Origin of the sequence: Vibrio sp. Vb2960, assembly GCF_033337665.1 — a bacterium.
GTDB classification, from domain to species: domain Bacteria; phylum Pseudomonadota; class Gammaproteobacteria; order Enterobacterales; family Vibrionaceae; genus Vibrio; species Vibrio alginolyticus.
The window spans coordinates 1-56,824 of the sequence record NZ_JAWORD010000015.1; the positions used below are offsets into that span (position 1 = coordinate 1).

The 56,824-nt window shown below is 46.5% G+C and carries 58 protein-coding genes, 1 rRNA gene, 1 pseudogene and 1 riboswitch (1 of these 61 cut by a window edge); of the genes and pseudogenes, 36 read left to right on the forward strand and 24 right to left on the reverse strand.

Annotation, left to right across the window (positions count from 1 at the left end):
* Together R7O03_RS14045 and R7O03_RS14050 are read right to left on the reverse strand one after the other, a co-directional pair.
* Positions 1-75: ribosomal RNA gene (locus R7O03_RS14045) — 16S ribosomal RNA — on the reverse strand; the annotation flags it as partial.
* A 524-nt stretch (positions 76-599) separates the two neighbouring features.
* Complete coding sequence (locus R7O03_RS14050) at positions 600-1,124, reverse strand: DUF3087 domain-containing protein (RefSeq protein ID WP_318131785.1); 525 nt, start codon at positions 1,122-1,124, stop codon at positions 600-602.
* Between the two features lie 158 nt (positions 1,125-1,282).
* Between R7O03_RS14050 and trmY the strand changes: the two genes are divergently transcribed.
* Positions 1,283-1,882, forward strand: a complete 600-nt coding sequence (trmY, locus tag R7O03_RS14055; RefSeq protein ID WP_017634347.1) for a tRNA (pseudouridine(54)-N(1))-methyltransferase TrmY — start codon at positions 1,283-1,285, stop codon at positions 1,880-1,882.
* A gap of 77 nt (positions 1,883-1,959) precedes the next feature.
* Here trmY and R7O03_RS14060 read toward each other — a convergent pair whose 3' ends face one another.
* Both R7O03_RS14060 and R7O03_RS14065 read right to left on the reverse strand, forming a co-directional pair.
* Positions 1,960-3,303 (reverse strand): TldD/PmbA family protein, encoded by a 1,344-nt coding sequence (locus R7O03_RS14060; RefSeq protein WP_318131786.1) that lies wholly within the window; start codon positions 3,301-3,303, stop codon positions 1,960-1,962.
* Positions 3,303-4,688, reverse strand: a complete 1,386-nt coding sequence (locus tag R7O03_RS14065) for a TldD/PmbA family protein (RefSeq protein WP_017820998.1) — start codon at positions 4,686-4,688, stop codon at positions 3,303-3,305. Before R7O03_RS14065 ends, R7O03_RS14060 begins: the two co-directional genes overlap by 1 nt.
* A gap of 311 nt (positions 4,689-4,999) precedes the next feature.
* Positions 5,000-5,107, forward strand: a riboswitch (TPP riboswitch).
* 97 nt (positions 5,108-5,204) lie between these two features.
* Here R7O03_RS14065 and thiD point away from each other — a divergent pair.
* The 8 genes and pseudogenes from thiD to R7O03_RS14105 all read left to right on the forward strand — a co-directional run bounded on the left by thiD (position 5,205) and on the right by R7O03_RS14105 (position 11,712).
* The gene (thiD, locus tag R7O03_RS14070) at positions 5,205-6,062 is read left to right on the forward strand and encodes a bifunctional hydroxymethylpyrimidine kinase/phosphomethylpyrimidine kinase (protein WP_005383329.1); all 858 of its coding nucleotides are present in this window, start codon (positions 5,205-5,207) and stop codon (positions 6,060-6,062) included.
* A complete protein-coding gene (locus R7O03_RS14075) occupies positions 6,052-6,807 on the forward strand; it encodes an ABC transporter ATP-binding protein (RefSeq protein ID WP_258615573.1) in 756 nt (251 codons plus the stop codon). The genes thiD and R7O03_RS14075 overlap by 11 nt, the downstream gene beginning before the upstream one ends.
* A complete protein-coding gene (locus R7O03_RS14080) occupies positions 6,800-7,600 on the forward strand; it encodes an ABC transporter permease (protein ID WP_213893160.1) in 801 nt (266 codons plus the stop codon). The genes R7O03_RS14075 and R7O03_RS14080 overlap by 8 nt, the downstream gene beginning before the upstream one ends.
* A gap of 47 nt (positions 7,601-7,647) precedes the next feature.
* Positions 7,648-8,598 (forward strand): ABC transporter substrate-binding protein, encoded by a 951-nt coding sequence (locus R7O03_RS14085; protein WP_318131787.1) that lies wholly within the window; start codon positions 7,648-7,650, stop codon positions 8,596-8,598.
* 54 nt (positions 8,599-8,652) lie between these two features.
* Positions 8,653-9,315, forward strand: a complete 663-nt coding sequence (gene tenA / locus R7O03_RS14090; protein WP_262591180.1) for a thiaminase II — start codon at positions 8,653-8,655, stop codon at positions 9,313-9,315.
* Positions 9,316-9,333: 18 nt separating this feature from the next.
* On the forward strand, positions 9,334-10,125 hold the full coding sequence (gene thiM / locus R7O03_RS14095) for a hydroxyethylthiazole kinase (protein WP_318131788.1): 792 nt from the start codon (positions 9,334-9,336) through the stop codon (positions 10,123-10,125).
* A 62-nt stretch (positions 10,126-10,187) separates the two neighbouring features.
* Positions 10,188-10,802, forward strand: a complete 615-nt coding sequence (gene thiE, locus R7O03_RS14100) for a thiamine phosphate synthase (protein ID WP_318131789.1) — start codon at positions 10,188-10,190, stop codon at positions 10,800-10,802.
* A gap of 182 nt (positions 10,803-10,984) precedes the next feature.
* Positions 10,985-11,712: pseudogene (locus tag R7O03_RS14105) on the forward strand (phosphatase PAP2 family protein).
* 70 nt (positions 11,713-11,782) lie between these two features.
* Here the strand turns inward: R7O03_RS14105 and R7O03_RS14110 are convergent.
* On the reverse strand, positions 11,783-14,230 hold the full coding sequence (locus R7O03_RS14110) for a trimethylamine-N-oxide reductase 2 (protein WP_318131790.1): 2,448 nt from the start codon (positions 14,228-14,230) through the stop codon (positions 11,783-11,785).
* A 22-nt stretch (positions 14,231-14,252) separates the two neighbouring features.
* The gene (locus R7O03_RS14115) at positions 14,253-15,347 is read right to left on the reverse strand and encodes a NapC/NirT family cytochrome c (protein WP_005374302.1); all 1,095 of its coding nucleotides are present in this window, start codon (positions 15,345-15,347) and stop codon (positions 14,253-14,255) included.
* A 270-nt stretch (positions 15,348-15,617) separates the two neighbouring features.
* Here R7O03_RS14115 and R7O03_RS14120 point away from each other — a divergent pair, with 270 nt between their 5' ends.
* The 5 genes from R7O03_RS14120 (at position 15,618) to R7O03_RS14140 (ending at position 18,493) form a co-directional block, all read left to right on the forward strand.
* A complete protein-coding gene (locus R7O03_RS14120; protein ID WP_047102513.1) occupies positions 15,618-16,133 on the forward strand; it encodes a GNAT family N-acetyltransferase in 516 nt (171 codons plus the stop codon).
* 9 nt (positions 16,134-16,142) lie between these two features.
* Positions 16,143-16,874, forward strand: coding sequence for a glucose 1-dehydrogenase (locus R7O03_RS14125; protein ID WP_318131791.1), 732 nt, complete (start codon positions 16,143-16,145; stop codon positions 16,872-16,874).
* A gap of 1 nt (position 16,875) precedes the next feature.
* Positions 16,876-17,346: a GNAT family N-acetyltransferase gene (locus R7O03_RS14130; RefSeq protein ID WP_005374310.1), complete on the forward strand. Its 471-nt coding sequence runs from the start codon at positions 16,876-16,878 to the stop codon at positions 17,344-17,346.
* A gap of 118 nt (positions 17,347-17,464) precedes the next feature.
* Positions 17,465-17,932, forward strand: coding sequence for an HAD family hydrolase (locus R7O03_RS14135; protein WP_047102511.1), 468 nt, complete (start codon positions 17,465-17,467; stop codon positions 17,930-17,932).
* A 33-nt stretch (positions 17,933-17,965) separates the two neighbouring features.
* Positions 17,966-18,493 carry a GNAT family N-acetyltransferase gene (locus R7O03_RS14140; RefSeq protein WP_047102510.1) on the forward strand — a complete coding sequence of 176 codons (528 nt, stop codon included), beginning with the start codon at positions 17,966-17,968 and terminating at the stop codon, positions 18,491-18,493.
* A 37-nt stretch (positions 18,494-18,530) separates the two neighbouring features.
* Here the strand turns inward: R7O03_RS14140 and R7O03_RS14145 are convergent, their stop codons facing one another.
* From R7O03_RS14145 to R7O03_RS14155, 3 genes are all read right to left on the reverse strand, one after another.
* Positions 18,531-19,121 (reverse strand): type II secretion system protein, encoded by a 591-nt coding sequence (locus R7O03_RS14145; RefSeq protein ID WP_254901939.1) that lies wholly within the window; start codon positions 19,119-19,121, stop codon positions 18,531-18,533.
* A gap of 153 nt (positions 19,122-19,274) precedes the next feature.
* On the reverse strand, positions 19,275-19,562 hold the full coding sequence (locus R7O03_RS14150) for a hypothetical protein (protein ID WP_005374318.1): 288 nt from the start codon (positions 19,560-19,562) through the stop codon (positions 19,275-19,277).
* 66 nt (positions 19,563-19,628) lie between these two features.
* Positions 19,629-20,528: a DMT family transporter gene (locus R7O03_RS14155; protein ID WP_047102508.1), complete on the reverse strand. Its 900-nt coding sequence runs from the start codon at positions 20,526-20,528 to the stop codon at positions 19,629-19,631.
* A gap of 92 nt (positions 20,529-20,620) precedes the next feature.
* Here R7O03_RS14155 and R7O03_RS14160 point away from each other — a divergent pair, with 92 nt between their 5' ends.
* Entirely contained in the window at positions 20,621-22,057 is a 1,437-nt protein-coding gene (locus R7O03_RS14160) for a PLP-dependent aminotransferase family protein (protein WP_005383306.1), read from the forward strand.
* A 95-nt stretch (positions 22,058-22,152) separates the two neighbouring features.
* On the opposite strand, the gene R7O03_RS14165 is transcribed toward R7O03_RS14160, so the two are convergent.
* The 3 genes from R7O03_RS14165 to R7O03_RS14175 form a co-directional block, all read right to left on the reverse strand.
* On the reverse strand, positions 22,153-23,289 hold the full coding sequence (locus tag R7O03_RS14165; protein ID WP_042522351.1) for a glycerate kinase: 1,137 nt from the start codon (positions 23,287-23,289) through the stop codon (positions 22,153-22,155).
* A gap of 16 nt (positions 23,290-23,305) precedes the next feature.
* Positions 23,306-24,658, reverse strand: a complete 1,353-nt coding sequence (locus R7O03_RS14170) for a GntP family permease (protein ID WP_017634362.1) — start codon at positions 24,656-24,658, stop codon at positions 23,306-23,308.
* A 158-nt stretch (positions 24,659-24,816) separates the two neighbouring features.
* Positions 24,817-25,959 carry a sugar diacid recognition domain-containing protein gene (locus tag R7O03_RS14175; protein ID WP_318131792.1) on the reverse strand — a complete coding sequence of 381 codons (1,143 nt, stop codon included), beginning with the start codon at positions 25,957-25,959 and terminating at the stop codon, positions 24,817-24,819.
* Between the two features lie 234 nt (positions 25,960-26,193).
* Here R7O03_RS14175 and R7O03_RS14180 point away from each other — a divergent pair, with 234 nt between their 5' ends.
* Positions 26,194-26,367, forward strand: coding sequence for a hypothetical protein (locus R7O03_RS14180; protein WP_005374332.1), 174 nt, complete (start codon positions 26,194-26,196; stop codon positions 26,365-26,367).
* Between the two features lie 70 nt (positions 26,368-26,437).
* Here R7O03_RS14180 and R7O03_RS14185 read toward each other — a convergent pair whose 3' ends face one another.
* Complete coding sequence (locus R7O03_RS14185) at positions 26,438-26,800, reverse strand: hypothetical protein (RefSeq protein WP_017634365.1); 363 nt, start codon at positions 26,798-26,800, stop codon at positions 26,438-26,440.
* A gap of 276 nt (positions 26,801-27,076) precedes the next feature.
* Between R7O03_RS14185 and R7O03_RS14190 the strand changes: the two genes are divergently transcribed.
* The 5 genes from R7O03_RS14190 (at position 27,077) to R7O03_RS14210 (ending at position 31,109) form a co-directional block, all read left to right on the forward strand.
* The gene (locus R7O03_RS14190; protein ID WP_262665408.1) at positions 27,077-28,924 is read left to right on the forward strand and encodes a M3 family metallopeptidase; all 1,848 of its coding nucleotides are present in this window, start codon (positions 27,077-27,079) and stop codon (positions 28,922-28,924) included.
* Positions 28,925-28,993: 69 nt separating this feature from the next.
* Positions 28,994-29,530: a DUF924 family protein gene (locus tag R7O03_RS14195; RefSeq protein WP_151515199.1), complete on the forward strand. Its 537-nt coding sequence runs from the start codon at positions 28,994-28,996 to the stop codon at positions 29,528-29,530.
* 24 nt (positions 29,531-29,554) lie between these two features.
* Positions 29,555-29,884, forward strand: a complete 330-nt coding sequence (locus tag R7O03_RS14200) for a DUF4144 domain-containing protein (RefSeq protein ID WP_017634368.1) — start codon at positions 29,555-29,557, stop codon at positions 29,882-29,884.
* 139 nt (positions 29,885-30,023) lie between these two features.
* On the forward strand, positions 30,024-30,509 hold the full coding sequence (locus R7O03_RS14205; RefSeq protein WP_025768760.1) for a VOC family protein: 486 nt from the start codon (positions 30,024-30,026) through the stop codon (positions 30,507-30,509).
* A gap of 174 nt (positions 30,510-30,683) precedes the next feature.
* The gene (locus tag R7O03_RS14210; RefSeq protein WP_033907199.1) at positions 30,684-31,109 is read left to right on the forward strand and encodes a VOC family protein; all 426 of its coding nucleotides are present in this window, start codon (positions 30,684-30,686) and stop codon (positions 31,107-31,109) included.
* A 77-nt stretch (positions 31,110-31,186) separates the two neighbouring features.
* Here the strand turns inward: R7O03_RS14210 and R7O03_RS14215 are convergent, their stop codons facing one another.
* The gene (locus R7O03_RS14215; RefSeq protein WP_054576493.1) at positions 31,187-32,323 is read right to left on the reverse strand and encodes an MBL fold metallo-hydrolase; all 1,137 of its coding nucleotides are present in this window, start codon (positions 32,321-32,323) and stop codon (positions 31,187-31,189) included.
* A 181-nt stretch (positions 32,324-32,504) separates the two neighbouring features.
* Here R7O03_RS14215 and R7O03_RS14220 point away from each other — a divergent pair, with 181 nt between their 5' ends.
* The gene (locus tag R7O03_RS14220) at positions 32,505-32,750 is read left to right on the forward strand and encodes a Rho-binding antiterminator (protein WP_005374351.1); all 246 of its coding nucleotides are present in this window, start codon (positions 32,505-32,507) and stop codon (positions 32,748-32,750) included.
* A 96-nt stretch (positions 32,751-32,846) separates the two neighbouring features.
* Here the strand turns inward: R7O03_RS14220 and R7O03_RS14225 are convergent, their stop codons facing one another.
* From R7O03_RS14225 to ompW, 3 genes are all read right to left on the reverse strand, one after another.
* Positions 32,847-34,337 carry an MDR family MFS transporter gene (locus R7O03_RS14225; RefSeq protein ID WP_006740970.1) on the reverse strand — a complete coding sequence of 497 codons (1,491 nt, stop codon included), beginning with the start codon at positions 34,335-34,337 and terminating at the stop codon, positions 32,847-32,849.
* Complete coding sequence (locus R7O03_RS14230; protein WP_054575254.1) at positions 34,334-35,359, reverse strand: HlyD family secretion protein; 1,026 nt, start codon at positions 35,357-35,359, stop codon at positions 34,334-34,336. The genes R7O03_RS14225 and R7O03_RS14230 overlap by 4 nt, the downstream gene beginning before the upstream one ends.
* Positions 35,360-35,573: 214 nt before the next feature.
* Positions 35,574-36,218, reverse strand: coding sequence for an outer membrane protein OmpW (gene ompW, locus R7O03_RS14235; protein ID WP_064354457.1), 645 nt, complete (start codon positions 36,216-36,218; stop codon positions 35,574-35,576).
* Between the two features lie 495 nt (positions 36,219-36,713).
* On the opposite strand from ompW, the gene R7O03_RS14240 reads away from it, so the two are divergent.
* From R7O03_RS14240 to R7O03_RS14250, 3 genes are read left to right on the forward strand one after another with little or no spacing between them, the layout of a single operon-like run.
* Entirely contained in the window at positions 36,714-37,364 is a 651-nt protein-coding gene (locus tag R7O03_RS14240) for a Qnr family pentapeptide repeat protein (protein ID WP_005374358.1), read from the forward strand.
* Positions 37,365-37,373: 9 nt separating this feature from the next.
* A complete protein-coding gene (locus tag R7O03_RS14245; RefSeq protein WP_005383281.1) occupies positions 37,374-37,685 on the forward strand; it encodes a cupin domain-containing protein in 312 nt (103 codons plus the stop codon).
* 38 nt (positions 37,686-37,723) lie between these two features.
* The gene (locus tag R7O03_RS14250; RefSeq protein WP_258495483.1) at positions 37,724-38,344 is read left to right on the forward strand and encodes an HAD-IB family hydrolase; all 621 of its coding nucleotides are present in this window, start codon (positions 37,724-37,726) and stop codon (positions 38,342-38,344) included.
* Between the two features lie 117 nt (positions 38,345-38,461).
* Here R7O03_RS14250 and R7O03_RS14255 read toward each other — a convergent pair whose 3' ends face one another.
* Together R7O03_RS14255 and R7O03_RS14260 are read right to left on the reverse strand one after the other, a co-directional pair.
* Positions 38,462-39,640, reverse strand: coding sequence for a lytic polysaccharide monooxygenase (locus tag R7O03_RS14255; protein ID WP_064369528.1), 1,179 nt, complete (start codon positions 39,638-39,640; stop codon positions 38,462-38,464).
* A 214-nt stretch (positions 39,641-39,854) separates the two neighbouring features.
* A complete protein-coding gene (locus R7O03_RS14260) occupies positions 39,855-40,295 on the reverse strand; it encodes an Lrp/AsnC family transcriptional regulator (protein ID WP_031780811.1) in 441 nt (146 codons plus the stop codon).
* A 114-nt stretch (positions 40,296-40,409) separates the two neighbouring features.
* Between R7O03_RS14260 and R7O03_RS14265 the strand changes: the two genes are divergently transcribed.
* On the forward strand, positions 40,410-40,994 hold the full coding sequence (locus R7O03_RS14265) for a LysE family translocator (RefSeq protein WP_062730858.1): 585 nt from the start codon (positions 40,410-40,412) through the stop codon (positions 40,992-40,994).
* A 178-nt stretch (positions 40,995-41,172) separates the two neighbouring features.
* Entirely contained in the window at positions 41,173-41,946 is a 774-nt protein-coding gene (locus R7O03_RS14270; protein ID WP_062730859.1) for a siderophore-interacting protein, read from the forward strand.
* A gap of 99 nt (positions 41,947-42,045) precedes the next feature.
* Here the strand turns inward: R7O03_RS14270 and R7O03_RS14275 are convergent, their stop codons facing one another.
* Together R7O03_RS14275 and R7O03_RS14280 are read right to left on the reverse strand one after the other, a co-directional pair.
* Positions 42,046-42,918, reverse strand: coding sequence for a LysR family transcriptional regulator (locus tag R7O03_RS14275; protein ID WP_017633836.1), 873 nt, complete (start codon positions 42,916-42,918; stop codon positions 42,046-42,048).
* Positions 42,919-42,998: 80 nt separating this feature from the next.
* Positions 42,999-43,805 (reverse strand): arylamine N-acetyltransferase family protein, encoded by an 807-nt coding sequence (locus tag R7O03_RS14280; RefSeq protein WP_262629140.1) that lies wholly within the window; start codon positions 43,803-43,805, stop codon positions 42,999-43,001.
* 293 nt (positions 43,806-44,098) lie between these two features.
* Here R7O03_RS14280 and R7O03_RS14285 point away from each other — a divergent pair, with 293 nt between their 5' ends.
* From R7O03_RS14285 to R7O03_RS14305, 5 genes are all read left to right on the forward strand, one after another.
* The gene (locus R7O03_RS14285) at positions 44,099-45,247 is read left to right on the forward strand and encodes an S-(hydroxymethyl)glutathione dehydrogenase/class III alcohol dehydrogenase (RefSeq protein WP_017821027.1); all 1,149 of its coding nucleotides are present in this window, start codon (positions 44,099-44,101) and stop codon (positions 45,245-45,247) included.
* A gap of 62 nt (positions 45,248-45,309) precedes the next feature.
* On the forward strand, positions 45,310-46,149 hold the full coding sequence (gene fghA, locus R7O03_RS14290) for an S-formylglutathione hydrolase (protein WP_062730862.1): 840 nt from the start codon (positions 45,310-45,312) through the stop codon (positions 46,147-46,149).
* Positions 46,150-46,593: 444 nt separating this feature from the next.
* On the forward strand, positions 46,594-47,049 hold the full coding sequence (locus R7O03_RS14295) for a hypothetical protein (protein WP_005374384.1): 456 nt from the start codon (positions 46,594-46,596) through the stop codon (positions 47,047-47,049).
* 5 nt (positions 47,050-47,054) lie between these two features.
* The gene (locus tag R7O03_RS14300) at positions 47,055-48,152 is read left to right on the forward strand and encodes a GGDEF domain-containing protein (protein WP_262629141.1); all 1,098 of its coding nucleotides are present in this window, start codon (positions 47,055-47,057) and stop codon (positions 48,150-48,152) included.
* A 24-nt stretch (positions 48,153-48,176) separates the two neighbouring features.
* Entirely contained in the window at positions 48,177-48,566 is a 390-nt protein-coding gene (locus tag R7O03_RS14305; protein WP_017633832.1) for a hypothetical protein, read from the forward strand.
* Between the two features lie 109 nt (positions 48,567-48,675).
* On the opposite strand, the gene R7O03_RS14310 is transcribed toward R7O03_RS14305, so the two are convergent.
* A complete protein-coding gene (locus R7O03_RS14310) occupies positions 48,676-49,479 on the reverse strand; it encodes a Cof-type HAD-IIB family hydrolase (protein ID WP_054575260.1) in 804 nt (267 codons plus the stop codon).
* Between the two features lie 94 nt (positions 49,480-49,573).
* The gene (locus R7O03_RS14315) at positions 49,574-50,461 is read right to left on the reverse strand and encodes a LysR family transcriptional regulator (RefSeq protein WP_054575261.1); all 888 of its coding nucleotides are present in this window, start codon (positions 50,459-50,461) and stop codon (positions 49,574-49,576) included.
* Positions 50,462-50,587: 126 nt separating this feature from the next.
* On the opposite strand from R7O03_RS14315, the gene R7O03_RS14320 reads away from it, so the two are divergent.
* The 3 genes from R7O03_RS14320 (at position 50,588) to R7O03_RS14330 (ending at position 53,865) form a co-directional block, all read left to right on the forward strand.
* Positions 50,588-51,454 carry an MBL fold metallo-hydrolase gene (locus R7O03_RS14320; protein ID WP_017633829.1) on the forward strand — a complete coding sequence of 289 codons (867 nt, stop codon included), beginning with the start codon at positions 50,588-50,590 and terminating at the stop codon, positions 51,452-51,454.
* Positions 51,448-52,068 carry a DsbA family protein gene (locus tag R7O03_RS14325; RefSeq protein WP_104980307.1) on the forward strand — a complete coding sequence of 207 codons (621 nt, stop codon included), beginning with the start codon at positions 51,448-51,450 and terminating at the stop codon, positions 52,066-52,068. Before R7O03_RS14320 ends, R7O03_RS14325 begins: the two co-directional genes overlap by 7 nt.
* A 117-nt stretch (positions 52,069-52,185) precedes the next feature.
* The gene (locus R7O03_RS14330) at positions 52,186-53,865 is read left to right on the forward strand and encodes an RluA family pseudouridine synthase (RefSeq protein WP_318131793.1); all 1,680 of its coding nucleotides are present in this window, start codon (positions 52,186-52,188) and stop codon (positions 53,863-53,865) included.
* A 98-nt stretch (positions 53,866-53,963) separates the two neighbouring features.
* Here the strand turns inward: R7O03_RS14330 and R7O03_RS14335 are convergent, their stop codons facing one another.
* A complete protein-coding gene (locus R7O03_RS14335; protein WP_318131794.1) occupies positions 53,964-55,304 on the reverse strand; it encodes an MATE family efflux transporter in 1,341 nt (446 codons plus the stop codon).
* Between the two features lie 506 nt (positions 55,305-55,810).
* Between R7O03_RS14335 and R7O03_RS14340 the strand changes: the two genes are divergently transcribed.
* Positions 55,811-56,824, forward strand: the 5' portion of a protein-coding gene (locus tag R7O03_RS14340; RefSeq protein ID WP_025768745.1) for a GGDEF domain-containing protein. The gene runs 135 nt beyond the window's last position; the window shows 1,014 of its 1,149 coding nt (coding positions 1-1,014); it begins with the start codon at positions 55,811-55,813; its stop codon lies off the right edge, out of view.

Consider the following 56,824-nt stretch of genomic DNA (forward strand, 5'->3'; position numbering starts at 1 on the left):
TCGTTTCCGCTCGACTTGCATGTGTTAGGCCTGCCGCCAGCGTTCAATCTGAGCCATGATCAAACTCTTCAATTTAAAGTTTTTGATTCCCTAAATAAATAGGGAGAGGCTCAATGAATACTGACTTCAAAACTACTAATGTAATTTTAAAGCTATTATCGTTCCAACAGAACGATAATGAATTGACTGTGCCAAGTCCGAAGACTTGATTGGTCACTTCGTTTCATTGAAACCTAATTTGAAGCCGAAGCTTCTAATTGGATTATCATCAACGAGTGCCCACACAGATTGATAGGTCTATATTGTTAAAGAGCTTGCTTCGTAAGCTTTGCTATCGAAGCGGAGGCGTATTCTAAGGAATTAATTTTCAGTGTCAAACACTTTTTTAAATTAATTTTTAGAAGTTTTCTTTCGCCTTCTTGCCAACCGCTTTTGCGTTTCCGCTTTGCCCTGACAACGGAGGCGCATTATAGGGAGATGATTTTTCTTGGCAACCCCTTTTCAGAAAAAAAATCAAAAAAAAAGCGTCGAATGATTAAATCTCACTCAAACGCTTAATTTTAGCACTCAGTTGTTAACTTCAAGTAGCAAATAGGCAATCAATATGTGTCTAGCCAAGACTCTTCAAAGCCTGTGATATCGAGACTCATTGATTGCGCCGCTTCGATTTGCTCGATCGCCTCCAATTCTTTATTTACACTGCTCATCGTCAGTGTGTTGTTGTCTAGCTCAAACACCTGACTTTGAGTCGTATAGTAGAACTTAAGGATCGTCAGCGCTTTTACATCGCCATTGTTCGCGGCTGCTTTAATGCTTTTTAGTTTACGAAAGATCTTGTTGTGCAGCTGCTTGAGTTTCCAAACGTACAGCACTTCTTCCATGTATGGTCGAGTTTTAATTTGATTCAATAAAGAGAGGGAAGTTGCAACTGCGAGAACGACACCAATCAAATTCCAATGGAAATTGCCCGTTGATTGTTCTGGTACGACTTCAGTGTTGCCAAACAAAACAATCAGCAAGGTACTAAAGGCAAGAGAAGAGATGGCGAGCAACGCAACAAAACCGCCAATCACAAGGCTTACTTTCTTTTTATAAATGTCTTTATTTATCTGTTTGATTTCCATATACCGCTCCTAACAGGTTACCTCTATTTTAACCAGCGCACTCCGCACGACAATCGAAGCTTTGTAAGTAAGTTCACATTTGCTATTAAACTCGCATCCCTTCCCTGCTTGGGTATATACTTCCGCGCATTCACTCTTCCTATATAGAGGCTAAATTCATGCGCTCTTTTGTTTTACGAGCTCGCGCGGCGCCAACCACCAGCAAAGCACTGTTAGAAGGTGTTGGTAATGAAGCGCATACAGAGATTCTTGCTCATACCATGATGAACACGATGTTCGTTGCTCAATCACACCGTGAAGATGTGGTTGTTCACTTGGTTTTAGAAAGCACAAAAGATTTCTCACGCACCATTACTATTCGCTCTAACGACATCACCAACATTGGCGGCTTCCATGAGTCAACCTTGATTGCAGCAGTGGCTCGCGCTTTGGATGCTTCGGTTGGTATGGGCAAAGAGCAACTTCGTGAAGTCGAACCTGGTATTACCGTTCGTACAGTGAGCTTTGAACGCCTAGTACAAGAGCTGGCAGAAGATCACCAACTATATATGCTGGATAAGAAAGGCGAATTTGTTCGTGATGCAGAAATTGGTGAAAATCCATGTTTCTTGCTAACTGACCATATACCGATGCCGAAGAAGTCTTTTAACAGCTTGAAGCGCCTTGGCACAGAGAAAATCAGCTTAGGTCCTAAGATGCTTTTCGCTTCTCAGTGTGTGGTATTGATCCACAATGAGTTGGACATTCGCGAATTTTAATTCTCGCGAGTTAATCACTCTATAAAAGAAAGAGGACTCCATTGAGTCCTCTTTTTGTTTCTATAGGAATGCTACGTTTACTTACCACCAATGCTCAAGCGTGCAAAGCGAACGTCTGGCGAGAAGAAAGTGCGGCTATCGTTAACTAACTGAGTATCACCCACTGCCTCAACTTCTTGCAGCATCTTGTAGAAGTTACCCGCTACTGTAATACCACGTACTGGTTGAATGCGCTCACCATCACGGCACAAGAAGCCACTCGCCCCAAATGAGAAATCACCACTCACTGCATCCGCACCAGAATGGACACCTTGAAGCTCGACTAACTCTAGGTACTCTCCCGCTTTTACTTCTGATGCACTGCTGTTGCCTGTCGCAATCACTTTGTGATTCGCTGATACGTCTAGGCTCGATTTTGCACCGCGAGCGGCACTTGCTGTCGAGACTGCGCCCAAGTAACTTGCGGTCTGGCTGTTGTGTAGCAAGGTTTTCAACTCACCATTAGCAATCATGACATTATCTTGAGTAGCGAAGCCTTCACTATCAAAACTCGCGATTGCCATACCATTTGGCATGTAAGCCGTATCAGTAAAGGTAATTAAATCACTCGCAACACGTTGACCAAGCTTGTCACCCAGTGGCGTAATGCCTTTCATCGCGCTTACGCCAGAGAAAGCACTGCCGAAAGCACCGAATAAACTTGCTAGCGCATTGATGTGGAAAATAGCAGGGTAGTTACCTGTCGCAACCGGAGCGCCTTCCAGAAGATCACGAGCAAGGTTGTAGCCACCTTCTATACAGTAAGCTGGATTCAACTCATCAAAACGGCGACCCAGTGACATTCTACCCGCCATTGACTGTTTGCCGTCTTTTTCAAACAAGGTATACGCGTAACAAGTGAACGAGCGCTCGAAGTGTTGACACAATGTGCCTTGAGTATTGGCAATGATCAGTTGTGTTTCGCCATCGCTGTAACCATTGTAAGGTGCGCTAGAAGCGTGAGGCAGAGCCACTACGCCTTGCTCAAGTGCGAGAGACAGTTCGATTTTTTCGTCAACAGAAGTGGTATCTTCTTGCACAATCTCAGCAACATCAGTCGTGATTTGGCTGTTAACGCAACTAATAGTCTGATGTTCATCTTGCTTGGAAAAGCGAGCACTTTGCAGCGCATTAGTTAGCATTAAATCCAAGCTTGGTTGCTCTAACGACTCAGAATAGCTTGTTGCAACACGCGCATCTTTCACAACACGAACACCCAGAACTTGGCTTGAGCTTACTTTGTACTCATCCAGCTTTCCTTGGTTCGCTTTCAAAGAAAAGCTACTGTTACGGTTTACAATTACGTCCGCTTCTGCACCTTGGCGTTTTGCTTCTGATAGGACGTAATCAACCGCATTAAGAAGTTGTTGTTCTTGGCTCATTAGTTACCGCCTCCTACCAGAATGTTATCTACTTTCAGCGTTGGCTGACCGACAGTTGTTGGTACTGAACCACTCACGGAACCACACATGCCCGGCGCAAGCGCCATGTCTTTGCCGACCATGCTGATTTCTTTCAACACTTTTGGACCCGTGCTGATCAGCGTTGCTGTTTTCAGAGGCTTGGTGATTTTGCCATTTTCAATGAGGTAGGCTTCACGAACAGCAAAGTTAAACTCCCCCGTACCCGGTTGAACAGAGCCACCGCCCATCTTCTTCGCATAGATACCACGTTCGATGCCTGCCAGCATGTCATTAAGTGAATGCTCGCCCTCTTCGATAAAGGTGTTACGCATGCGCGAGGTTGGTGCGAACTTGTAGTTTTGACGACGACCAGAACCCGTAGGCTCATAACCTGTCTTCATGCCACCCATTTTATCGACCATGAAGCTGGTTAGCTTACCGTCTTTGATCAGTTGAGTGCGCTGAGTTTTCATACCTTCATCATCAATGTGAATCGAGCCCCATTCGTTGGTCATGGTGCCATCATCGACTGCATTCACTGCGGTGTGAGCAACCATTTCGCCCATCTTGTCGTGGAAGACTGATGCTTTCTTCGCAACTGAAGTGGTTTCTAGCAAGTGACCACATGCTTCATGGAAGATAACGCCGCCAAAGCCGTTACCAATCACCACCGGCATTTCACCCGATGGACAAGCATCCGCGCCAAGTTTTACTAACGCTTGCTGCGCGATAGTTTGACCTAGCTCTTTGGCATCAAGCTGTTCACTGAATTCCCAACCAGCAAGAGCGCCAGGACCTTCCATACCAGAAGACTGCTCATTACCTTTTTGCGCGACAGTGTTACCAGCAACACGAATGTAGTGGCGAGTATCGTCAACGTGTAGACCTTCTGAGTTGAAGATAGACACTTGTTGCTCGCGCTGAAGAACGCTGCCAATAAACTGGCTGATATGTTCACTCTCAGCACGTGCGGCTTGGTCAACTTTCAATAGAAACGCGATTTTTGAATCTAGGTTAGCATCCTTACCTAGCGGCATGCGGCAACCATGTTGGATTGGGTAGCGGTTCAAATTCAAAGAACCCGCTGACGCGATTTGCTCACGCTTGTCTTTTGCAGCAAGCAGCGAGGTTACGCGCTTTAGTTCGGCTTCATCTGTGCTGTTGGTGTAACCGTAAAGCACCTTATGACCGAAAAAAAGACGAATACCGATACCAAAATCGATACCCGAGTTAACCTTATCCACTTCACCAGATGCGATCTGGACAGTGTTGGTTTGGTGATGTTCAACGAATAGTTCAGCGAAATCAGCCCCCAAAAAGAGCGCATGATCGATCACTGACTTCGCTGTTACAGAATTAAGCATGAAGTCTCCTTGCTCGATGATCGTCTTAGCCTTCCTAATTAACTGTGAAAAAGTTCAACAAAGTTAAATTGGCAACACGTTAAATTTTAACAGTTTTTTAACCTTGTTTTGTGCTAATCCTTGCTTAACGAGACCACGATTATTTATTAAATATTCCAGGTTCTGCTCATTCACCAGAGCGTTGCACTAGTAAATTCCACCCAGCAAACCATTTAGGTGCTTACTTTATCACTCACCTCGCATAATTGAATACTCATTATAATTACGCTCAAAAAACGTATCCCTTCCGCAATGGTCCTGCTATCATCCGAACGAAATAGTCGGGGGGCCACACGACAAGTGTTGGCTGAGATCGAAATTCGAGACCCGTTGAACCTGATTCAGTTAGCACTGACGTAGGGAACTATGCACACTTTGCCTTTCGTCGCCCCTCTTAGGTAAGCGATAGCGATCGAAAAATCGATCTATCTGCAACGGTCAAAGTCAGTTCCTATACGTCTTGTAGTAGGAGCGACCATGACGCAGCAATCACAACCTCATTCACATCACACGCCAGCCTTGCCTACCCCTATCGTATTGACCATCGCGGGCTCAGACAGTGGTGGCGGTGCAGGTATTCAAGCCGACATCAAAGCGATGTCCGCAACCGGCAGTTTTGCTTGCTCGGTAATCACGGCGATTACTTCGCAAAATACCCAAGGCGTTTCTGCGATTTTCCCCATTCCTCTCGACCATGTAGAGAGCCAACTTGATGCAGTATTTACCGACCTCAACATCGTTGCAGTCAAAGTGGGCATGCTGGCAGATTCCAACATCATCAAAGTCGTTGCAGACAAAATTAAACAATACCAGCCAAAACACCTCGTGATTGACCCTGTGATGGTGGCCACCAGCGGCGATCTATTACTGGAACAGTCGGCAATCAGCACTTTAAAAGAAGAATTGATTCCGCTCGCAGACATCATTACCCCTAACCTACCCGAAGGCGCAGCATTGACGGGTAAGCCAATGCCTCAATCAGAATCTGAAATGAACGATATGATTACCGACCTTCGTGCGCTTGGCGCCAAAGCTATTCTGCTCAAAGGCGGTCACCTTGAAGAAAATGAAAACAGCAACGATCTGCTTATCATGCAAGACAGTGCCGAGTTAATTAGCGCCAAGCGATTTCCAACCAAAAACACTCATGGCACAGGCTGTACACTTTCTTCCGCCATTGCGTCTTATCTTGGCCAAGGCAACAACCTACACAAAGCGGTGCACCTGGGTAAGCAGTACATCAGCCAAGCTATCGCACACGCTGATGAATTGGATGTAGGTAAAGGCCATGGCCCTGTGAACCACTTTTTTGCGGGTCATACTTATGTTCGCTAACGCGATTGGCATTCAGCTTTCCGATGCTAGTCTGCGATACAAAGACAGCCAAACACCAACGCTAGCAGGGTTGAGTATGACTATTCCTGCTAATCAATGGACAGTGTTACTTGGTCGCAGTGGCTGCGGGAAAACCACAATATTGCGTTACTTAGCTGGCCTACTGGATGACCAAGTTGACTGGCATGGCGAACTCATCACAACGGATGGCGCTGCACTGCATGACCGTATCGCTTACATGGCTCAGCAGGATTTATTGCTACCGTGGTTGAATGTGTTAGACAACGTCTGCCTCAGTTCTCGATTTTCTCAAGTGCAAGCACCAGAGCAAAATAAACAACGTGCACTGACTTTACTCAGCCAAGTGGGACTCGCCGATTACGCGGATGCTAAGCCAGCTCAACTATCTGGCGGCATGAGACAGCGTGTTGCCCTTGCTCGCACTCTGATGCAAGACAAGCCTCTAGTTCTGATGGATGAGCCTTTCTCTGCACTGGACGCGGTTACTCGCCATAAGTTGCAAACCTTGTCTGCCGAGTTACTGAAAGATAAAACCGTTGTTCTTATTACCCACGACCCACAAGAAGCGGTGCGATTAGCTCACCAACTCTATGTACTGCAAGGCACGCCTGCGCAAGCTCAGCACTTGGTTGTTCCGGATTCCAAGCCACCACGAGTTCTCGATGGAGAGTGCGCCGCGCTTCAACAAGCGATTTTGGATCAATTGGAGAAAGACTATGAGTGATATGACTCAGTACAACTCCGTTTCGGCACGTATTGGTAAAAAAGAACGCGTGACCCATCCAGCTCTGCGCTTGGTAATCAGCACTGCGGTGATCTTGGGATTGTGGCAGTTGGTTGTGGTGGTATTCGACATGCCAGGCTTCATCTTACCTTCACCAATTGAAGTGCTGGATAGATTGGTCACTCGTTACGATGTCTTGCTCAAACATACTTGGGTTACCGCGCAAGAGATCTTACTTGGCTTGGCGCTTGGATTATCGATGGGTTTGCTGTTCGCATTGCAAATGCTGATGTTCGAGCCGCTGAAGCGTTGGTTATTGCCTATTCTGATTGCTAGCCAAGCGATCCCTGTGTTCGCCATCGCGCCAGTGCTCATGCTTTGGCTCGGTTACGGCATTGCATCGAAAGTAGTCATGGCGGCGATCATCATCTTTTTCCCCGTCACCACATGTTGCTACGACGGCTTACGTAATACACCAACAGGTTACCTCGACCTTGCCAAGACCATGGGCGCGTCTAAATGGCAGTTACTTCGTCATATTCAATTGCCAGCCGCCCTACCAACTTTAGCCTCAGGCATTCGTGTTGCCGTCGTTATTGCGCCGATTGGAGCAGTGGTCGGTGAGTGGGTAGGTTCAAGTGAAGGCTTGGGTTATCTGATGCTCCAAGCTAATGCTCGCATGATCATTGATGAGATGTTTGCGGCGCTGTTTATCCTCGCCGTGCTGTCTATCTCACTCTACTTCATCACCGATAAATTATTGAAAAAAGCCATCCCTTGGGAAAGCAAATAATTACAAAAAATAACCAAAGAAAATTGGGAAAGAAAAGGAACAACCCCGTGAATAAAAACAAACTTATGAGCGCTGCTGCTCTACTCGCTTCAGTGGTATCAACCAATGTGCTTGCAACAGAAAAAGAGATGACACTGATGTTGGATTGGTTCGTCAACCCAAATCATGGTCCTATCGTGATTGCCAAAGAGCGTGGTTACTTCAAAGAGCAAGGTTTGAAGGTCAATATTCAAGAGCCTGCAGATCCAAGCACACCACCTAAGTTGGTCGCTGCGGGTAAAGTCGACATGGCGATTTCTTACCAACCAAGCCTAACTATCGATGTCGCGGCTGGTTTACCACTAATCCGCTCTGCGACGTTGATTGCTACGCCACTCAACACGCTGATGGTGCTAGATAACGGTAAGAATGAAAAGCTTGGCGACTTGAAAGGCAAGAAGATCGGTATTGCGATCGCAGGCAACGAAGAAGCGACAATCGGCACCATGCTAGCACAAGAGAACGTGAAGTTTTCTGACGTACAAATCATCAACGTAGGTTGGGCGCTATCTTCGTCTCTTGCGTCTGGCAAGGTGGATGCGATTTGGGGCGGTCTACGTAACTTCGAAACCAACCAATTGGCACTAGAAGGTTATAAAGCTAAAGCCTTCTTCCCTGAAGAACACGGAGTACCAGCGTATGACGAGTTAGTCTTCGTAGCCAATGCAAAAACCTACGACAAAGAAGCCATCAAGGCATTCAACAAAGCACTAGAGCAAGCGACCACTTACATCGTTAACCATCCAAAAGAGTCGTGGAAAGAGTTTGTGGCTTATTCACCAGACACACTCAACAACGAGCTTAACCAACGCGCTTGGAACGACACACTAACTCGTTTCGCTCTTCGTCCATCTGCAGTAGATCTGAAACGCTACGATGATTACGCCGAGTTTATGTATTCACAAAAAATCATCGAAACACTGCCAAAAGCGAAAGATTACGTACCGAATTTTGACTAATTCTACTGACCTTAGGATCTAAGCCTAGGGTCTTTTGATAACGAGATACCCATAATGAAATACCAAGATTTGATCGACGCTTGCCGCCAAGATTGGCAAGAATACACCGAGCATGCTTTCGTGCAGCAATTGGCGCAGGGCACTCTGGCTCAGCCTTGTTTTCTGCATTACCTAAAGCAGGATTTTCTTTTCCTAAAACAGTACGCACGAGCTTACGCATTAGCGATCTACAAAGCGCGTACTTTGGATGACATGCGCCGCGCGCTCCCAAGCGTACATGCATTGCTAGATTCTGAAATCGCCCATCACGTGACTTACTGTGAGCAATGGGGGCTAACGGAATCCGACCTAGAAAACGAGCCAGAAGATTTCGGCACTGTGGCTTACACCCGCTACGTATTGGATGCTGGCATGACGGGCGATCTTGTTGATCTATACGCGGCACTAGCGCCATGCTCCATCGGTTATGCCGTCATCGGTAAGATGCTGATTGAAGATGAAAAGACAGTAATCGAAGGCAACCCATATGCAAGTTGGATCAACCTCTACGGTGGTGAGGAATTCCAATCTGGTGTCGCAAAAGGGGCAGAACACTTTAATCAGTTGCTAGCAGAAATTGATATCAACAGCCAGCGTGGTCAAAACCTGATTCAGGTATTCAAAACCGCAACACGTATGGAAGTGGCGTTTTGGCAACAAGGTCTAAACGCACAATAAGGTTAATTGGAGAATCTCATGTTAATTGAACAAATCACCCAAGCATTAACCGCAGTACGCCAGCAAAAGCCATTAGTCGTCAACATCACTAACTACGTGGTGATGAACAACACGGCAAACGCGCTATTGGCTATCGGCGCTTCTCCAATCATGGCGCACTCTAAGCAGGAAATGGCAGAGATGATGTCGTTCGCGGGTTCACTGGTTATCAACATTGGTACCCTAGACAGCGTTTGGATACCACGTATGAGCTATGCCGTAGAGCAAGCCAATGCCAATGGTAAAATCGTTGTACTCGACCCTGTCGGTTGTGGAGCAAGCTCACTACGTACAGAGACATCACGTGAAATCGCACGCCTTGCCGACAAGTTGATCATTCGTGGTAACGCTTCAGAAATCATTGCACTCGCTGGCGAGCAAGCACAAAGCAAAGGCGTCGATGCACTAGACAGCAGCGACGCAGCACTTGGCGCAGCAAACTTCTTAGTCTCAGAGTATGGTGCGAGCGTAGTGATTTCTGGCGAGACTGATTACATCGTCACGAAGGAACAAACCGTCCAGTTGAATAATGGTCACGAGATGATGCCTTACGTAACCGGAATGGGCTGTACACTAACGGCACTGACGGGTGCTTTCGCTGCTGTTGGTGATCACTCCGGACTTGCTGCTGCGGCGGTACTGGGCGTTGTTGGCGAGATTGCAGCGGAACAAGCTCGTGGTCCAGGTAGCCTGCAAATGAACCTGTTGGATGAGCTTTACCAGTTGGATGAAGAAACGCTGGCAAAACGCCTAAAACTGCAAGTGAGCTAAGCTTTTCTCTAACAAATACCGGCCTCTCATTCCACCTAGATGAGAGGCCCAAAGGAAACAAAATGAACGCCTATCGTTTATATTTGGTCACCGATGACCAACAAGATTTAGCCACACTAAAACGTGTCGTGAGAAAAGCCGTGGAAGGTGGCGTGACCATAGTACAAGTCCGCGAAAAACACGGCGATGTGCGTGCGTTTATCGAACGTGCTCAAGCCGTCAAAGACATCCTTAAAGATACCGATGTTCCTTTGATCATCAATGACCGCGTAGATGTCGCACTGGCTGTCGATGCTGATGGGGTTCACCTCGGGCAATCAGACATGCCCGCAACTATCGCTCGTGAGTTGATTGGACCAAACAAAATCCTCGGCTTATCCATCGAAAATGAAGAGCAGCTTGCAGAAGCGGACTCTCTGCCGATTGATTACATCGGTTTGAGCGCGATCTTCGCGACGCCAACCAAAACCAACACCAAAAAACATTGGGGTATTGATGGTTTGAAGATGGCGCTGAACACCACGCCCTTACCAATCGTCGCGATTGGTGGCATCAACGAAACCAACATTCCTGCCCTGAGTGCGACAGGTGTGCATGGTTTGGCTTTGGTTTCTGCCATTTGTCATGCAGAAAACCCAACCAAAGCAGCAGAGTACTTACTTTCTCTGATGGATTAAGGCCCCAACGCTTAAGGATGAGCGCCTTTACCCTCCGGATAAATGTCATCAATTCATCACTCAACCTTCATTCTCTCGTCAAATTGACAGAGCGTTGATAAGTTTTTCACGCCAGATAACGTAAGATAAGCCCCTTATTTTCACGTGGTTGAATAACCCTCAATAAAAACAAAACGCTCTCAATGAAAACCAAAAAATATGGATTGATGATGCTCGCCTTGTTTGTTCTTGGCATCATCCCAATGTCGCTGTTTGGCTCTTATCACAATCTCACTTCACAGGTGCCTGAAAGTCTGGGGATTACTTTTACTTTGCTCACAGATTCTGCTGGTAGCAAAGGTTTTTTAATTACGTTAACACTGCTACTGCTTTCTTTATTTCGCTTTAAACCAAGTCGCATTGAGTGGATACAAAAACTCTCAATGTTAGGGCTGTTACTTGTGATTGGCTTTGCCAGCAAAACGGGGCTAAAACTAATGACAGAAAGCCCGCGTCCCTACACGGAATTGCTCGCAGCAGAACAATTGATTGAAACACCAGAAACGTTTTATCAGTTGGATACAAAGCAGCAAGCCAACGTAATTAACCAGATTTCTGAACACGTCAGTGATTGGCGAACGCGCCATTGGCAAGGCGAGAAAGACTATTCTTTCCCATCCGGCCATACGATTTTCGTTTCGATTTGTTTGGCTTTCTTTGGTGGTTTGTTCTTACAGAACAAGTGCTATATCTCTGCACTGTCATTGTGGATGTGGGGAATGAGCGTCGCATATAGCCGCTTATGGCTGGGCATGCATCGCCCTGAAGATTTAATAGGCTCAGTCTTGTTTGTCGCGATTGTATTTACTTTACTCCCGACATTTTTCAGATTAAGAAACAGATGCCGTTTGTTTCTCTTGCTTCGCGCTAATGTGAACGATTACTAGATAAAAAAGAAGCCAGCGATTCGCTGGCTTCTTGCTTTAAAGCGCTACTTTTGTCTAGCCATTTTTTGGTGGTTCAAACGCTGTTAGTTCTAATTCTGGGCCAGTGTATTTTTCAATACGAACCAGTGCGGAGTTTGCCGCACAGCCGTTTGCAAGTCGAGAGGTCGGAATATCCAACGTTAACACGTTACAACCGCCGTTCTTACAAATGCCGGTTTTCGGATCCAAATCCGGCCAACCGCCTTCATGAATACATACTGAGCCTTGCTTGATTCGGTCAGTCACTTCTGCACCAACCAATACTTGGCCACGGTTGTTAAACGCACGAACTAGATCGCCCGTTTTAATACCACGCGCTTTCGCATCTTCAGGGTGAATCCAAATAGGTTCACGGTTTGCAATTGCGTACTCTTCGCGAATCTTCGCGTAGTTAAACTGGCTGTGTAGACGATGCGCGGCGTGCGCGGTCATTAGCTGCAACTCGCCGTCTTTTGCATTGCCAGTGTACTCGGTTGGTGCCATCCACGTTGGGTGTGGAGGACAGTCTTCCAACTGATAGCCTTCAATGGTTTTCGAGAAGATTTCAATCTTACCACTTGGTGTACCGAGTGGATTCATGATCGGGTCTTCACGGAAATCCGCGTAACGAACAAACTGTGCGTTCTTCTCGTTCCACTTCATCTCGATCAGTTGGTTATCTTCCCAGAACTTGCTGAAGTTCGGCATTGCTACGCGAGAGCCACGGCCACCTTGTTGCGCCGCCTTGTAGAAGCCGTACAGCCATTCCATTTCGGTTTTGCCTTCGGTGTATACGTCACGGCCACCCGGAGCTAGCATTTCTGCCATGTCCGCGAATACATCGAAGTCATTACGCGCTTCACCTTGCGGCTCAACCACTTGCTTCATTGGCACCAAGTGTTGGTTACTGTAGTCACCCGTCATCGTTAAGTCGTTACGCTCGAACGATGTGGTGATTGGCAGAACAATGTCCGCGTGCTTCGCAGCCGCCGTCCAGTAAGGCTCTGAAATCACAATCAGCTCAGGCTTTTGCCACGCTTTGATCAGACGGTTGGTGTCTTGGTGGTGAGTAAAGTTCGCACCACCTGCCCACCAAATCATCTTGATGTCCGGGAACGTCAGTTCATGACCGTTATGATGGTAGGATTGACCTGGGTTTTCCAACGCCTCGACAATACGCGCCACAGGGAAGCTTTGCACCGCGCCAGACACCGCCCAGTCGTTCCCCGCAGAAGAGCCGCCACCCAGCGATGCCGAAATCGCAGGAAGTACGCCAGCATCACGAGCAGGGTTACCACCGTTTGAGTAGTGGTAAGAGAAACCAAAACCACCGCCCGGTAAACCGATCTGGCCCAACATCGTTGCCAGTGTAACCAGCATCCAGTGACGCTGCTCACCGTATTGTTGGCGCTGCATGCCCCAACCCGCCATCAGCATGGTGCGGTTTTTACTGAAGATGTCAGCCAGTAGCTCAAGTTGCTTCGCAGGTACGCCACAGATTTGTGATGCCCATTCTGCTGATTTTTCTACGCCGTCTTCTTCGCCCATCAGGTACGCTTCAAACTTGTCGTAACCTGCGGTGTATTTATCGAGGAAGGCTTTATCGTGCTTACCTTGTTTCACTAAGGTGTGTGCGATACCCATCATCATTGCCACGTCGGTCATTGGGTGAGGAGCAATCCACTCCGCATTCTCACCAAAGAACTCGATGGTTTCAGAACGAATAGGGTCAATAGCGATAACCGTCTTGCCTGACTTTTTCAACTGATGGAAGAACTCAAGACCAGCACAGTCTGTTGAGCTCCACGCGATTTTTAGAGTGTTGATCGGGTTTAAGCCCCAAAGCACAACCACATCGCTGTACTCTAGTACCACTGGGTACGTGGTTTGCTGCTCGTATACTTCGATAGAGCCCACAACGTGCGGCATGATGACCTGCGCAGCACCCGTTGAGTAATCACCCAAGTGGCCTGAATAGCCACCCGCCATGCTCATGTAACGTTGCAGCAAGGTTTGTGCTTTGTGCAGCACGCCACTTGAACGCCAGCCGTAAGAACCAGCAAACACAGAAGCCGGGCCATATTCTTTACGAATGCGCATGTGCTGCTCGTGTATCAGCTTGTAAGCTTCATCCCAAGACACCCGTACAAATTCATCGCTGCCACGAACTCCTTCGGGAGCTGATGGGTTTGCCAAGTAACCTTTGCGAACCATTGGGTACTTGACACGCGCTTTAGTGTGCACTTGGTCAGGACCGGTGCTTTGTAGGCTGTTTGGTACCGTTTGTGGCAATGCGTTCGTGGTTGAAACCAGCTTACCGTCTTGCACTTCACACAGCATTGGGCCCATGCGGCCCGCTGTCAAAATGCCCTTGCCACGCTGGTTTGAAGACGCAACAGACATAGGTGCAAATGAAGTGAATGCCATTGCACCAGCCGCCATACCAGTGCCTTTTAGAAATCCGCGACGGGTCATATTAGTCATAATCTTATCCTTCTATTTATCGTTAGTGACCAACCACATCTTTTGCATGGTGCTGGAAGAACTTGGTTAGAATTTCTAGGTTCTCGGCTGAAATATCAGTTCGATCACCCATACTTTTCGCTACCGGTCCCCATGCATTCACTGTGAAGTGATTTGAAGGAATTTTCGCGTGACAAGTTGCACAGTAAACGTTGTCCAACTCTTCTGCGTATGACCATACTGGTTCAAGCGTGTCAACAACTGGAGAATCAATAGCGCCAGTTAGAGAAACCGCGCGCCATTCGTTGCCGTAAACATCTGCCTCAAATTCACCAGTTTCAAGCGCTTGTTGGCCTTGCTCTGTTAGCGTTGCAACGATGGCACGTTGACCTTCTCCCATGTAAAGCACTTGCTCTGCGCCTTTCATTTGGAATGCGTTCAACTTAACAGTGCGGTTGTCGCCTTCAGAGCTGATTACTTCCAACTTCGTCGTTGGGTTAATTTTACCCATCTCACCCATTGCGATTTCAGTCACAGGGTAAACAACCTTGGCATTAGGTGATGTTTTTGTGGTGAAGCTCATCAACGTTTCAAATGCCTTGCTGTCTAGCTCTGCTTCTGGTGCAAAGTGCGCCACACCTTTATGACAATCGATACACGTTTGATCGTTTGCTTTCGCGTAAGCGTGCATCTTCGCCGCATCACGTGATTGCTCAAACTCTTCCATTGCATCGAAATCATGACACGAACGACACGTCGCTGAATCATTTTCACGGAACTGAGCCCATACCGTTTCAGCCATATCTTTACGATGTGCTTCATATTTCTCTGGCGTGTCGATCTTACCTGTCACAAATTCATGGTAGATGTCTTTCGACGCGCGAATTTTGGTGATCAGGTAATCCATTGGTTCTTGAGGAATATGACAGTCAGAACATTCCGCGCGAATGCCTTTCGCATTACTGAAGTGCACTGAGCCTTGGTACTCTTTGTAAGGGGTTTCCATAGAGTGGCACGAGAGACAAAATTCAGTATCTGAGGTGTAATGCATTACTGCCGCACTCCCCCCCAAAGTTAACCAGCCCACACCAATTCCGGCAGCAACCAGCAGTGCAACATATCGTTTTTTTATTGACATAATTAGCAACACTTCCAAATAAAATGTAATTATAGGTCGCAAATTACTACTTTATGGGTAGCCCTCTCTTGATCCACATCATTTCCGTGTTGCTCTGTATGCCTCAAGTATGAAATTTTGTTATTTACATCTCAAAGATGAATATATGGCAATAATCCATTACCTAGCCAACTATTCACCACATAAATCACTTTTATGAATGCAACTATTTGATTAAACAGATAAGAGGATGAGAGACTGAATCTCCACATTGATGCAGTAAGGACACGCATGTCAGTTTATATCGAGACGCACAGAAGCCAATTAAGACCCATCAAAGCCAGTGACTGGGAACTCTTTCAACGATTGCTCTCCGAACAAGAGGTTATTGCGCTCTGTTTCGATCGTCCCAGCGAAACAGAAATAAGAGAAAAATTTGCTTCGCGATTATTACCATGGACCCCAAATAGCCAGCATTGGCTTTGCCTTGTAATACTCAATAAGCAATCAGAACAACCCATCGGCATCACTGGCTTTGCTATTGAAAACGGTAAGGCAGAGGTAGGTTACTTACTTTTGCCGGAATTTCATGGCCAACAGTTTGGAACAGAAACTCTTCAAGCGCTTCTATACTGGGCAACCTCGACACATAACATCAACCACTTTTCCGCGACGGTCACTGAAGGCAATATTGCGTCAGAGCGTGTCCTGATAAAATGTGGTTTCGAACTCATTGAGGTCATTCCAGACGCATACCAAATTGGTGGCAAACCCTACGCCGATAAAATCTACTCACTACAAAAATAAGGACGTATTTTGAATAAAGTAGTCATCATTACCGGCGCAAGCCGAGGCATTGGAGCCGCAGCGGCGAAAAAGCTGGCCGAGCAAGGCTATCGCGTTTGCGTTAATTACCGCACTCAGCAAGAGGCCGCCGACCAAGTTGTGGCAGAAATACAAGCAAACGGTGGCAAAGCGATTGCCATCGCCGCAGACGTAGCCGATGAGAAGCAAGTGCTCTCCTTGTTTGATGAAACAGAACGTGAATTTGGTGCAGTGACGCACTTGGTCAACAACGTTGGCATCCTATTTACTCAATCGCCTTTGTCAGAAGTCAGCTTGGAACGCTTTCAGAAAGTAATGAACACCAATGTGAATAGCTGTTTTCTCTGCTGTCGAGAAGCGGCGAAGCGATTCAGTGCAGGCGGTGCAATTGTGAATGTCTCCTCTGGAGCGTCGCGCTCAGGCGCGCCATTTGAGTATGTCGATTACGCCACATCAAAAGGCGCGATGGATACCTTAACTAAAGGGCTCTCGCTAGAGTTGGCAGAGCGCAATATTCGCGTCAATGGCGTTCGACCTGGTTTCATTTACACTGATATGCATGCCGACGGCGGAGAACCAAACCGAGTAGATAGACTCAGCCCTCAAATTCCTCTTAAACGCGGTGGCACGGTAGAAGAAGTGGCAAATGCGATCGCTTGGCTATTAAGTGACGAAGCCTCTTATGTCACAGGATCATTTATCGATATTGCAGGGGGCAGATAGAATGCAAGTCCATATCCGACAAGCGATTCCCGATGATTTAGACGGAATTTTTCAGCTTAATTTTCAAATTAATTCACTGCATTTTGCGAATGCGCCAGAAGCCTTTGTTGCGCCTTCAGAAGCTGACCGTGAATTTCTTGCACAAGCACTAGAGAACAAAGAGCGACTCTTTTTGATTGCCGAACGCGAACAGCAAATTCTCGGCTTCTTAACCGCGATGATCACCCAAAACGACACCGTCAGTTTTCTGATCAAAGACCCAATTTGTCGCGTGGGAACAATTGTTGTCGATGAAGCGCAAAAGCAGCAAGGAATCGGCCGCCAACTGCTCCAAGCCTGTGAGCAATGGGCGCGCGACGCCAATGCCACACAAGTTCGATTGGAAGTGATGGAATTCAATCAGCCAGCACAGCGCTTTTACGATAATCAAGGTTTTAAAACTAACTCACGCATTATGCTGAAACATTTGTAACGATAACGACAATTAAGCGCTTTTCACGACTAAACCCACCTAAATCGCATTTATCGATGCAATTTACCCCCTGATTTTAGAAAAAGACGATATGATGTGCGGATAAGGAGATTCGAACATGATTTATCTTTTCGATTGGGGGAACACCTTGATGGTAGATTTCCCTCACGCACAAGGAAAAATGTGCGATTGGGAACACGTAGAAGCAGTTCCTCAAGCCAGAGAAACACTGGCAATACTTTCCCAAAATCATCCCATCTACATTGCGACCAGTGCATCTGATTCCAACATGGAAGAGATTCAGCGTGCATTTGTTCGCGTCGACTTAGACCAATACTTAAATGGCTATTTTTGTTTTGCCAACCTCGGTATCGCTAAAAACCAACCTGAGTTTTATCTCGCCATCGCAAAACAGTTAGGGGTTAACGTAAGTGGAATAACCATGGTTGGCGATTTACCTCACAAAGATATTTACCCTGCGATGAAAGCGGGCGTAAACACAATTTGGTTTAACCCAACGGGCGCTGATGCACCAGCCGAAGCCATTCCTAACCAAATTCGTTGTTTATCTGAGCTTATCCCCTAACCGTTACTAACCTGCACTAATCAAGGAAGATGAATGCAAATCAGATCCATCAAGGTGAGCGATATCGCGCGCTTCACCGCGCTGTGGAATCGAGTGTACTCCGAAGGGGAATTTTTGATTTCTCCGGCACCCGATAACGCAACGCTTCGCAGAATCCTGCAACGTGTGGAAAACGAGTCCATCCCTCAGTTTGTCGCGTTTGACCGCCAAAAACTTATCGGTAGTGTTGAAATCTACCCAGCTGAGATGTGCGGTTACGAAAGAGGGCAACGCCTTCGCGTCGGTATTCTTGGTATTCACATCGACAAAAACTACCGAGGCAAAGGATTGGGGCGGAAACTATTGGCAGTCGCGATCGCACGTGGTTGGGAATTTGGTTACGACCAAATCGCACTCTACGTATACACAACCAACACACCAGCGATTGCTTTGTATGAACGGTTTGGATTTGAACATCAGGGAGAACTTGGGGAAGTGACCTTGCCAAATGGTAAAGTCTTGATGAGTCAAAAAATGATATTGTATAAAGCGCAAAGCCGTTCGAAAAGCCCAGATTTGTAGAGTCACGATAACCGTTGTTCGCAACACTTATTCGGAGTTAACACCCTTGCGTCACATGCCCTCGAACAATTGAATCGTTAGAGGCTTGATTCACGTAGTAGAAATAGCATGCTTCTTCTGCCAGTGTGTAACCTTGCGGCCAAATGTACACCACGCGATCAACACCCGATTTATCTAAGAACTGATAATCAGGAATAGCGACAAAATGAGCACTGTTTGGGTGCTGCTGACCGATGATGCAAAAATCACTGCCTTTGCACGGCACGTCAATTTTCGAATAACCTCTGGCTGGTAGATCGATTTCTAACAAAGCTCGAATACTATCGGCACTCGCTTCTGGCATGCCTTTGCGTGTTTTGACATGTCGGTCAATGTAGTGAACGTGCTCTTGGCCGTAAGCGTTATCAATCACAGCTTGAGCATGAAAGAATTTGAGAGCCGTACCCAAAGAAGACTGAGAACTGTGCAGCATCGCAGCGTATGCTTGGCGATGAATATCGAGTAGTACTGGTAAAGCAGCTAATGCGATGAAAGCCAAAGTGGTAAGCACTATGGTGATTTCCATCAGCGTAAATCCCTTTGATTTCACGTTTCTTATCTCAACTAGCCCAAGACAATAGCCCCACATCCATGTGAGACCGAGCCAATATATCGCCAATTTTTTACGATTAAAGACCCAAAGGGTAAGAAGAGACAAACACCACGCAAACTTGAGAACAGCACCCAAAGAGCAGTGTAACAAAACGACGCTATGTGTCAGATATTAGACGATTTTTACTCTCTAGTTACTGAGTAAAGGCACATTATTTCGCACCAGACCACGACGAACATTCGTGCACATTTTGCCAAAACGACGAATCTCATCGAACTGCGGAACAATGCCGCGCTCCATGGCTGACTCCCAATAAGTGACTTCTGAATCGACCATTTCCAACAATTTCTTCGGACAGCCAATGCACTGCCCTTCTGGTCCACATACAAACGTTTCTGGTTCATAAATTGGTAGTTCCGCTTTTACTTGCTCGATGATGCTACGCATGGCGGTCATTCGATCTGGCTTTACCTTCATCATTCTGCTCCACGGATTAAGATGAAGCAGATTGTACCCACTGGTACGCAAATGTCCCTACCCAATTTAGGTATATTCTGTTTGAATCGATTTCTTTATCGTCAGATCCGGCTTTTTAACCACCAAATACACCGCCGTAGCTGCCAGTACGAAACCAGAAATCCCCATCCAATCAAATGACTCTCCAAACGCGAGCCAAGCCTGAATCGCCGTCGTTGGCGGCACCAGGTAGAATACAGAAGCTACGCTCGATGCAGCACCGTTCTTAACCATGTACAGCAGCAGTAGAATAGCTACACAAGAGAGCACGACGACCAACCACAACACAGTCAAAATAAACTCCAGTTCCCACTGCACTTGCATGGTTTCAAACTGCATCGCAACGGGCAGAAACATGATGAGCGCGGCCAAATATTGCACCGTCGCACCACCCACCATATCCACTTGTTGGCAATGTTTTTTCTGATAAAGCGTCCCTAGCGTGATACCAACCAAAGCCAATAAACACAAACCAATAGCCAGCACTTTATGCTGCTCGGATTGCCACTCCATTTTGCCCATCAACACCATAGCGATACCGACAAAACCAAGAGCCAAACCCAGCCATTGCGAGGGCTTAAACTCCTCACGAACAAACGCCACCAGCAAAGCCGCGGTTAAAATCGGTTGAATACCCACCAACAACGAACTCAACCCAGCAGGCATACCCAAGGCGATAGCGAAGTAAGTACCGCCCAGATAGAAACCGTGGATCAACGCACCAACCACACAGCTGTGCCAAAAATCTTTTCCTGTCGGCAACCTTCTACGCAATACCGCCACAAGAACCAAAAACAATAAGACATTGAATGCCATACGGATAGAAAGTAGTGTCGCTGGCTCGGCATATTGCAAACCAAAACGCGCACCAACGAATCCAGAAGCCCAAAGGATGACAAATACAAAAGGGATGGCTCGGATTAACATGATCGCCTCACTCACGCTTGTTTTATGTTTTGAGATACTGCTAATGTAATTAGGTACAGTGTTTTCAAAAAGTGACAGATGGAAGTGTTTTTATGGGTACAGATTTATTGGGAAGCGGTGAAGGGAATAAGTACCTCGTGGTGGAAAAACACCTCAAACAAGCCATCAATGGTGGCGTTTATCAGGCGGATGATCGACTGCCCTCCATTCGCTCGTTGAGCCAAGAATTAAACGTCAGTAAAAATACCGTGATTCGTGCGTATCAAGAGCTGGAAGCACAAAACTTGGTTTACTCGGTTCCCAAATCGGGTTATCGAGTTAAAGTCGCCTTGCCGACCTCTCGCTCAATTCCGGATCCGACTCGCGTGGATTTGCTCTCAATCTGCAAAGAAATCCTTACTTATCCTGAATACCAAGAGCGTTTGCCTACCGGTTCTGCCCACCCAAACATTGACTCCCCCGCGATCAAAAGCTTGTACGCCGAGATCGGCCGCCACAGCCGCCAGCAAACGCATGTACCGAGCCATTACCAATTACCACCCGGTGATCACCTCTTAATCAAACAACTAGCGAAAATCACACAAGATTTGGGCACGCCAGCCAAGTTGGATGAGATCATGGTGACGCACGGCGCGCAACAAGCCATTAGCCTAGCGCTGCGCGCAACGACACAAAAAGGCGATATCGTCGCGGTGGAGTCCCCTTGCTATTTTGGCAACTTATTGATGCTAGAATCACTCGGCCTCAAAGTGGTGGAAATTCCGAGTTGCCCACGCGACGGTATGTGCCCCGAAGCCTTAGCAAAAGCAATGGCGACATGGGACATAAAAGCGATCATCGTAACGCCAAACTTCACCAATCCAACTGGTGCCATGATGCCGCTAGAAAAGCGTCAACAATTACTATTGGCGTCCGGCAATATTCCTATTATCGAAGACGATGTGTTTGGCGGGTTAAGCTATGACAAGCCGTTACCAAGCTTGAGATTGCTCGATGACAAGCAACGCGTAATTTACGTGAATTCGTTATCCAAAACGCTCGATTCGCGTTTGAGAATTGGTTGGATGTTGGCGGGGCGATATCGAGATCAAATTGAACAATATCTACTGTGTGAGAACATGGGCAGTTTGAACCTGATGCAATCCGCCGTGGCAACGTTTCTAACGTCAGGCAAGTATCGAACGCATACTGCGCGAATGGGTCGGGTTTATCAAAACAACATGCGACGATTTATCCAGATGCTTCATCAATACTTGGATGAATACGAACCTCTAAAAAATCGATACCAGATCAACGCCGTACAAGGCTCGTTCTTACTTTGGTTGCGACTGCCCGAAGACACGGACAGCTATGCGTTGTATCAAGCATGCAATAAGCACAGAATCAGCCTACTTCCCGGCACCGTATTTGGCACTCAAGGGCAATATCGGCATTGCGTACGCCTCAGCGTGGCAAACTTTGGTCATGAAACCGATTGGAGTCAAGCGATGCAAACACTGGCAAAATTGATAGCAAAGCATGCCTGTTAACTCGCTCTTGCTAAATGAACTTATGCCTACACACGCAAACACGTAACAACAAAAAACTCCACGCAAAGGTGGAGTTTTTCGTATCGTCATCGCCTTCAGTGCGACTTAATTTGCCACATTCTCGCGACGTTTTCGGCTAAGTTAGCAACGTTGACGTCGGCCTCTTTCATGGCCTCAGGTAAGCTCATCGCCCTTGGTACACAAGCAAACACCGCATCAATGCCGCACTCATAAACCGCCTGATAGTTGTCGCCCACACAGCCTGCTAATGCAATGACTGGTAAATTACACTGCTTGGCGACCTGAGCAACGCCCATCGGCGTTTTGCCATGTGCGGTTTGATGATCGATTCGACCCTCGCCTGTAAATACGATATCCGCATCCGCAACATGCTGAGCAAGTTTGACCGTTTCAAGCACAATCTCAATTCCCGGTTGCAAACGTGCTGGCGTGTACCCGAGCAAGGCCGCGCCCATACCACCAGCAGCACCCGCCCCTTCACGAGTCAGTACATGCTTACCCGTCGCTTGTTCCGTCAACTCGCCAAACTTGCGCAATGCGTTATCGAGCAGAGTAACGTCTGATACGGTCGCTCCCTTTTGCGGGCCAAAGATAGCCGACGCGCCTTTGTCACCACAGAGTGGGTTATCAACATCGCACGCTACCAACACTTCGCAAGTTGCTAAACGAGGGTCAAGACCAGAAATATCGATGGACGCAAGCGCCGCTAACCCGCCTCCATTTGGGGTAATTGCATGACCAGATTCATCAAGAAACGCCACCCCCAACGCGGTCAACATGCCCACGCCACCATCATTGGTAGCGCTGCCGCCCAAACCAATGATTAAACGTTGAATGCCTCTGTCTAGCGCGTGTTTGATCAGCTGTCCGGTACCAATGCTACTGGTCAGTTTTGGGTCGCGAGCGTCACTCGGCACAAGGTGTAGCCCACTGGCCTCCGCCATTTCAATAACCGCAGTTTCGCCGTCGCCGAGGATGCCATAAAACGCTTCAACATCATTCCCTAATGGCGCAGTCACTGTTGTGAAGACTTGTTCGCCTTGAGTTGCATCTATCAAAGATTGAACCGTGCCTTCGCCACCGTCTGCGACCGGAACCGTAACAAACTCGGCATCATGCCATACGCGAGCAAGACCCGTTTTGATCGCCTCGCTCACTTGTTTGGCGGTTAAGCTTTCTTTAAATGAATCAGGTGCAATTACCACTTTCATACGTATTTCCAGAGACTTATAAGAGAACGAGGCTCAAAATGTACACCAATGCCATTGCCGTGACACCTTGAACGAGCGTAGCCATGGTTTGCGCGCGGTACGCTAAGCCCACCGACATGCGGCTAAACTGCGAAACTACCCAGAAGAAACTGTCGTTTGCATGAGAAACCGTCATCGCACCAGCACCGATCGCCATCACCGTTAATACGCGGCCCATTTCTGAATCGAGCCCCAATTGCGTAAGCATAGGCGCAACCAAAGCCGATGTGGTCACCAATGCAACCGTTGATGAACCTTGCGCCGACTTTAGCGCAGCCGCAACGATAAATGGCATGAAAATACCCACGCCCAGCGCCGATAGCGTCGTACCTAAGTATTCACCTAGCGGCGTTGCTTTTAATACCGCGCCAAAAGCACCACCCGCACCGGTAATCAAAAGAATAGGCGCAGCAGCCGTAATACCTTGGCTGATTCGCTCGCCAAATTCTTCAATCTTGTTGTCTGACTTGAGTAGACGAACAGAAAGGAACAGGCCAATCACCAATGCCGTTAGTGGCTGTCCTAAGAAAGTCAGAACATCAAACACAAAACCTTCGCCCAGCGGTAGGCTTGGGAATTTCGCGATAGAGCCAAAACAGATCAATAAGATAGGAACAAAAATAGGAGCGAATGCTTGGCTCGCCGTTGGCAATTTGCCGTAAGACGCTTTGAGTGCTTGCCAGTCTTGCTGAATTTCTTCTGCGGCTTCAATGCCATCTGGTTCAACATGTTGGAATCGGTTCGCCCACAACATCCCCGCTAACGCCGCAACCGCTGCAACAAACACACCCACACCAATCACTAAACCAAGGTTAGATTCCAGGCCTAAGTTACCCGCAGCGGCAATCGGTCCAGGAGTTGGCGGCACAAACGTGTGCGTTGCGTATAGGCCAGTTGCCAACGCCACACTCATCGCAACGCTTGAGGTTTTTAAACGCTTAGCGAGTGATTCTTTGAGCGAGTTCAGAATGACAAAGCCTGAATCACAAAATACTGGAACAGAAACGATGTAACCGATGATGCTCATGGTCAATGTTGGGAAACGCTCACCCAACACTTTGATGACCGTATCGGCCATGGTGATCGCCGCACCACTTTTTTCCAAAATAACACCAATGATGGTACCTAAAACGATAACCAAACCAATGTAACCAAGGATGCCGCCAAAGCCAGAAGCAATGGTTTTGGCAATGCTATCTGCCGGTAAGCCGTAAGCAAATGCCGCAAGAAACGCTGCGATGATCAGCGCTAAAAAGGGATGTAATTTGAATTTGGTGGTCGTGAGCACAATAAATGCGATCACCCCAAGCAGGATTAATATAAGGTTCATGATAACTCCATTTATTCTTATTTTGCTGAGCGAGTCCGTGTTGGCTCACTCAACATGTAGGGACGCATGAATTATTAATCGTTTGCTTTCGAATTCCTTTAGGCGGAGTGACAAATGATGTGGTCAAAAAATGACGAGTATTGTGCAAATGCACAATGTCACGCCATTTTTGAGAGCCGAGTCGCAATATAAAGCTCCGCTAACCCCACAAAATTGGTGGTTGGTAGCCCCGTTATGTCGGTGATTTTTTCTAACCGATAACGCAGAGTGTTCCGGTGAATAAACAGCATTTTAGAGCATTCCGTCACATTGCCATTGCATTCAAACAACGCATCTAGGGTTTTCAATAATTGTCCGGATTTGTCTTTCTCTTTCAACCGTTTCACGCCATCAATAATTTGTTCACCTTGCCAAATATCCGCCAACGGCGCTAACAGCACAGGCAAACGAAGTTCGTCGAACAGGTACTTACGTTTCTCTGGGTAGAACTGCTTGCCAATGGCTAATACCTGCTTCGCGCTTTGGTATGACAACGCGACATCTTTAGGCTCATTAAACAACTGCCCAAGCGCAATGTGAAACGTATGCGAATCGTGATCGCTTAAACGCGACATCAACTTATCAATGCGCTCACTTTCAACTTGGCTATCCCACTGCTTGGCGGAATGACACGGTTTCAACACCACAATTTCATTCACTGAGACAATCGCAACTAGGTTGTTACGCTCTGGGTATTCAAGCAGTTCAACAATATTGCGCACACTCTTCATGCTTTTTGAGGCCGACGGCGTCGAGACTTCAATCACCGTTGCCACCCGTGGTTGAGTAACATCGATAGAAAGACGCATCGCCCAATCTTTCAGCTCTTCATCGGTCAATTTGCCATTGATCCAAGCCAGAATAAACTCTTCACGATGACGCCTGTCCCACTGAAATTTTTCCACCAGCGCGGCTTGCTCGATTGTCAATTCAGCGGTCATTTTAACCAGTTTGGCAAAATCTCGGATTTTCTCCGGCTCGCCTGTGACACCAACAATACCGACCACGTCGCCATGTAATTTCAACAACATATTGATACCGGGTTTGACACCCTGCAACGTCAAACATTGCTGCTCATTCAGCTCTAGCGAATCGCCATGATTCAGCGCCAGTACCGCGCCATCATGCACTTGCCCAACACGTTTAGGGTCGCCACTGCCAATGATGATGCCTGCCGAGTTCATCACATTCACATTGTGACCAATGATGGACATGGTTCGATCAACAATTTGTTGTGCTAAAGCGTGGTCGAGAATCACCATTTCGAGTTTCCAAATTGACCGTTTAATCACTCAATAAATCACAAATGGCAAACTATCGCGATGCTGCGGTTCTAAATAATGGAAGCAGCTCAAAGCATTATCCAATTACCCACATTTAAAAAGTGGATTAAACCTTCATTTTTAGCAGCGGGTTATATACTTAGAACAAAGGTTACCAATGCATTCTTCACTGTGCATTGATGCCACTCGTCTACCTACAGAGGAGAGATCAACATGGAGTTACGGAATAAATCGGGGGAAGTTGCAAATATTGCTGATAACCTCACTTTGAAGGAAATCACAGAAATGGGCTACACCGTAGATTTATGCGATGAAGCATTTGCTCCTGGAGAGCATTGGAAAGCGGAAGGTAAAACGCAAGGTATGGGCGAGTATCCAGAGGAGTAAACGTCCTGACGAGCCAGCGCACAAAAGCGTTCCACAAACAGAAAAACCGAGCGACTTAACGCTCGGTTTTTTACTTTTGAACTTCTTGAATAAACAAGCTCATCTCTTCAAGATAATTGCCGTTTGAGCATCCCCAGTCGGTGACCTCAATCAACTCAGTAACTAACTGTCCAGACTCATCATCTTGCACTCTCTGCACAAACGCTTCAAAGCGTTCCAGTTGCGCCTGACTCTTAACGCCATGCACGGCATATTCTACAAGCAAGCCGTTGTACGTCTGCCAGCGCTGATCGCCCGCAACATCATTGCTTAAAATCACAGAACACTTTTGTTGAATGCTTTCAACCGCATCATTTCTTGGTGGCGCGACTGTGGAACATCCAACTAAAATCGTACCTACCGCCAATAACGTAACTTTTGTCTTATTTATCATATCGTTTCCAACTGTATCGCCACGATATGGAAATCTTATTACACCTGATAAGGATCATCGATAGCGCACCGCAGATTAATTACTTAATAAACTGTAAACTCCATACCAGTCTTAACACTGCAAGCTCATAACTCCTATTAACTCACCCAAATGTAAACAAATAGTAAAATCACCTTTACGCGATGCAAAATCGACAAATGAGATTAGCGTTCCTTTCTCGCGACCAAGCGTGCAATAATCAACTGTCTACATAACGAAACCATTTGAAGGATCAAAATGACCGCAACGGATTACCTCAACGACCTCAATCAACGTTACCTTGCGATTCACCGCACCAAAGAAGATTTCTTTTGGGAAACTTACATGGGGATCAGCGATGACCATGATGGCTCGACGCAAGCACAAACGGCATGGACAAGCTTTTTAAGCAACGCCGAGCAAATTACTGCCATCAAACAACAGCTTGAAGCCGCGGACTCAATTACCGACCCACAAGAGAAACAACAAACCATTACGGGTCTATCTGGTTGGCTGGCGATGTTTGAATCTCACGCTATCGAGGGCGAAAAAGCACAAGCGTTGAAAAACCAGCTCATTGCCTTTGAAGCTGAGCTCTTCGAGAAAAAACAGAACCACGTACAAACATTTACCGATGAGAACGGCGAGCAAGTAGAAGGTTCACTTCCCGTATTAAGCTCAACCATTCGCACCAGCAATCATGAAGAAGTTCGCCAATCGGCTCATCAAGCGTTGCTGAACCTTGAACAATGGCTACTGCAAAACGGCTTTATTGAACTGATCAAACTGCGCAACCAGTTCGCTCGCTCACTGGGTTATGCGACTTTCTTTGATTACTCCGTGCAAAAAACGGAAAAGATGAGCTCCGAGCAGCTATTCGAGATTTTGGAAGATTTCGAACAACGCACGCGAGATGCGCACCTAAACAGCTTAGAAAACTTGGCGAAAGAGAAAGGTGCCAGCGCACTCACTGGCTACAACTTTGTTTACTCATTCGCGGGTGACGTTATGCGTGACCTTGACCCATACGTGCCGTTCTCAAAATCTCTGAGACGCTGGGTAGAATCATTTGGTCGCCTAAATATTGATTACTCTGGCGCGACGCTAACGCTGGATTTACTAGATCGCAAAGGTAAGTACCCGAACGGGTTCTGCCACGGCCCTATCCCTTCTTTCTATAATCAAGGCGAATGGGTCGCAGCACAGGTGAACTTCACCAGTAATGCCAAACCAGACCAAGTGGGCAGTGGCTACGATGGCATTAACACGCTGTTCCACGAAGGCGGCCACGCAGCACACTTTGCGAACGTAAAAATGAACGCGCCTTGTTTCTCGCAGGAGTTTTCGCCGACGTCAATGGCTTATGCAGAAACTCAGTCGATGTTCTGTGATAGCCTGTTAACCGATGCCGATTGGCTAAAACAGTACGCACTGGATGATGAAGGGAATTCGGTTCCTGATGAGACAATTCAAGCGATGATCAACAGTCGTCAGCCATTCAAAGCTTATGAAGAACGTAGCATCTTGGTTGTGCCATATTTTGAGCGCGCGTTGTATCAATTGAGCGATGACGAGTTAACGCCAGAGCGCATCACTAAGCTCGCTCGCGATTGTGAAAAACAGATCCTTGGTTTGGAATGCAGCCCTCGCCCACTGATGGCGATTCCACATTTGCTATCCGACGAAGCAGCTTGTGCGTATCAAGGTTATCTACTCGCGCACATGGCGGTGTATCAGACCCGTGCATACTTCCTTGAGAAGTTTGGTTACCTGACGGATAACCCAGAAATTGGCCCACTGCTGGCAAAACACTACTGGCACGCAGGCAATCACTTGTCGCACAACGAAACCATTGTCAGCCTGACTGGCGAAGGCTTCAATGCCAAATACCTTGCAGACGTGTGTAACCTGTCGCCAGAACAGGCATGGGAAGTGCAGCAGAAGAAAATCGACTCACTTGCGACGCGAGAGCGAGCATCAGTCGCTTCACTGAACGCCGCGATTAAAGTCGTCGACGGCAGTAAAGAGCTGGCAAGCAACACCATCTCTGACGAACAAATGTGTGACGATTTTGAACGTTACATCGTAGAGACTTACGGTCGATAACACGCAGAAAGCCAGGAGCTCGCCTTCTGGCTTTTTATTCTTTAGCTAATGCAATAGGAAGGAAGATCCATGTACCAAGAAGTCATCAAATTTTGGTTCGAGGAGCTATCGCCCCAAAATTGGTTTGAAAACAACCCAGAACTGGACAAGCGTATTACATCGCGATTTGCCTCGGTATTAGAACAAGCCGCTCGTTGTGAACTGTTTAATTGGCGTGACAGCGCACAAGGACGATTGGCCGAAATCATCGTCCTCGACCAGTTTTCACGTAATGTGTATCGCAACACCCCAAAAGCGTTTGCACAAGACCCACTCGCATTAGCATTGGCTCAAGAGGCAATTCGGTTAGGTCACGACAAAGAATTAGCGCCCGAGCAGCTAAGCTTTTTGTACATGCCGTTTATGCACAGCGAATCTCGCCTCATTCATGTCCAAGCTGAAAAATTGTTTCGCGCATCAGGGCTTGAAAATAACTACGATTTTGAGCTAAAACACAAAGCCATCATCGACCAGTTTGGGCGCTATCCTCATCGCAATGCGATACTGGGAAGAAAGAGCACTCCCGAAGAGTTAGCGTTTTTGCAACAACCTGGGTCAAGTTTCTAAATAACAATGAATAATGAGTTAACCATGAGAGACCACGCAGTATGTTGGCCATGCTTGCTAAAACTAGACGGCGACGATGAGCTGATCTACACGCATTCCCAGTCCGACTTAGACTCTGAATGCGAAGCCCTCATTTTTGGGCAAGATGATTACGTTATCGACTCAAATGGCAACACGTTTGAATTGAAAAACAATGGCTCGAACACCACTCTTTTACATCTAAAAGAACGAACGCTGTCCGTAGAAGAGGTTACGTCATTAATCCAATCGCATGAATTCAGCCTCGCGCAACGGTGCATTATCAAGATTCATTTCACCTCGGTGAGGCAAGCTGTTGAGGCCTTAGCTCACTAAATCAATCCCAATACGCACATCATTAAATAAAATTATCATTTTTATAGTTTATGATAATTTCATGTAATCAATATCACGCCATATACTCTCCCACATCGAAACAAGACAACGTTCAAACACACATGTTGGGAGCAAACAAATGAAAATGAATCATGTCGGTATTATGGTCGGAGATATGGACAAAGCGGTTGAGTTTTACACGCAAGCGCTAGGTCTAAAAGTCGTTATGGGCAACACGAAAGTGATTGAAGAACGCGAAACGGCAATTGGCAGAATGTGTATTGCGGTCTTTGGGGAAGGCTTTAAAGGCTTCAACATTGCGCACCTTGTGACAAGTGATGGCATCGGCCTTGAATTATTCGAAATGAAAGAGCGTCAAGAGCGCCATGAAGTGGATTTTTCTCGCATCGGTATCTTCCATTTCTGTTTGCAGACAGACGATTTTGAAGGTGCTATCAAACGCACCGAAGCACTAGGTGGCAAAGTTCGCATGGACATCATGCGTTACCACCCAGAAGACGATAATAAGCCTGCGAAAATGGTTTACCTAGAAGACCCATTCGGTAACCTATTCGAGCTTTACTCACACTCTTACGAAGAAACTTACGCTTCTGATTACGAGTAATAGCCCCATCCATATTCCAAAAGGCTAGCAATACGCTAGCCTTTTTTGTTTGCTTTAAGTTGCAGTGTTTCTGCACTCGCTCTAGCAAAAAAACGTCTGGAATTTGATCATTTCTCTCACCACTTTTAAGGTCACTTTATACTTACCTCAACACAATGCAAAAAGGAGTGAAGCATGCCCACCAAAAATCCAATCGCCATCAAAGCGCTTGATCATGTTGTATTAAGGACCTGTAACCTCGATGCTATGTTGCATTTCTATCGAGACATTTTGGGCTGCCCTGTCGAGCGCCAAGTAACGGAACTTGGTTTAACTCAACTTAGGGCAGGTAACGCATTGATTGATGTAGTGACGGTAGACAGCGAATTGGGTCAACTCGGCGGAAAGCCACCAGTTCAAAATGGTCGTAATATTGATCATTTTTGCCTGCAATTGGCGCCTTTTTCCGAGGATGAATTACTGGAATATCTGCGTTCGAACGGCATTGAAACCGAAGAGTTTGCGAAACGCTACGGCGCACAAGGATTCGGTCGCTCACTCTATATTCATGATCCGGAAGGAAATGTCGTCGAGTTAAAACCTCAAGTGATTGATGAGTAAGCGAGTAAAAAACCTTGTTATATTCTGAAAATAACAAGGTTAACTTCTAAAATAATTATTGAAGTAAGAACATATTATTAAGTCAAAATTATATCTGGCTCACCTATTTCTTTTTCTCGCCACCATTGTTTATTTATATGTTCTTGATGAACGTAAAAACTCTCCCCCGGCATTGGCGTCAGCAGCGTTATATGTTCTTTTTGACAATGGGTAAGCAAATCTAAAATCGGTTCGTCCCAACGGTGAGTAAATAGCTCGTATGTAGCCCAATGCACGGGCAACAGTTTTTTCGCATTTAAATCGCGAAACGCTTGCACGGTATGATGAGCCTGCATGTGCCCCCAGTTTTCGACCGGATAACCTTGGCCTTTCACATCAGCAGCCACTTCCAAACAGGCAATGTCGATTGGTCCACATCGCAGTGCGATCTCGGAAAAGTGCGAATCGTAAGCTGAATCGCCACTAAAATAGAGCGTCTCTTCTTTGCCTTTGATGACCCAAGAAGCCCACAGGGTCGAGTTTTTATCGAAATAAGTACGACCCGAATTATGGTTAGCGGGCGTACAAATCAGTTCGATTCCGGCATAGTGCACGCTATCCCACCAATCGAATTCCACGATGTTGTCTGCGCAAACGCCCCACTTTATCAGATGCTTGCCAACCCCTAAGGGTACATAAAAAGTCACGGGTTTATCGGCGTAGAAACGTATGGTCGATGCTTCTAAATGGTCGTAATGATCGTGCGAAATCACGATAATTTCAGGAATCGGCAAACAATCTCTGGCATGGGTATTGGGAATATTGCGTTCAAACCACGCTTTTGCGATGAACGGAGAAGCGTAATCAAATACCGGATCAGTCAGAATTCGAATGCCATCGACCTCCACCAGCATGGTGGAATGGCCCAGCCAAGTAACGCGCATCGATTCACTTCTCTGCGCAAACTGCGTAGGTTGAATTGGGAAATGTGGCAGATGTTCGTTAGGACTCAATGGCGTTCTACCACCAAGATAGCTCCAACACACCTGCCAGAATGATTGCGGGCTAGGGATATTTGGCATCTCGTTTTTAACGCGGCCGTTTTCAAATTGAGGCGAGTGGTGAACACGGTGCGCCAACTGCGCATGGTAGGTTTGAGGGGAGATCAGTGAACTTGGCTTTTGTGTCTTTTGTTCACTCGTTAGGTATGTGCGCTTAAGTATCGTTTCAGACATATCGTAGTTTTGTCTCGCTTGCGAACGCTCAACAGTAGGTTTATTAAAACGTGCGTGTATGTCTATTTCGTGACCAAAATGAGGTGTAAGATGAAGATTCAGTTTCAATCAAACGTTTTCTATATTAAGGATACGGTTCTCAAACCTTCTGAATACTGCGTCGGTTTGAAAGGAGAAAGCTATGGTGACTTGCAGCCAATACGATTTTATTGAAATCGCCTGTATGTTTAAGCTCCCTATCGAGATCACGCTAAAAAATGGTGAAACTCATCAGGGCAACGCGTTCGACACAGGCTACGACATGCAGCGACAAGAGTGCTTGTTTTTAGATATGGATGGTGAGCACACCGCCTTCCCGACTGAACAATTAGTCGCAATGCGCGCGCTCAAAACCAATCCGCATTTTGACGAAGTGACATTTGAGTAAACGTCCTTCTTTCACTGGCACTGTCCAATAAAAAACGCCTCTCAAGCTGACACAACTTGAGAGGCGTTCTCTTACACTATTCACCGGAACTTCATGTTATTCACGCGACCGAATGAAAACCAGCATCGGCATCATGATCACGAACATCACTCCCACAAGCTGGAAGGTGTGCACAAACGCGACCATTTGCGATTGCTGCTGCAACATCTGTTGGTATTGGTCTAACGCAACCGGGTCGGTAATAGAAAGCCCCTGATTGGCCGCCCAGTCATGCAAGTTAGGATTATAAGGATTAATACCCTCTCCCAGCGCATGCCATTGCTGCTGACTATCACGATATTGGAACGTGGTGGCGATAGAAATACCAAACGAGCTACCAATGGTACGGAACAGATTGTAAATACTCGCCGCCGCAACAGATTGCTCTTTCGGAATCGTTAAATACGCCAAGGTGGATAGCGTCGAGAAGGTTAAACCAAGCCCCATCCCCTGAATCATACTCGGCATCACAATCCAAAATGTATCGATCTGCAGTGAGTACTGCGTCATCAAATAGCTACCAATCCCGATGCAGCTCAAGCCAAAGACTATTTTGATTCTGGGATCGAATTGCGGATTGAGCTTAATCACCAAAATCAACATCGCCGCTGACGCCAACCCACGCGGTGCCATTAATAAACCAGTGGTTGAGACCGGATAATCCAGCAAGCTTTCCAACAGCATTGGTTGTTGAGTCGTCAGGCCAAACATCGCCATCGACACCACGGCAATCATCAATGACGAGACCATAAGGTTTCGGTCTTTCAGCAGCCACAATGGCGCTATTGGACTTTTAGTTTTCCAACTGCGATAGATCCACATCACCAATCCCATGACTGCGAGCAATATCGCCGTCTGAATCATGCGTGAGTTGAGCCAGTCTTCTTCATTCCCTTTATCCAACACAAACTGCAACGCGCCCACACCTAACGCCATGTAACCGATGATCCACCAGTCAAAGTTAGGTTTGGATTTGTTGTCGATGTGGATATAGCGATAAATCAAAGAGGTACAGATCAAACCGAATGGCAAGTTGATGTAAAAAATCCAGCGCCAGTTAATGTTGTCGGTGATCACACCACCCACAACTGGGCCCAAAATAGGACCAAGCAAAATGCCGATGGAGAAAATTGCCATCGCTTTGCCTTTTTGCTCATACGGATAAATCTGCACTAACGTCGACTGCGCCAATGGAATCACCGACGCGCCGAAAGCGCCTTGGATAATGCGAAATAGCACCATCTCTTCAAGAGACTGTGCTTGCCCACAAAGCGCACTGGCAATCACAAAGCCGACCACGGCAACCAGCATGACTTTGCGTTCACCAAAGCGCGACACCCAGAAACTGGTCATCGGAATGAAGATCGCTTCCGCCATGCTGTAACCCGTCAGCACCCAAGTAATTTGGTCTGCCGTTGCGCCCAACGCGCCCATCATGTGCGATAGCGACACGTTCGCAACGGTCATATCGATTAACACCATGATGGCAGAAAGCATCACGGCGACGGTGGCAATCCCCCGTTTGTCTGCCGTAATTTGGTGGCTCATTGCACGCTACTTTGCAAATCAATGGTGACTTCTGAGCTCGCACCCACGCGAAGTTGCGGCGCATCGGCCGGTACTTCTAATGCCAAACGTACAGGGAAACGCTGTTTGATTTTAACCCAGTTACCCGTTGCGTTTTCTGGTGGCATCAAGGAGAACGATGTACCACTCGCAGGCGATAGTTGTTCTACCGTTGCTTTCCACACCACGTCTGGGTACATATCAATCACCACATCCGCATGCATGCCAGGTTTAATATGAGTAAGGTCGGTTTCTTTAAAGTTCGCGCGTACCCAATAGCTGTCTTTTAAAATCACAGGGAACAACGTTTGACCCACGCTAACGACCGAGCCTACGTGCGTATTGATCTCACCGGCAATGCCATCCACTGGTGACGTAATGTCGGTGTAGCTCAAGTTCAGCTCTGCTTGCGCTAACTGTGCTCCCGCTTGTTGAACAACCGCAGCCTCTGCGCCTTCTTCACCACGGTTCGCAATGGCTTTTTCTACCGTCGCGCGCGCTTGCTCCAGGCTCGCTTGGGCATTGGCTAGTTTGTTTTTTGCCGTATCTAAATCTTGGTCCGACGCCAGTTTGCGTTTCACCAAGGAATCCGTACGTTTGTACTCCACTTGCGCTTCTGTCAGGTTAGAGCGCGCCGCATCTAAGCCCGCAACGGCTTCAGTTACCTGCTTATCGGCAACGTCATGTTGCTGGACCGCCAATTGGTATGCCGCTTTTGCTTGCTTCACTGCCAACAAATATGGGCGTGAATCTATCTTCAGCAGTAGGTCACCTTTGTTAATAGATTGGAAGTCTTTGACATCCACAGAAACCACTTGGCCTTTTACCTGAGGCGCTACCGACAAAATTTTTGCCCTAACGTAGGCATCTTCCGTGCTTGGGTGACTGTCTGAATACTGCCAAGACCAATACATCGCACCAAATGCGATAACACAGAGAGTAAAGAAAAGAGTTTTTACCAGCTTAGATCTGGAGGAGGAATGCTTTGCGATGTCGTCGCTCATTTATATTGTCCACTTGTTCAATTATGTGATCAGTGTAGGACTTTTCGATCTTCCGACAATAAAATGATCTGCAAGGTAAAGATCCAATTTTGCATGTTGCTAAGTGGAGTAAATGATGTGCAATCAAAACGAGGATAAAAAAGAGGGGCAGTCCCCGTAACCGCCCCCAAAGTCATGCCAATAATAGTAATGTGCGTGTAACTACTGGTTTTTCTTAGAACTTGTAACCGCCGCTGATCATAAATACCCAAGGGTTAATTTTGACGTCGGTTTTTTGCTTCTCTCCACCTGCTTTGTAAGTTGCTTCTGTTTCAATGTTTGCGTACCACGCAGCAGCGTTGAGGAACCATTGATCGTTGATCATGTAGTCCACACCAATATTCGCTGCTAGACCGAATGAGTCATCCAACTTAAGATCTGAAAGACCAGCGCCTTTACCCGTGCTATTGAAGCCCTCATCAAAGAACATGGTGTAGTTGAGACCTGCACCCACGTATGGACGGAACTTACTTTGTGGCTCGCCAAAGTAGTACTGCACCATAAGCGTTGGTGGAAGGTGTTTGGTGTCCGCGATATCACCAAGACCTAACAAGTCTGTTGAAATATCGTGGCTGAATGGTGTTGCTGCTAGAAGCTCTAAACTGATGTTGTCTGTAAACATGTAGCCAAACGTCAAACCAAGCTGCGTATTTGAATCCACTTTCAATTCTTCTTGAGAACCAAGAATCTTATCGCTGCTGTCGTTTGGAACGACAGACGCCGCACCAACACGAAGAACGAAGTCACCTTGTTTATGAGCGAAAACACTTGGTGACACGAGTGCAGCAACCACTGCTAGACTGCAGATTGTTTTTTTCATTTTTATTTCCTTTCGTAGGGCTTCGTTATGTCGTACCCAAAGGGGTGCCTGCTAACTGATCTGAGATTTCAAGTAAACTCAGCGCCTTGAAGCACACGGGTATCTATATCTTTTTGAGCTGTGCGCAATCTAGCACATAGAAACCCTACTATTTTGATGGAAATCAATTTGTGAAAAATATAGGTTTTTTGTATGGAGAAACGCCATATTGATCAACAAATTATGCAAATAGGATACAATTCTGTAATGCAAACTGTGCGTGTGAGTTGCCATGCATACCCATAAATGCGAATCCTCTCGTTAAGGCTCGTAGCCAGCAAAAACTTTTTTCGTCCTCTACGTCTTCTATTTTCAAAAAACAACCCACTTAAAACGCTCGTTTGCCCCCTTAAAATCGCGATTTGAGGGGTTTGTAAAGCACTGAAATACAAGAAGTTATTTTTCTGGAAAATCAGTCACTTGGAGTGCTAGTCTGCTCGCAGCTAAGGAGAAGACATGTTAAAAACCGATCTCATTTTTGAACGAGAAAACTTTTCTCATCACGATTTTCAGAATGCTACCTTTAAAAACTGCCACTTTTATATGTGCTGTTTCGACCATGCCGATCTGCGCGATGCTAAGTTCATCGACTGTCGCTTTATCGAATCCAAAGCGCTAGAAGGGTGTAGTTTTCGCTTCGCGAACTTAAAAGACGCTAGCTTTACGAACTGCATGTTGGCGATGAGCCTGTTTAACGGCGCAAATTGTATGGGCTTGGAGCTACGTAAGTGCGATCTCAAAGGGGCAAACTTCCAAGGTGCGAACTTTGCTAATCGCGTCAGTAACACCATGTTTTTCTGTTCTGCTTTTATTACTGGCTGCAACCTCACCTACTGTAACTTCGAGCGAGTGTTACTAGAAAAATGTGACCTCTTTGAAAACCGTTGGAACGGTGCGAACCTCGCAGGGGCAACTCTCAAAGGCTCGGATTTATCTCGCTGCGAATTCTCGCCAGAACAATGGGGAACCTTTAACGTTGAGCAGTGTGATCTGACTCATGTCGAACTAGACGGGCTGGATGTTCGCCGCGTTTCTCTGTTTGGTGTTAAAATTTGTGATTGGCAACAAGAGCAATTGCTTGCGCCTTTTGGACTGATCATTCTCTAAGGAAAGGCCATGAACCTGTTTAAAGACTTACCGAATAACCTCGACGAGGAAGTGTTCGAAGACCTGCTGACCCACAAAAACCTGCGTATAGAACGCATTGTCTCAACGGGGCAAACCTCGCCCGAAAGTGGCTGGTACGATCAAGAAGAACATGAATGGGTCTTGGTTCTTAAAGGAGCAGGAGAGCTGACTTTTGAATCAGGTGTCGTGCAACGACTTGAGGCAGGCGATCACGTTACGATTCCAGCTCATACCAAACACAAAGTGAGCTGGACTGACCCAACGCAAGAAACCATCTGGTTGGCGGTGTTTTATCAATAAACACAAAACGATCTTAAACCAAAAAATAGGCGCTGAGTTTGCTCGATACTACTAAGCCGTCACTGGCACTGTTTGATTTTGATGGCACCATCACCCGAGAGGATATGTTTAGCCTTTTCCTCCACTATTCTGCTTATGGCCTGCGCAAACGAGTAGGAAAGGTCGCTATCATGCCATTTTATGCGCTGTACAAACTCGGAGTGTTACCCGCTCGTGTTATGCGCCCTCTCAGCAGTTTTATTGCATTTTCAGGGAAAGAAACGCAGAAAATTGAAGCGATTGGCACTCAGTTTGCCCATGAAGTGATCCCGCTGTACTTACGGCCAGAAGCGATGGACAGGCTGGCTTGGCATCAACATCGAGGCGATACCATCGTAGTGGTGTCGGCATCACTCAATGCGTATCTCAAGCCTTGGTGTGAGGCGAACGGTTACCACTTGCTGTGCAGTGAACTGATCTCAGAACAGCCAAAACTGAGTGGCTTTTACCAGCAAGGTGATTGCAGTTTAGAAAGAAAAGTCTCACGCGTGAAAGCGGCGTTTTTGCTCGACGAGTTTGCGTCTGTTTATGCCTACGGTGATACGCATGAAGACATTCCGATGCTCAAACTGGCAGACTACGCGATGCTCAACTGGAGCGAGTGGAGAGCAAGCGAATAACGATATGTGCTCTGATTTTCAAGACAGCCACTCAACCAAAGTGGTCGTTTTAGACTGAAAAAAACAAACCCTTCTCATGTGAGAAGGGTTTTATTGTTCAGGGCCCGAATAAATGGCTTAACGCCATACACCCCACTGACCCGTTGTGCCTGGTTCCTCACCAGACGTCCACCATTGGGCAGTCCATTCTTTACCATTGTGTGTCACCACATCACCTTGGTTGTAAACGGCTGTCTTGTCCCACAAGTTGGTTGGTTCAACTGGTGGCGTGACATCCGCTTTGATCAATGACAACGCGTAACTGAAGTCTGCGCTTGGCGCTAATACTTGGTTTGCATTCACGTTGTTACTGTCGAACATGTAGTGGTTCATCTCTTGATGCCAAATGCCCACGTACCAATCACCCGTTTGCTGCGCATTAAATTGATCCGCAATTTCTGCCGCCCAAGTCGCCGTATTGTTTGCACTGATTGGTAGTGAAATATCGACAATTTCATTGCCTGTCGCATTAAACGTACGGAAACGAATGGTATCACCCGCTTCTACTGGCCCAAAACCTTGCTGAACAAAGTAGCCTAGAGATGTCAGATTGTTGCCCGGTTCGGTTGGATCAACAGGGTCAGTCGGTGGCGTCGTGCTCGTTCCGTTTAACGTAATGTCACTACAGTTGTAGAAACCTTCCCCAGCGACATCAATGCGCTGCCAACGAGTATAAAGCACCGCATCGCCGGAACGATCAGCAGGGAAAGTCACCTGAATACGGTAGCGTTTTTCCGCATCAACATACACATCACCTGCGGTGTCGATCAGCTCTAAATCACTCCAAGTAAGAGGCTTTGAATCATCATAAGTTGGCTTGGTGAGATAGAATTCCCAGTACGATGGGTTGTGCGGCGCTTTGCCGTAAAACACCAATTCAATCTGGTTGTTTGCATCTGGCGTAACATTGGTGCGCTGCCAGTTTGGAGAAGGAATGTTCAAGCCTTTCTTAGCCGCATCGCCGGCAGAACACAGTTCACCGTCGCGAACCACGGCTTTCACATGCTCCATATCTCGGTAATTTGGTACGTTCGCCGCGATTTCGCTGCGTTGCACAAACGGATACGCGCCAGATTCTTCAAAAGCCGCTTTACACGCTTGGTTAGGGATCTCGTTGGTCCAAAAACCACCGTCTAAATAACACGTATTCTGACGAGCGCTTGGAAATTCTACCCAGCCGTGGGCGTTGACGTTAAATGAGCTCAATGCGGCAACAGCGCTTAAGCTCAAAAGAGGAAGTGTTACATGTGATTTCATCGTTCATCCTTAATTTTGCTGACTCGCCGCTCTGAAACACAAGCGGTTTAAGCAAAACTAGCAGGATGGGATTATTTAGAAGGTGAGAATAAATATGGAAATTGTAAGAGTGCCATCTGCTTTCCAGCATTTGTTGTGAACCATTCTCATACTCGACTGACTCTTTCGAGTCACTTCAAATTCATGTGCCACAAAAACTGTCACTCTCGTTTGGCTATCGCTCGTCTTTTGGTGTGTCCATCACCACCATGGTTGTGATCGACTTGACGTGTTCGCACTCACCCAACACATCAGCATGGAACGCTTTATAAGCGGCGAGATTTTGCGTCTCTACGCGTATGAGATATTCGTTAGATCCCGTAATGTTGTGACATTCCACCACCTCGTTTACAAAACGCACATGCTCTTCGAAACCCAGCTGTGCCTGCTTAGAGTGCGAGGCCAAACCAATCGACACATAAGCGACAAAGCCCACGCCAAGTTGCTGATTATCCAGTACTGCTCGGTAGCCTTTGATCACGCCTTTACGCTCTAAATCTTGCACTCGGCGTAAGGTTGCAGACGGAGATAAACCAACGCGTTCCGACAGCTCCACATTGGAGATTCTTCCGTCTCGTTTGAGCACTTGCAATATTCTTTCGTCAAATCTATCCATCATGATGTTTCATTGCTTATTTAGTTTCTAATCATCAAATAAAAGCACAATATTGACCTCAGTTCTACTTATAGTTGTTCTCAACTTATCGAGAACTGATTCAAGGAACAATCTATGGAATATCATCAACTGGGCGCTTTGGCGTTGTTCGCTTTTGTCTCCACTTTTACGCCGGGTCCCAATAACATTATGTTGATGACCTCAGGGGCAAATGTCGGCTTTAAACGCACTATCCCACATATGTTGGGCATTACCTTTGGCTTTGGTGCCATGCTAATTTTGGTGGGCATTGGCTTGATGAGCCTGTTCCACGCATATCCAATTACACACTCCATTTTGAAAGTGTTGAGCTTGAGTTATTTGCTGTACTTGACGTACAAAATCGCCACCAGCGACAAAACAGAAGCAAAACACGATTTTCGCCCGATGTCTTTTTTAGGGGCTGTTGCATTCCAATGGGTGAACCCAAAAGGTTGGTCGATGGCGTTGACGGCCATTACGGTATACAGCAGTGGCGGTGCATGGCTCGAACTGACTTTTATCGCCGGTATCTTCTGCTTAGCTAACTTGCCATCGGTAACATTTTGGACGGCGGCAGGTATGCAATTGCAGCGTTGGTTGACCACCGATAAACGCGTTAAGGGGTTCAACTACAGCATGGCTGCGCTGTTGCTTTTGTCTACGATTCCAATGATATAAGTCTATTTTGGGTTAAAAAACGACTCACTTTACGTAATTGGGAAAGGACAGATACTGCATTTTGCTTGAGGCTTTGGCGTTAATTCACAGTGTAAATTTGTTTAAAGACGCTACCCTCTTGTTAGGGAACTTGATAATCTTTAAATGAGAAAGAGAATAATTATCGAGTAAAGTAACAATGAAAAAGAAGCCTCAACCTAAAACGCTTGTTGTCACAGACACAGAAACCATCACTCCAAACATGCAGCGCATTACCTTGCAAGGTGAGGCGCTGAGCCACTTTCCTCGTGACTGCGAAGGCAGTTACATCAAATTACTGTTTAACGATATGGGCGGCGCGGATCTGAGCATCCTGCCAGAAGACGACCGACCAATCATGCGCACCTACACTATCCGACGCTTTCATCCAGAAACCAGTTCAATCGAAGTGGATTTCGTCCGACACGTAACGCAAGATCTGCAATGCGGATTTGCAGCGCGTTGGGCAATGGCCGCGCAAAAAGGCGACACGATCAGCATTGTTGGGCCAGGTAGCATCTCCAACTTAAATACTGAGGCGGATTGGTTCTTCATGGCTGCCGATATGACCGCACTTCCAGCGCTTTCTGCGAAAATTCGTACGTTGCCAGAAGAGGCCAAAGGCTACGCTGTGATCAGCGTGATGTCTCCAGCCGACATTCAACCCCTACACGCGCCAGCCGGTATGGAGTTGATTTGGCTAACTGAACAGCAAACCTTGGCTGATAGCGTTCGCGAACTCGAGTGGTTAGACGGTAACGCTTCGGTATGGTGTGCCTGTGAGTTCGATTCAATGCGCGCGCTGCGCCAATATTTCCGCAACGAGAAAGAAGTCGATCGCGAGAATATCTACATCAGCAGCTATTGGAAGCAAGGCGTGTCTGAAGATGGGCACAAAGTGATTAAACGTGAAGACGCGGAATCCAACCAATAGTGATTCATGTCTTTTCGATTCCAGCTCTCATCCTAATAAAAACGCCCGGCATCACCGGGCGTTTTAGCAACTTCAGTTGTATTAAAGTTCATGAAAACTCTAATCCGCTAGTTCCTGCGCTAAAAAGTCGATCAACAACCTCACTTTGGGCGATAAATTTCGGCTTTGTGGATACAGTGCCCAAATGCCTTCACGGTCGTCTCGGTAATCGGTCAGCACCTCGACTAGCTCACCGTTATCTAGGGCTTCTTGAACGTAATAGTCCGGCAACTGCACTAAACCCAAACCACGTTTGGCGGCGCCCATTAGCGCAAAACCACTATTGCATTTAATCCTCCCCGACACGCGCAAAGACTTATCGCGTTTATTTTCCTTAAAATGCCAATAATCGACCGAACCAACCAAGCACTGATGTCGAGCCAGTTCGGATAATGTGTGAGGCTCACCAAATCGCTCCAAATACATAGGGCTAGCACACACGTAATTTTGACGCGACGAAAGACGCTTTGCGATCATGCTGGAGTCTTGCAGGCGGCCAAGACGAATCGCCACGTCTACCCCTTGCTCTATCAAATCCAGTTTTTGATTGGTCAGAACTAAATCGAGGTCCACACGCGGGTACTTCTCCAAAAACTGATGCAAGAGCGGTGCGAGGTTCATTTCCCCATAGGTCACAGGCGCTGTCACACGCAGCAAACCTCGCGGTTCGGTTTGCATTTGCGTTACGGCAAGCTCGGCCAGTTCTAGCCCTTCGACCAAATGTTTGCACTGCTGATAATAAAGCTGTCCAGCTTCAGACAGAGAAACTTTTCGCGTCGTGCGATGCAGTAACTTGACCGCAAGACGCTCTTCAAGTGCCGATACGCGGCGACTGATTTGTGCCACTGACGTTTTCAGTTTAGCCGCGGCAGCTGTAAAGCTGTTGGTTTCCGCTACGGCAACAAACTCGCTGACTCCTTCCCAATTCGCCATGCTGTATTCCTGTCGACCTCTTCTAGACAAATAGTGATTACATTGTTCTCGTCGCGCTACGCTTTGAAAACGGGAAAACTTTACGCGTCAGGTAACGGACGAAGTTCGTCGTATTGCGCATCAAGCTCAATGCCAAAATATTCTTTCAACGTATCCAGGTAGGTTTGACCTGGCTCTAGCTCTATTTCTGTTAGCTCTTCATAATTGGTGCATCTGAGTGTGTAGTTAAGCAGCGTCACCAACCCACTTTCTGTCGCTCTAGCAGCGACTCTTGCGCTAGTAAAACGCGAATTAGGCGAAGTCGAGGTAAAGAAGTTGCTACATGCAATGTCACCAGCACACACGAACTCTAGGTCAAAGCTGTATAGATTGCTCCACACGTCCGTTCCATCGGTTGAAAGCACTTGGAGGAAATAACCAAACTGAGCATCTTTGACAAAACGGAAGGTTTGTAAATCCGTCTGAATCACTTGGTCAAGGATAAATGGCAATGGCGCTCGAGGGGTATTGGAGCCAAAACCCACATCTACAATCCATGTTTGTTCCTCGAACGTCACTAACGTGATTTGATGACTACGACCTGTTGGTGTACCAGACACATGTACACGCCCTAGCAAACTTCGCGCTTCAAACCCAAGAGTGTTGAGCACATCAAGCATTAAACCATTTAATTCAAAGCAGTAACCACCGCGAGAGTGGTACACGGTTTTTTGAATAATATCTTCAATCTCAACAGAGACGCCTCGCTGCAATGCGATGTCAAAATTCTCAAACGGCAGGCAACGATGCTGCGCCACGTGAACTCTGTGCAATGACTCCAAATCGGCGGGCAATTCACTAGGCAAGCCTAGCTTGGTTAAATAGGCACTCAGATCCGTCTTATTCATAATCACTCTTACTTAGCTGATGGTTTGACTGTTTTCTACTTTAGCCCCTCTATCTAACTTCAGGTCAATCACCTTTTCCATTTCCCTTCCGCTTTAAGGAGGCATCGCACTCTTTTTACACGCTCACCTTATCATTATTACGCATATGTAAAAATCATTTTCAAAATGGACGGATTATCATTTTTACTGAAACACCTAAAATGAGCACCAACAAAACGACGCAGCGCGGTAAGCAAACCTTAACTACGCTTATTACGTCACTCCATATACTGAAAATATAAAGGAAACATCCAATGTCGCTTGAAATCAAACCTGGTCAAACTCACATAAAATCAAAAGCAATGGTCGCTTGGGCTGCAGGTGAGCCGCTTAAAATGGAAGAAGTTGATGTACAACTTCCAAAAGCCGGCGAAGTGCTAGTACGCATCGTAGCAACTGGGGTTTGTCACACTGACGCATTCACACTATCAGGTGACGATCCAGAAGGTATCTTCCCTTCAATCCTTGGTCATGAAGGTGGCGGTATCGTTGAAATGGTTGGCGAAGGCGTAACAAGCGTTGAAGTTGGCGACCACGTTATCCCACTTTACACTGCTGAATGTGGTGAGTGTAAGTTCTGTAAATCTGGCAAAACGAACCTATGTCAGGCCGTTCGTGAAACGCAAGGTAAAGGCCTAATGCCAGATGGCACAAGCCGATTCTCTATCAACGGCGAAACTATCTTCCACTACATGGGTTGTTCTACTTTCTCTGAGTACACGGTTCTTCCAGAAATCTCACTAGCGAAAGTAAACAAAGAAGCACCACTTGAAGAAGTTTGTCTTCTAGGTTGTGGCGTAACCACTGGTATGGGTGCGGTATTAAACACAGCTAAAGTTGAAAAAGGCGACACAGTGGCAATCTTTGGTCTAGGCGGTATCGGTCTTTCTGCAATCATCGGGGCTCGCATGGCTGGTGCCAGCCGCATCATCGGTGTAGACATCAACGAAAGCAAATTCGACCTAGCGAAACAACTTGGTGCAACTGATTGCATCAACCCACAAAAATTCGACAAGCCAATTCAAGAAGTGATTGTTGAAATGACAGACGGTGGTGTTGACTACTCATTCGAATGTATCGGTAACGTAAACGTGATGCGCCAAGCACTTGAGTGCTGTCACAAAGGTTGGGGTGAGTCAGTCATCATTGGTGTTGCTGGTGCAGGTCAAGAGATCTCAACTCGTCCATTCCAACTGGTAACTGGTCGTGTATGGCGTGGCAGCGCTTTCGGTGGCGTTAAAGGCCGCTCTGAGCTTCCAGAAATCGTAAACCGTTACATGGCTGGTGAATTCGGCTTACAGGAGTTCATTACCCACACAATGGGATTAGCAGACGTCAACAAAGCGTTTGATCTGATGCATGAAGGTAAGAGCATCCGAACAGTTATCCATATGGATCAATAATGCTGCCTCAGGCTCTCCTTTTGGGGAGCCTGAATTCCTTCTGCTAATTAGAGAGTTTATTCATGACCATTGAAAATGTAAGCCAAGCCAAAGTGTTTGGCGGTTGGCACAAGCAATATACACACGAATCCAATGCCCTAAACTGCACCATGCGCTTCGCGATATTCTTGCCACCTAACGCAACGAAATCAAATCCCGTACCCGCGCTATACTGGCTCTCTGGTTTAACGTGTACCGATGAAAACTTTATGCAGAAAGCGGGCGCATTTCGTATGGCGGCCGAGCTTGGCATTGCGATCATTGCACCAGACACAAGTCCGAGAGGCGAAGGTATCGCTGACGACGAAAGCTATGACCTAGGAAAAGGAGCTGGCTTTTACCTTAATGCGACGCAAGCACCTTGGTCACTGCATTACTGCATGTACGACTATGTGACTGAGGAGTTACCTGCGATCATCGAAAGTAACTTCCCTGTCTCTGACGTGAAGTCGATTTCGGGTCACAGCATGGGCGGCCACGGAGCGCTCACCATTGGCCTGAAAAATTCAGAACAGTACCGTTCTATTTCAGCGTTCAGTCCAATCAGTAACCCAATGCAATGCCCTTGGGGACAAAAAGCCTTTACTGCTTACTTAGGCAAGGAGCTTGAAAGCTGGAAGCAATACGATGCAAGTGAACTTCTAAAACAACAACAATCACCATTACCAATTTTGGTTGATCAAGGTGATGCTGATGGCTTCTTAAATGAGCAGCTTAGACCGGAAGCGCTGATTGCTGCGGCAAGAATACACGATTCAAACCTAACCTTGAGAATGCAACCAGGCTATGACCATAGCTATTACTTCATCTCAAGCTTTATTGAAGAGCACCTCAACTTCCATGCAAAATATTTGTTTGCATAGTTAAATTAAGTAAGCTCATGAAATAAAAAATAAAGTCACCAAAACCAGGTGACTTTATTTTCTTTACGTACTAACAAATACATATCTGAATATCGATGATTTAAATATGTAAAATAATGTAACTTAAGAACAAATTCGACGTCCATTTCTCGCCTTATTAAATTCTCATTTCCGACACAGTATCTTTATTAAAAATGAAACAAAGTTGCACTAAAAACCAATTAAATACCGCGAAATCATTACGAAACTCTACTATCATCCCAAGACTCTGAGCTTTTAATTAAGAAGCAACTTAATAACCTTGACGTGACGTAAACCGACAGTTATTTTTGAAACATAACGTATTATAAAATCTCATCCGGTTGGCTCTATAATTATAAATAAATTACCGCTAGCACCTTTGTCCTAGCTAAGAAAAAAGAATAAAACTCAAAAGGGCATATGATGAAAAAGATAGTCGCGCTAGGTCTGTTTTTTGTTGCGCCATTCTTGTCTGCAAATACGATCGTATTTAGTAGTAGCCAGCAGCCTAGTGTCATACTGGAACTGGAAGAGATCCAAGCTTTACCTACCACTAGCTACACGATGACATTGCCTTGGCTTCCTGCCTCGTCAGAGTTTTTAGGCGTTAAACTCAGCACGCTTCTTACACACGTCTACGGAAAGGTACCAGAGCAGGTTGATATCAGCAGCTTAAACGACTATCACTCGACATTGTCCCGACAAGATATTCTTCGATATCAACCAATACTGGCTTATCAACAAGATCAGAATTACATAAAAGTCAGGAATAAAGGCCCTTTCTGGGTGATATATCCACTCAATCTCTATCCAGAGCTAAACTACAATAAATATCATGCGCAAATGGTATGGCAAGTAAATGAAATAAAAGAAAAATAATAAGAATGAAGTTATCAGAACCCTATTCTAAGAAACAAAGAATATTGCAATATTCTACCACCAGCAAAATGCTGCTGGTGGTGTTTGCCGTTTCTTTGCTTCTCGCGAATGTCGTGCTTTTACAGCAAACACGTTCACTCTCACAAAATTTTAATAACGAACAAAAACAAGCGACTTGGTTTTTATTCCAACTCTCCAAAGAACTATCAGAACTTGTCGGCGAGGCCAGACGGTTAGATGAAAACGTATTGAATATTGATGGTGCAGAGCTTCAATACGAGTTAGCGTGGAGTCGCTTTGACTTATTGACCAGTAGCACGAAAGCCAATAAGTTCTTTTCTCGGAACAACATGCACCTTTACTTCATTAACCTTTTTGAAGAGTTCAAAGAGCTAGAAAAACAACTAGTAGAAGCTAGAACAGGTGACAGCCAAGCTGCTGCTGCATTTTATCGTTCAACTCAAACACTATATTTAGGCTTAATAGACTTCGTTAATCAAAACTTCCGCCTAAGCAGTAAAGCTTATGAAGCACAAAAAGGTCAAACCCAGCGCTTAATGCAAGCACAATATATGTTGTTTGCGACGTTCGTTTTGTCGATTATCTCTCTAACTTATTTCTTTTATCGTGAATCCCATTTTCATAGAAAATTGGCGCTCAGCGACCCTTTGACGAACCTAGGGAACCGCAATGCACTATTCATAACCCTAAACAAATTTACTCAAGAAAAAAGGCCCTTTTCTCTCTGGATTCTAGATTTAAATGGTTTTAAAGAAGTCAACGACACACACGGACACCAAGTTGGCGACACTGTACTGCGGGAAATCGCTAGGCGGCTTAATTCTATGGCACTCAATGATTTTACTGTTTATCGCATGGGAGGAGATGAGTTCGCGGTTATCCTTGAAGGTGAACATCTCAATGAAGAGAACGTACGTGAGCAGATAAATACCGTCTTTGGTGCACAAATATTAAACTCCGATAAAGTCTCAACACTTTCAACAAGCATGGGCTTAGCGCAATACCCTAAAGACAGTGACAATGTTGACTTTCTTATCAGCATAGCGGATAAGCGCATGTACAAAATGAAATTTCAACGTTAAACGGTATATATGATGAGAAAGTTCATGCAAGTACTGCTTCTACTGGCAGTCATTGCGGCAGGTGTGCTGGCTTGGGTATTTATTCCATCGCACGAAACCATCGGGCAAAAAACGCTTGAGCAGGCACTCAACGACGACTACAGCCTCGTTGGACATCGAATCTACTCAACCGATCCGGATGCTGGCAACCGATTCGGCTACTTCGTATTGGCAACGGGCCAGAGCATTGAAGAGCAAGAGCCGTTTTTGGTCACTTCGGATCAGTTTATTCGCATGGAGCAAACGGGTGATAATACCTTGTCTGTGACCATCAATGGTCGTATTTACCATTATCATAACGACTTGTGGGTGCCAAAATCAGACGGGAAATTGCAACACTTTTTAGTCAGCGCAACCGCCAAGTACGTACGCTAAAACGGGAACATTACTACCCCCTCCCACCACACACACAAAAAAAACAAAGCCCCGCATACACTGCGGGGCTTTTTACGTGAAGAAGAAAATAACATCGAATAAATGAGCGTTACTTCGCTAACACTTTCTCTTTAATCACTTTGAGTACCCCAGCCTCTTGGTTGCTTGGCGCAGAATAACGAGCAATTTTCTTAATCTCTTCGTGCGCGTTGGCAACCGCGTACGAATGCTCACTGACTTGCAGCATTTCGAGGTCATTGAGGTAATCACCAAACGTCATGGTTTCTGCCGGAGTAAAATTCATCGTCTCTTGAAGATGCTGAATGGCCGCACCTTTAGAGGCCTCGGCATTCATCACATCCAGCCAGATTTTTGCACTCACCACGACTTTATGCGTTGCGCCAAACTTCGCGTTCATGGTCGGAAACAGGAGCTCTTCCGAACCGTCAAAGTGACAAATTGCTACCTTAATAAACTCGTCTTCGACCTCAAGCAAATCCGGCACATATTCACAGCGGTGGTAGTACTTTTGAAATTCTTCCAGCGATTGCTGATCATGCGTTTCGATGTACGCCGAGCGCTTGCCACACAATACGATGTTCGCCCCGTCAATCTCACGAGCCGCTTTCACAATCTCCAACACTTCCGCTTTAGGAATGGTACAACTGTAGAGCTCTTTGTCTTGGTACATCACCAAGGTGCCGTTTTCAGCCACATACAACAGTCTGTCTTTGATTGGCGCGAACGTGTCTCGCAGGCTGTAATACTGACGACCAGACGCAGCGGAGAACAAAATGCCTTGCTCTTCCAGTTGCAAAAACAGATCGAAAAACTCTGGATCCAAACGACCGTACTGGTCAAGCAATGTGCCATCCATATCGGTAGCAATAAATTTGATGCAAACTTGTGACATTAACGAAAACTCTAAATGATGCTGCGAAAATATATCCATGTAAGGTACAGGATCTTGTATGAATCTCAAGTCGGGATGACAACGCTTTTCGCATTCACCAAGGGTGCTGCTTAAAGTAATCTTCACTGTGATCGATGAAAGCTCTCACCGCAGGAGACAAGTGTTTACGTGATGAATACAGCGCGTAAATGTTGAGATCATTTGGCTTCCAATCCGGCAACACCGACTCAAGCTGACCCGATTTGAGATAGATATTGCTCAAGTAAGTTGGCAGCATCGAAATACCCATGCCTTGCAAAGCGCCATGCAATAACGCCGTGGCCTCATTGCTGGTTAGGCGACACTCAATTCCCACCGATTCGAACTGGTCGCCCTGAGACAAATGCCATACGTGACGCTCAAAGTTTTTGTAACCCAAACAGTCGTGTGAAGATAAATCTCGGGGATGCGCGATCGCGTGGTGAGTTTGTAAATATTGCGGTGATGCTACCAACACCGATTCGCACACCGCAATCGGCTTACCAATCAAAGAAGGATCGGGATCTGACGCAATTCGGATCGCCAGATCGATGCGTTGTTCGGTTAGATCACTCACTGAATCTTGCAGATCTATGTCGATATACACTTTGGGGTGCTTTTGCATAAAACTGTTTACTACGGGGATCAACTGTGAGAATCCAAATGAAGTACTAGACGCAAGACGGATTTTTCCGGACAGCTCACCATCAGCGGCAATGTTCGACGTCAACGTATCGGCCTGTTTTAACCAGCGCTCAATCTGAGGCAAGCTGCGCTCCCCTGCGGTGGTGAGTGACACCTTGCGCGTAGTGCGGTGCAACAAACGAGTTTGTAGCCAATTCTCCATCGACTCTACATAACGAGTCACCATTGGCCGAGACATGTCTAACCGCTCGGCGGTAGCGGTAAAACTGCCAGAATACACCACATCCACAAATACTTTTGCTGCCGTTACTCTGTCCATACATTTGATCGAAATAAGAAATAGTGATGCACATTATTGTGTATTTTTCCGAGCGTATCAATTTCCTAATATAGCTCCCGTTCCCAAGCCATGGTCGCTTGGCCCCAAATTCTTTAGGAGCTTATTATGAAAAAATTCACTTTGATTGCTGCATCCATTTTAATGGCAAGCCCTGTTCTAGCGGCAAACCACTCTCCCCTTACGCTTGAGGTTTACAACGCCGACGGTAACAGCTTCCACGTAAACTCAACCTTGGTATACGGTGAGACTGACGCCATGGTTATCGACACTGGCTTCACCAAAGCTGACGCGATGCGCATTGCCGCTAAAGTGCTGGACTCAGGCAAAACACTTAAAACCATTTTTATCAGCCAAGCGGACCCAGATTACTACTTTGGCGCAGAGGCCTTACACCAACAGTTCCCTGATGCGCAGATCATCACAACGCCTGCGGTTCAAAAAATTATTAAAGAGAAATTGGCTGGAAAGCTGGCGTACTGGGGGCCAAAGCTTGGCGCAAACGCACCGGTAAAACCAGTGATCCCTGTCGCGTACGATAAAGCATCATTAGAGCTAGAAGGTCATAAGATTGAAATCCGTGGTAACCATGGCACATCAGCACACCGCCCTTACCTATGGATTCCAGATAACAAAGCGATTCTAGGTAACGTAGCCGTGTACTCAAACGTACATTTGTGGATGGCCGATGCCGCTGACCAAACCGCTATCAATGCTTGGGAGCAACAACTTAGCGAGATGCTTGCGCTTAAACCTCAAGTGGTCATTCCTGGTCACATGAAAGCAGGCACAAAGCTGAACGCAGACACCATTCGCTACTCGCAACAATACTTGCAGGATTTTCAGCAAGCGAAAAAACACAGCAATAACAGCGTTCAACTCATTGACACCATGTCAGCGAAATACCCAGAAGCTCAATTGCCAATCGCGCTAGAAATCGGTGCTAAAGTGCATACTGGTGAAATGTCATGGTAACCGTGCATTACTTCTTCGATCCCATGTGTGGTTGGTGCTACGGGGCATCACCACTCATCGAAGCCTTGATGGACACCTCTCAATTTAAGGTAGAGCTTCATCCCGGCGGTATGATTGAGAAACGCGCGATTGAATCTGAATTTCGTCAGCACATCATCAACAGTGACGCTCGTATCGCAACCGAAACCGGAGCAACGTTTGGTGAAGCATATCTGCAACGCGTGAAAAGCGAAGATGCGTTTGTTCTTGATTCTTATCTACCCACACAAGCGATCTTGAGTGCGGAGAAAATGGGGCTGAATCCATGGCACATGCTAAAGGCCATCCAATCTGCGCATTATCAGCTCGGGTTAAAAGTGAATGAAGCATCGACGCTCAAAGCCATTGCAGAATCGCTAGGTTTAACAAGTGATGCGTGGGAGCAAAACATGGCGTTAAGCGAAGCCGAACTAGATGAGAGAATTCGCTCTAGCCGACAATTGATGCGACAGTTACACGTTGGTGGTTATCCAACCCTGATTGCAGAAGTAAATGGCGAGTACTTGACCTTGCCGCACTCGACCTACTACGACAAACCGGCACAGTGGAAGCTTGCATTACAAAAACTGCAATAAGCTCTTCCCCACTCGCTCTTGTTCTTAATCCAAGAGCGAGTGCCAACACCGACATGGCAATCCTGACTCAAACAGGTACAATCCTCGCTCGATTTTTTACTCGCGCGGATACCCACCATGCACTCGCCTGAACATTGTTTTACTCGTTTTACTGCTGATACTTCTGACTATGAATTGCCAACGCAGTTTACGTTTCCGTTCTACTACACGCCACATCCTCTTTGCGTTATGGCCGCAAAGCAATTGCAACAGCACTTATTAGCGCAAACCGACTTCGAACACGATTTTGGTGTGGTTAATGAAGAAACGGGGCGAGGCAAAATGTTTGGCGTATTGCTGGTAGAAAACCCTCAAGGCGAACTCGGATTTTTAAGTGCGTTTTCTGGCAAAATTGCTGACCAAAACTTGATTCCAGGGTTTGTCCCTCCTGTGTATGACATGCTGACCGATGAAGGTTTCTTCCGCGCAGAAACGGATGCCATCAACGCCGCCAATGCGGAGTACAAAACCTGTGCCGCGAATCCGGAATTGGCAGATCTTAAAGCGCAAATACAAGCCGACCGAGCCGCTTATCAACAAGAAGAGCAAACACAGCGCCAAGTGATGATTGACGGCCGCGCCGCACGCAAACGACAGCGTCAACAGGGCGAGCAAACACTCAATGCCGATGACCTCAAAATCTTATTGGATGAGTTGGGTAAGCAAAGTGTCGCCGAGAAAAACGTTCTCAAATACTTAAAGCAAGCGTGGGATGAAAAGCTTGCAATCAAAGAGGCGCGCTTGGCCGAGTTAGAGCAGCAACTTGCTCATCTGAAAGAACAGCGCAAAACGCTCTCCAACGCTTTGCAGCACAAATTGCATAAACAATACCGCTTTCTAAACAACCATGGCAAAACACGCGACTTGGTGGACATTTTTGCGGACACCACAAACCCAGTACCACCAGCAGGTGCAGGGGAATGTGCTGCGCCAAAACTGCTCCAATACGCGTTTAAATACGGATTCAAACCGCTGGCGCTGGCAGAATTTTGGTGGGGTGTGTCGCCAAAGTCTGAGGTTCGCCAACACAAAAAATTCTACCCATCGTGCAACAGCAAATGTCAGCCGATTTTGGGCCATATGATGCAAGGGCTGGATGTCGAACCTAACCCATTGGCGGAGAATTGGGCAGAAGACAAAGAGCTAGAGATAATCTACCAAGACGACGCTATGGTCGTCGTCAACAAGCCCTCGGGCTTACTTTCAGTGCCTGGTAAAACTATCAAGGACTCTGCTTATACGCGCCTACAAGCGATGTACCCTGATGTGGAAGGGCCGTTTGTGATTCATCGTCTCGACATGGCGACCTCTGGCATTTTGGTGTTTGCCTTAACTAAGCGCGCGAACAAAAGTCTGCAAAAACAGTTTATGGCTCGCGGCGTACAAAAACGTTATATGGCACTGCTCGAAGGCGTATTAAACGAGCCTGAAGGGGAAATTTCACTGCCAATGCGTGGTGACCCCGACGACCGCCCACGTCAACTGGTGTGTTTTGAACACGGGAAACATGCAGAAACCTACTGGCAACTGATTGAAGTCAAAGATGGACGCAGCAAGGTATACATGTATCCGAAAACCGGGCGAACTCACCAACTACGTGTACACAGTGCTCATCACATGGGGTTAAACATGCCGATGGTTGGTGATGGTTTATACGGCGAAAAATCGAATCGCTTACACCTGCATGCTGAGATGCTAGAGCTGGATCATCCATACAGCAAAGAGCGTATGGTGTTCCGAGCTGAGTGCGAATTCTAACGTCTTCCCGATTTTAAATAACAAAAAGGCACTGACTATCAGTGCCTTTTTTTGTTTTCTAACAACAGAATAAGCGTGATGCGCGATACCGAAAACCGTTAGCTCACCTTAAACTTGGTCCACACCTGAGAGCGCCAACGTCTTGCCATGATGATACCACGTACCCATTCATCGAGAGCGATTGCCATCCAAGCCCCTAAAACGCCATAACCCAAGTGGATGCCAAAGATGTAAGAGAAAAGCACGCCTAGTCCCCACATACTCAAAATCCCCATTTGCACTGGGAACTTGATGTCACCCGCGCCTTTGAGCCCCGCGATAAAAATCAGGTTAAACACACGTCCGGCCTCGAGCAAAATTGAGCCCATGACTAACGAACCTGCCAATGCGAGTATCTCTGGTTGATCGGTAAATACGCGCAGAATCTCTTCTCTAAACAGGTAAATCAGTGTGGTTGCCGCCGTTGATGCCACAAATCCCACTAAGAAGTAGATTTGTACGCGTTTTAAAATGCTACTCACCCAACCTTTACCGATGTAGTAACCGGTCTGAATTTGCGCAGCCTGACCAATTGCCAGCGCGAAAGTAAACGAGAAACGGGCAATGTTTTGCGCATAAGTGAAAGCCGCCAACGATGCCGTCCCCATTTGCACCACAAAGTATACAATGCAGATTTGCGCCACGTTGTAAGATAGCACCTCACCCGCGTTCATGCCGCCGATTTTTAAGATTTTTTTGTAAATCTCTGCCGGTACTTGTTTCATGGTCGACATTGGTAGCTCAATGCTGCTGCGCGCGAGAATAAACCATAACATTAACGTACCGATGACTTGGCTGACGACGGTTGCTATTGCCACGCCTTGCACGCCATACACAGGTAAACCAAATGGCTGGTAAAGCGCAATATAGTTACCAATGATGTTGAACACACCCGAGATCAAATTCACCACCATTGGGGAACGTGAATAACCATGACTACGCAGAATAGTTGTAAAAACAACGCCAATCGTAACGTTAAACGTCATCGCACCGCTTATCAGCAGATATTCATGAGCGTACTGCTCGACTTGCGCTTCCAAGCCGTAATACGGGAGTAGGTATATCGCACCAAGCACGGCAATCACACTCAATAGCACACCGACGAGCACAGACAACGCAATACTCGCAACACCAACGCTCACTGACTCTTGCTCGCGTCCAGCGCCATTGTATTGGGCAATCAAAATCCCCGTACCGCTACTGACAAACGTCGAAACGATGATTAAAAAGAAGGTAATCTGCGTGATCACACCAACAGCGGATACGGCTTTGTCTGAGTAGCCACTCAGCATGAACACGTCACTGGTTCCTAAAGCCGTCCGTAGCAAAATTTCGACAAGAATTGGCCAAGCTAATGCCACGATGGACATTCGTTGGTTGATGTTTTGGCTTTTAGGCATGCTTGTAACCTATCCTACAACTAAAAACTGCCTCACAATTTTGTGAAGCAGTTTAAAAATAGTGACTCGAACGAAGCTCGATATGAGGTTGTGATTTAGCGCGGATTCTAGTCGCATATTGGTCATAACGACAACAATATTTCGCCCTGTTTCGGAAAAATATTTCTAATGCATTTTCGAAACGACATATGCCTTGACGATACGTAGAGCAGAGATTGGTGAACAATACTCTCAATCAACGAGCACCGAACAGAATCAGGATAATCAATAGTAATATATCTAACTAGATATATTACTTTGAGTTATCAGTCCAACCATATAGAGCCATGAAGAACCGTCATGAAAACCTGCATGCGCCACCATTCCTCTTTGAACACTCGCACCAAATCACACTGATGGCTTTGCACTAAAAATGACTGATATCACATTTGGAAACTTTGTTGTTCTATTTATCGCGAAAATACCGCCTAGAATAAGCGTACACGTTAATTAAGCAAGGATACGTAATGTCGACATTGGCTGGGGCGCGCTTAGAAGAAATGGCGGACATCCGCTCAACAAGAAAAAAGAAAATTGTCTTTTTATGCTCCAGTATCGCCGCTGCCTGTTTAACTTATGGTTCCATTGCTCAATCACTTGAGAATAACTGGGGTTTAAGCTTTTTCCATGCTTTGTGTGCCTTGGCATGCTTAGCAATCAGTTATGTAATAAAAGTCCAGCGGCACCATCAATACGCCGACTTATGGCTAAGTGCTGTCTTAATGTTCGAAGGGTTATTGTTACTTCTGTATAACGACGCTCCGTCAGGCAAGATGCTATGGCTATATCCTATTGTCGCCACTCTGGTATTAATTAATGAGTTTAAGGTCGGTCTGTTGTTCAGTGGCACCTACATTTTACTGATCTTTTTTGGGGTCGCTTTTTTAGATCGACTGCCAACAGCCACAGAAATCATAGAGCGGAGATTGATGCTGACCCTGATAGCGACCGCGTTTGTGTGTCACACGTTCTCGTATTACTACACGAAAGTCCTCAATTACATTCAAACACTGTATCGTGAGGGGATTGAGGAGTTAGCATATTTTGACCAGCTCACTGGGCTTGCCAATCGCTGGAGCTTTGAGACTTGGGCGCGCGCAAAGCTCGATGAAATCAAGCACTCATCTGATGACAGCATCACCGCATTGGTCTTTCTCGATATCGATAACTTCAAGCACATCAACGACACCTACGGGCACGATATTGGTGACCAAGTACTTCAAGCCTTCGCCACTCGATTAAAAAATAACATTCGCAACAAAGACAGAAAAACAGATAAACACGACTACTCCATCGCTCGATTTGCGGGCGACGAGTTTGTAATCATGCTTTACGATGTAAAAAGTAAAGATGACCTCGACAGCATCCTAAAACGGATCGTGAATCTGTTTCCAACAGGTTACCGAAGCTACGATATGATTAACGAGTTAACGATGAGTGTAGGTGCTGCTATCTATAAGCAAGATGCAAAGGATTTGTCT

Coding starts and splice junctions, on each gene's coding strand:
- R7O03_RS14175 (WP_318131792.1), bottom strand. CDS start 25,959: ATGGTGATTCTCGACCACGCTTTAGCACAACAAATTGTTGATCGAACC.
- R7O03_RS14315 (WP_054575261.1), bottom strand. CDS start 50,461: ATGGACAGAGTAACGGCAGCAAAAGTATTTGTGGATGTGGTGTATTCT.
- R7O03_RS14065 (WP_017820998.1), bottom strand. CDS start 4,688: ATGCTTAATTCTGTAACAGCGAAGTCAGTGATCGATCATGCGCTCTTT.
- R7O03_RS14225 (WP_006740970.1), bottom strand. CDS start 34,337: ATGAGCCACCAAATTACGGCAGACAAACGGGGGATTGCCACCGTCGCC.
- R7O03_RS14240 (WP_005374358.1), top strand. CDS start 36,714: ATGTTAAAAACCGATCTCATTTTTGAACGAGAAAACTTTTCTCATCAC.
- R7O03_RS14230 (WP_054575254.1), bottom strand. CDS start 35,359: ATGAGCGACGACATCGCAAAGCATTCCTCCTCCAGATCTAAGCTGGTA.
- R7O03_RS14060 (WP_318131786.1), bottom strand. CDS start 3,303: ATGAGCCAAGAACAACAACTTCTTAATGCGGTTGATTACGTCCTATCA.
- R7O03_RS14330 (WP_318131793.1), top strand. CDS start 52,186: ATGCACTCGCCTGAACATTGTTTTACTCGTTTTACTGCTGATACTTCT.
- trmY (WP_017634347.1), top strand. CDS start 1,283: ATGCGCTCTTTTGTTTTACGAGCTCGCGCGGCGCCAACCACCAGCAAA.
- R7O03_RS14155 (WP_047102508.1), bottom strand. CDS start 20,528: ATGTTAATCCGAGCCATCCCTTTTGTATTTGTCATCCTTTGGGCTTCT.
- R7O03_RS14270 (WP_062730859.1), top strand. CDS start 41,173: ATGAAAAAGAAGCCTCAACCTAAAACGCTTGTTGTCACAGACACAGAA.
- R7O03_RS14190 (WP_262665408.1), top strand. CDS start 27,077: ATGACCGCAACGGATTACCTCAACGACCTCAATCAACGTTACCTTGCG.
- R7O03_RS14305 (WP_017633832.1), top strand. CDS start 48,177: ATGCAAGTACTGCTTCTACTGGCAGTCATTGCGGCAGGTGTGCTGGCT.
- R7O03_RS14185 (WP_017634365.1), bottom strand. CDS start 26,800: ATGATAAATAAGACAAAAGTTACGTTATTGGCGGTAGGTACGATTTTA.
- R7O03_RS14135 (WP_047102511.1), top strand. CDS start 17,465: ATGATTTATCTTTTCGATTGGGGGAACACCTTGATGGTAGATTTCCCT.
- ompW (WP_064354457.1), bottom strand. CDS start 36,218: ATGAAAAAAACAATCTGCAGTCTAGCAGTGGTTGCTGCACTCGTGTCA.
- R7O03_RS14170 (WP_017634362.1), bottom strand. CDS start 24,658: ATGAACCTTATATTAATCCTGCTTGGGGTGATCGCATTTATTGTGCTC.
- R7O03_RS14280 (WP_262629140.1), bottom strand. CDS start 43,805: ATGAATAAGACGGATCTGAGTGCCTATTTAACCAAGCTAGGCTTGCCT.
- R7O03_RS14195 (WP_151515199.1), top strand. CDS start 28,994: ATGTACCAAGAAGTCATCAAATTTTGGTTCGAGGAGCTATCGCCCCAA.
- thiM (WP_318131788.1), top strand. CDS start 9,334: ATGTTAATTGAACAAATCACCCAAGCATTAACCGCAGTACGCCAGCAA.
- R7O03_RS14310 (WP_054575260.1), bottom strand. CDS start 49,479: ATGTCACAAGTTTGCATCAAATTTATTGCTACCGATATGGATGGCACA.
- R7O03_RS14205 (WP_025768760.1), top strand. CDS start 30,024: ATGAAAATGAATCATGTCGGTATTATGGTCGGAGATATGGACAAAGCG.
- R7O03_RS14110 (WP_318131790.1), bottom strand. CDS start 14,230: ATGACTAATATGACCCGTCGCGGATTTCTAAAAGGCACTGGTATGGCG.
- thiE (WP_318131789.1), top strand. CDS start 10,188: ATGAACGCCTATCGTTTATATTTGGTCACCGATGACCAACAAGATTTA.
- R7O03_RS14050 (WP_318131785.1), bottom strand. CDS start 1,124: ATGGAAATCAAACAGATAAATAAAGACATTTATAAAAAGAAAGTAAGC.
- R7O03_RS14245 (WP_005383281.1), top strand. CDS start 37,374: ATGAACCTGTTTAAAGACTTACCGAATAACCTCGACGAGGAAGTGTTC.
- R7O03_RS14325 (WP_104980307.1), top strand. CDS start 51,448: ATGGTAACCGTGCATTACTTCTTCGATCCCATGTGTGGTTGGTGCTAC.
- R7O03_RS14255 (WP_064369528.1), bottom strand. CDS start 39,640: ATGAAATCACATGTAACACTTCCTCTTTTGAGCTTAAGCGCTGTTGCC.
- R7O03_RS14285 (WP_017821027.1), top strand. CDS start 44,099: ATGTCGCTTGAAATCAAACCTGGTCAAACTCACATAAAATCAAAAGCA.
- R7O03_RS14115 (WP_005374302.1), bottom strand. CDS start 15,347: ATGTCAATAAAAAAACGATATGTTGCACTGCTGGTTGCTGCCGGAATT.
- R7O03_RS14130 (WP_005374310.1), top strand. CDS start 16,876: ATGCAAGTCCATATCCGACAAGCGATTCCCGATGATTTAGACGGAATT.
- thiD (WP_005383329.1), top strand. CDS start 5,205: ATGACGCAGCAATCACAACCTCATTCACATCACACGCCAGCCTTGCCT.
- fghA (WP_062730862.1), top strand. CDS start 45,310: ATGACCATTGAAAATGTAAGCCAAGCCAAAGTGTTTGGCGGTTGGCAC.
- R7O03_RS14150 (WP_005374318.1), bottom strand. CDS start 19,562: ATGAAGGTAAAGCCAGATCGAATGACCGCCATGCGTAGCATCATCGAG.
- R7O03_RS14210 (WP_033907199.1), top strand. CDS start 30,684: ATGCCCACCAAAAATCCAATCGCCATCAAAGCGCTTGATCATGTTGTA.
- R7O03_RS14265 (WP_062730858.1), top strand. CDS start 40,410: ATGGAATATCATCAACTGGGCGCTTTGGCGTTGTTCGCTTTTGTCTCC.
- R7O03_RS14295 (WP_005374384.1), top strand. CDS start 46,594: ATGAAAAAGATAGTCGCGCTAGGTCTGTTTTTTGTTGCGCCATTCTTG.
- R7O03_RS14145 (WP_254901939.1), bottom strand. CDS start 19,121: ATGTGGGGCTATTGTCTTGGGCTAGTTGAGATAAGAAACGTGAAATCA.
- R7O03_RS14120 (WP_047102513.1), top strand. CDS start 15,618: ATGTCAGTTTATATCGAGACGCACAGAAGCCAATTAAGACCCATCAAA.
- R7O03_RS14200 (WP_017634368.1), top strand. CDS start 29,555: ATGAGAGACCACGCAGTATGTTGGCCATGCTTGCTAAAACTAGACGGC.
- R7O03_RS14275 (WP_017633836.1), bottom strand. CDS start 42,918: ATGGCGAATTGGGAAGGAGTCAGCGAGTTTGTTGCCGTAGCGGAAACC.
- R7O03_RS14300 (WP_262629141.1), top strand. CDS start 47,055: ATGAAGTTATCAGAACCCTATTCTAAGAAACAAAGAATATTGCAATAT.
- R7O03_RS14260 (WP_031780811.1), bottom strand. CDS start 40,295: ATGGATAGATTTGACGAAAGAATATTGCAAGTGCTCAAACGAGACGGA.
- R7O03_RS14320 (WP_017633829.1), top strand. CDS start 50,588: ATGAAAAAATTCACTTTGATTGCTGCATCCATTTTAATGGCAAGCCCT.
- R7O03_RS14165 (WP_042522351.1), bottom strand. CDS start 23,289: ATGAAAGTGGTAATTGCACCTGATTCATTTAAAGAAAGCTTAACCGCC.
- R7O03_RS14140 (WP_047102510.1), top strand. CDS start 17,966: ATGCAAATCAGATCCATCAAGGTGAGCGATATCGCGCGCTTCACCGCG.
- R7O03_RS14220 (WP_005374351.1), top strand. CDS start 32,505: ATGGTGACTTGCAGCCAATACGATTTTATTGAAATCGCCTGTATGTTT.
- tenA (WP_262591180.1), top strand. CDS start 8,653: ATGAAATACCAAGATTTGATCGACGCTTGCCGCCAAGATTGGCAAGAA.
- R7O03_RS14075 (WP_258615573.1), top strand. CDS start 6,052: ATGTTCGCTAACGCGATTGGCATTCAGCTTTCCGATGCTAGTCTGCGA.
- R7O03_RS14215 (WP_054576493.1), bottom strand. CDS start 32,323: ATGTCTGAAACGATACTTAAGCGCACATACCTAACGAGTGAACAAAAG.
- R7O03_RS14160 (WP_005383306.1), top strand. CDS start 20,621: ATGGGTACAGATTTATTGGGAAGCGGTGAAGGGAATAAGTACCTCGTG.
- R7O03_RS14180 (WP_005374332.1), top strand. CDS start 26,194: ATGGAGTTACGGAATAAATCGGGGGAAGTTGCAAATATTGCTGATAAC.
- R7O03_RS14080 (WP_213893160.1), top strand. CDS start 6,800: ATGAGTGATATGACTCAGTACAACTCCGTTTCGGCACGTATTGGTAAA.
- R7O03_RS14335 (WP_318131794.1), bottom strand. CDS start 55,304: ATGCCTAAAAGCCAAAACATCAACCAACGAATGTCCATCGTGGCATTA.